Genomic DNA, 56,940 nt, shown 5'->3' with positions numbered 1-56,940 from the left:
GGCGGTGATCGCCCGGGTGCAGGCGAGCAGGTCCGGCAGCAGGTCGTCGGCCAGCTCCCGATCGCCGGCGACCGTGGTCGAGACGTTGACCGCCGCGACCGTCGCGCCGGTCCCGTCCAGGACGGGAGCGGCGATCGACCGCAGGCCGCGTTCGAGTTCCTGATCCACCGCGGCCCAACCGCGGGATCGCACGGTATCCAAGGTTTTTCGCAAGGTGTCGGCGTCACCGATCGCGCCGGGCGTGCGCGGGGAGATCTCCGCGCGGGCGAGATAGTCGGTCAGGGCGTCGTCCGGCAGCCCCGCCAGCAGCACCCGCCCCATCGACGTCGCGTAGGCGGGAAACCGGGTCCCGACGGTGATCTGCACGCTCATGATCCGCCGGGTCGCCACCCGCGCGACGTAGACGATGTCCGGGCCGTCGAGCACCGCCAGCGAGGTCGATTCCTCCACCCGCCGGGACAACTCCTCGAGGTGCGGTTGCGCCACCGCCGGCAGCCCGAGAGCCGACAGATAGGCGAAGCCGAGCTCGAGGATGCGCGGGCGCAGCCGGAACTGTCCGTCGTCGCCCACTGCGTACCCCTCGGCCACCAGCGTCGCGAGCACCCGGCGCACCGTGGCTCGCGAGAGGCCGGTGCGCCGGGCGACGTCGGCGAGGGTCATCGACGCGTGCTCGGCGTCGAAGGCGCGGATCACCGCCAACCCGCGGGTCAGCGACTGGATCGACTCGACCGGTGCCGGCGCCTCCGTCATCCGAGATCGATACCCATGTCCATCAGCACCTTCTGCGCGACCCGGAACGCGATGTTCGCGTCGGGAACCCCACAATAGATCGCGGTCTGGAGGAAGACCTCCTTCAACTCGTCGGGGGTCAGGCCGTTGCCGATCGCCGACCGCACGTGCATCGCCAACTCGTCGTGATGGCCGCGGGCGACCAGAGCGGTCAGGGTGATCAACGACCGTGAGCGCCGATCGAGGCCGGGGCGCGTCCAGATACCGCCCCACGCGTACTGGGTGATCATCTCCTGGAAGTCGGTGGTGAACCCGGTCGCCGCCGCGGTCGCCCGATCGACGTGGGCGTCGCCGAGCACCTCCCGCCGCACCACCATGCCGGCCGCGCGCTGTTGGCCGATCGTGGTCGCATCGGTGATCGGGGCGGCGGCGGTCCCCGGATCGCGACCCGCGGCGGACAGGAAGCCGTCGAGCAGCCGGGCGACCGTCTCGGGATCCTCCGCCGGAGCGAGATGGGCGACCCCGTCGAGCACCTCCAGCCGGCCGTCGACCACCCCGGAGGCGATCGCTTCCAGACTCGCCGGCGGGGTGGGGAGGTCGTCGCGCCCGGCGATCGCCAGGACCGGAGTCGAGATCTCCGCCAGCCGGTCGCGCACGTCGAAGCCGGCCAGGGCGCCGCAGACGAAGCGATAGCCGTCGACGTCGGTGCCCCGCAGCGCATCCAGAAGGGCTTGCGCGCGCAGCGGATTGCGGTCGACGAAGCCGGGGGCGAACCACCGCTCCCGCGATCCGTCGACCATCGAGTCGATCCCCTCGGCGGCCACGCGCTCGGCCCGCCCGGTCCAGCCGTCGGGCTCGCCGATCCGGGCGCCGGTGCACACCAGGGCCGCGGCCGCTATCCGGTCGGGCGCGTCGAGCAGCAGTTGCAGCCCGACCGCACCGCCGACCGAGACCCCGGCATAGGACCACCGGACGGCGGAGCCGATCTCCTTGTCGACCGCGGCGAGCACGCCGGCGGCGAGTTCGGCCATCGTGAACGGCGCGGTCGGGGCGGGCGCGACTCCGTGGCCGGGCAGATCCCAGCCGATCACGCGGTAGCCGGGCAGCCGATCGGCGACGGTCTCCCAGAGCGCGGTGACCGAGGTGCCCAGCGACGGCCCCACCACCAGGACGGGTCCGTCGGCGCGGGTCAGCGCCACGGTATGGATCTCCGGAATGGTCATCGGGCACTCCTCGGTGCGTCGGTGGGGACGCCGGTGCGGTCCGGGTCGGACCGCCGGGCTACGGCGTCGATGAACGAATCGGTCAGGCCGAGGTAGACGCGCGGATCGTCCGTGTCCCCGGCGGGAGTCTCGCGGCCGAGCAGCCGGCGCATCGACGCGCGTTCGGCGAGCAGGCCGTCGGCCTCCGTCGCCCGCCGCGCCATCGTCGCGACGTCGACGACGAGACCGCCGGTCACCTCGGCGGTCTGCGAGGCCGCGACCGCCGTGCGGCGGGCCAGATCCCGCAGCGTCGGCCACTCGGCATGCCAGGCGCCGTCGGGACGTTCGTCGTCCGCCAGCGCGGCGGCGGTGTGCAGGGTCGCTGCGAGATTCGGCGTGGTCAGGGCCGCGCGCCGAATCAGCACCGACAGTACGGGATTCCGCTTCTGTGGCATCGTCGACGAGCCGCCGCGCCCGACGCCGGCCGGTTCGGCGAGTTCGCCGACCTCGGGGCGGGCGAGGGTGAGCACGTCGGTGGCGATCCGGCCGCAGGCCTGCGCGGCGGTCGCCAACGCGTCCCCGATGCGGGTGATCGGGGTGCGGGTGGTGTGCCAGGGCACGTCCGCCCGCAGCCCGAGGTCGCGGGCGGTATCGCCGACGACGCCCGCCGCGATGTCGAGGTCGCCGTCGGCGAGTTCGACCAGCGCCGCGAGGGTGCCGGCCGCGCCGCCGGCCTGAATGGTCAGCCGGGCGCGCACCCGGTCGACCTCCTCGATCGCGTCGAGGACCCCGGCCCGCCAGAACGCGGCCTTGAGCCCGAAGGTGATCGGCACCGCGTACTGCGTCAGGGTGCGACCGACCATCACGGTGCCGCGATGCGCGTCGGCCAGGTCGCCGAGGTGATCGGCGATCGTCGCCAGGTCCGCGCCGATCCGGTCGAGCGCCTCGCCGGCGCAGAGCACCAGCGCGGTGTCGACGACGTCCTGGCTGGTCAGGCCGCGATGCAGCCAGGTCGCGGCCGCTTCGTTGCCCTCGCCTCGCAGCTGCTCGCGCAGGACCGCGAGCAGATCGAGCACCGGGTTGCCGCCGCCCTCGGCGCCGGCCGCCACCGCGTCCGCGGCGTCGTCGGTCACCTCCGAGAGGGTCGCCGCCGCGTCGGCGGGAGCGATCTTCGCGGCCACCAGCGCCGCGAGCCAGGTCTGCTCGATCCGCACCATCGCGTCGAGGAAGGCGCGCTCGCCGAAGAGATCCCCGGCGCGCTCGTCGCCCGGCCAGTAGAGGTCCGCCACCCGATCAGTCTTCCGTGCCGACGCCGTTGAAGTTGAGGAATACCGTTTCGTCCGCACCCTGCAGCCGCACATCGAACCGATAGCCGCCCGGCTCGGCCGCCGCGATCAGGGTGGCACGGCGAGCCGGCTCGAGCGCGGCCAGCAGACGATCGGCCGCCAGGGCCTCGTCGGTCGCGCCCGGCGCCCCGGCGGGCAGATAGGCGCGGGTGAAGAGGCGATGCAGCAGCCCGCGAGCGAAGACGGTGACCGCGAAGAACGGCGCCGCGCCGGCGGACGTCGGGCCGGGCAGGACGGTGGAGAACGAGTAGACGCCGTCGCGGCCGGAGGAGGCGCGGCCGAATCCGGTGAACCCGAAGCCATTGCGGCGCAGGCTGCCCGGCTCGCGGGGGATCGAGCCGTCCGGGTTGGCCTGCCAGATCTCGACCAGGGCGTCGGGGATCGGATCGCCCGCGCCGTCGGTCACGGTGCCGAAGAGGCGGATCGCGTCGGGCGAACTCGCCGGGACCAGATCGCGGTCGCCTTCGAACGGCAGGGCGTAGTGGAAGAAGGGGCCGACCGTCTGGGCGGGGGTCGGGGTGAGAGCGGACATGCGAACTCCTCGTGAGGGGGCTGTCGAGGGCGAAAGAGTGCGGCCGGTGGGCTGAACGGGCCGAAGGGGATTGGGGGGACTGCGGGGGCTGCCGCAGGGGAGCGGTGGGTCAGATGTGCTCGACGTCCGACTCGCGGACGGTGCGATGGCTGCCGGTCAGCACGATGTCCCAGCGGTATCCGGTCGACCATTCGGGGCTGGTCAGATCGTGGTCGTAGGTGGCGACCAGGCGGTCGCGCGCGATCGGATCGACGATCGACTGGTAGATCGGGTCCAGGGCGAACAGCGGGTCGCCGGGGAAGTACATCTGGGTGACCAGCCGATGGGTGAACTCGGTGCCGAAGAGGCTGAAGTGGATGTGGGCCGGCCGCCAGGCGTTGAGGTGATTGCGCCACGGATACGGGCCCGGCTTGATCGTGGTGAAGCGGTACCAGCCGTCGTCGTCGGTCAGGCAGCGGCCGACGCCGGTGAAGTTGGGGTCGATCGGGGCGGGATGCTGATCGCGCTTGTGCACGTAGCGGCCGGCGGCGTTCGCCTGCCACACCTCGACCAGCTGGCGGCGGATCGGGCGACCCTCGCCGTCGACGACCCGACCGGTGACGACCATGCGTTCGCCGACCGGTTCGCCGCCGTGCTGGATCGTCAGGTCCGCCTCGAGCGGGTCGACATCCCGGACGCCGAAGCACGGCGCCCACAGCTCGATCTCCTCGGGATCGGCGTGGTGCAGCGACTTGGTTGGATGGCGCAGAATGCTGCTGCGGTACGGGGTGTAATCGCGCCGCGGCATGGTCTCGGTGGGCAGGCCGGCCGCGATCGACTCGGCGTACTTGTCACTGAGGGTGGTCATTTCGGCGGTGATGTCCGCCTGGACGGTGGGCGAAGTCATAGGGGCGACCGTAGGTGATCGAGGTTACCCTGAACACGTCGATGTTTCTGCTGAGCGGAAGTGGATTCGCATGGCCGGCAATACCGCCGTACCCGGGACCTCGGTCACCCAGCGCATCGTCGCCATCCTCGGCGCCTTCGACGAGCGGCATCGCCGGCTGCCGTTGACCCGGATCGCCGAGCGCTCCGCCCTCGCGCTACCCACCGCACATCGCCTGGTCGCCGAGTTGGTCGCCGGGGGTGTGTTGGAGCGCGCGGCCGACGGCTCGTACGTGATCGGGCCGCGCATCTGGGATCTGGGCAACCTGGCGGCGGTGCACACCGACATCCGGGCGATGGCGACACCGTTCCTGCAGGACATCCACACCGCGACGATGGCGACGGTCCATCTCGCCGTGCGCGACGACACCCGGGTGCTCTACGTCGAACGGATCTCCGGTCGGGTGTCGATCCCGATCGTCTCGACCGTCGGTTCCCGATTGCCGATGCACGCGACCGGGGTGGGCAAGGTCCTGCTCGCCCACGCCCCCGCCGAGGTGATCGAGCAGGTGCTCGCCCGCCCGCTCGCCCGGATGACCCCGCGCACCATCGTGCGACCGGACATTCTGCGCGGCCAGCTCGAGGCGGTGCGGGCCGACGGCTACGCCGTCACGACCGAGGAGATGTCGCCGGGCGCCTGTTCGCTGGCCGTCCCCGTGCGCAAAGGTGTCGACGCGGACGCGCCCGTGGCCGCGGCGCTCGGAGTGGTGGTGCCCAACCTGCGCCGGGACAAGGCCCGACTGCTGGCGTCGTTGCGCACCGCGGCCGCGGGTATCGGGCGGTCCCTCTACCGCTGACGGCGACCGGTCACCGTTGGACCGGCCTGTCCGGCTCCGGGTGTCAGCGGCGCGAACGGCCGAGCGATCCGGTCGCGACGACCGATCGCGCCGTGGCGATGTGAATCGGTCCGTCGAATCCTCGCGCGGCGCGGTCGAGCGCTGCGGCCGGCGATGTCGGCGGCGCGATATGGGTGATCACGAGCGCCCGTACCCCCGCGCGGTGGGCGAGGTCGCCGGCGGCGTCGGCCGACAGATGGACCCGATCGGCATCCGGCGGTGGGGCGCCGTCCTCGGGTGCGAGGTGGTTGGCCTGCGCCAGAAGCAGATCGACGTCCCGGGCGATGGCCGACAGCGCCGGGCAGGCCCGGCTGTCGCCGGTGTACGCGACGGCGGCGTCCGCGTCGGTGGCCCGCAGGGCGTAGGCCTCCACGTCGCCGTGGTCGACCCGGCGGCTCAGCAGGGTGAGGCCACCGATGACGTGCCGATCATCGTCGCGCAGGTCGTGGAAGGTCAGAAACGGGTCGAGGACGACCGGCGGCTTGCCGAGGAAGGCGGCGATGCGGTCGCGCAGCCCGGCGGGTGCCAGGACCGGTACCGGCGTGCCGGAGCCGAGGCCGCCGTCGTCGAGGGCGTAGAGGGCGAGCACGAGATCGGCGGTGTGATCGGCGTGCAGATGCGATATCCAGATCGCGTCGACGGCCGCGAGATCGGTGGTCGCGAGGAGATTGCTCAGTGTGCCGGGTCCGGTGTCCACCCACACGGTCGAGGAGCCGGAGCGCAGCAGATAGCCGGAGCACGCCGGCGCCGACGGGGTGGGAAATGGGGTCCCCGAACCGAGGACGACAAGCTCGATGGTCATGGACGGTCCTGTCGTCGCGGCCACATGGCTTCTCTGCGATGGAGTATCGCCACGGTACGCGGATCTGCGCCGCCACCGGTCCCGAACCGTAGTCGCCTACGCCCGATTCGCGTAGCCGGTACGCGTGTAGCCGGCGGTGGGTGATTCGAGAATCGAAGGGTCTTGGGGCATTCGACCCAGCATCCATCCCGTGAGGGGAGCAGACCATGACCACTGTCGACTCGCCCGGACCGCTCGTCGGCTACATCCGCAACGGCAAGCGGGGAGTCGAGCTGTGGAAGGCGCTCACCGAGATGTCCGAGCGGCTCCTGCTCCCGGCGGTCGACGTCGGCAGCGGACTGGTCACGGCGCCCTGAGCGCCGCCCCACGGGGGCCCGGGCCCCCTCGTTCGCGAGGCGCCCCGGCCCGGTTTCGTGCCGGGACTACAGGGCCGCGGTCAGCACCGCGCGCAGATGACCGAGCGGATCGGGCACCCCGGCGAGCAGGTCGTCGAGCCACACCCGATAGCCGGTCAGCGCCCGCGCGGCGGTCAGTCGGGTGCGCCACGACGGGATCGCCGTCCCGTCCGTCCCCCGGCGCTGTTCGAGCAACATCGCCAGGTCCCGCTCCACCTGCAGGAAGCCGGCCAGCGACCGGGACTGTTCGAATGCGGCGGCCTCCGCGATCCGGATCGACGCGAGCAGGTGATTGTCGGCGCCGAGGACCAGATCGCCCAGTTCGATCAGCGCATCGGTGATCACCCGCGCGTCCGGCTGTGCGGGATCGGCGGCGGCGATCGTCTCGGCGAGGCGGGTGTACATCTGCCGGGCCGGTTCGTCCAGCAGGTCTTCCTTGCTGGGGAAGTAGCGGAAGAAGGTGCGGGGCGAAAGCTCCGCGCGCGCACAGATATCCGCGACGGTGACCGCGTCGAAGCCGGCGTCCTCGAAGAGTTCGAAGGCCGCGCGGATGATCGCCGCGCGCCGCGCGCTTCGGGCACGTTCCCGCAACCCGAACCGTGCGGGCTGCGGGCTTGCCGCGGAGTCGGTGGGCATGCTGCTGCCTACCACATCCGCATCCGGCCGGCCGAAGTCGACCGGATGCGAAGTACTTTCATCGATTGGTGCGCCCCAGGTCCACCGGGAGTTGAATGCCGGTGACGTGCCGCGCCTCGTTCGAGGCCAACCAGGCCACCGCCGCGGCGAGGTCCTCCGATTGACTGGTCTGGTCCGGCAGCGATCCCATGAACAGCAGCCCCAGCTCCGGTCGTTCGGCCATCTTCCCGTGCAACTCGGGGACGGTCAGCCCGGTGGCGACGCCGTGCGGGTGCACGGTGTTGACCCGGATCCGGTACTTCCCCAACTCGTTGGCGAGCGTCTTGGCCAGGCCGGTCACCCCGTGCTTGGCGGCGACGTAGTCGCCCAGCAACGGCAGACCGCGCAGGCCGGCGACCGAGCTGGTGAAGATGATCGCGCCGCCGCGGGCCTGCTCGATCAGGATCGGCACGGTGATCTTCGCGGTATAGAAGGCGCCGTTGAGGTTGTTGTCGATCGTCGCGTGCCAGTGGTCGAGGTCGATATCCCAGGACAGGGCCGCCGACGTCATCCCGGCGTTGGCGATGACGACGTCGAGGCCGCCGAGCTGCTGCACACCGTCGGTGATCGCGGCCTGCAGCGCGGAGAAGTCGCTGACATCGGCGATATGGGTGACCGCGCGCCGGCCGTGCTTCTCGACCAGCCGCGCGGTCTCCTCGAGGTCCTCCGGGGTGGCGCCCGGGTACTGCACCGTCGGCAGATCGCGGCAGATGTCGATCGCGATGATGTCGGCGCCCTCGGCGGCGAAGCGGACCGCCTCGGCGCGCCCCTGGCCGCGGGCGGCGCCGGTGATCAGGACCACCTTGTCGACGAATCGTCGGGCGACCGGGGCGTCGGGGATGGGGGCTTCGGGAACGGTGACTGCGTCGGACATGACGGCATCCTTCGGTTCTGGAAACGGCTGTCCTCATCGATAGTGGCATGGACTGCCAATTGGCACAATGTGCCATTTTGGTGGCAGTGCCGACGGCGTCGGAGGGTTCGAGGAGCGGTCCGGGCGGAGGTGTGACGTGTGACGTGGCGATCAGCTCAGGGATATGGCGCACGCCACGCGCCGGTGGGGGCGATACTGGGAGGTGCCACCACCATGGCGCCAAAACATGGCAAGAGTTTCCGACACAGCACACCAGCAGCGACGCCGGGAGATACATACAGTATGAATGCGCAGAAGCCGACCATCATTTACACCCTCACCGACGAGGCGCCACTGCTGGCGACCGCGTCGTTCCTACCGATCATCGAAACGTTCGCCGATGCGGCAGGCATCGATGTCGAGACCAGGGACATCTCCGTGGCGGCGCGCATCCTGTCCGAGTTCCCCGACTATCTGACAGAGGACCAGCGGGTTCCGGACACTCTCGGCGAACTCGGCGAGCTGACCCAGCTCCCGGAAACCAACATCATCAAGCTGCCGAACATCAGTGCCTCGGTCCCGCAGCTCAAGGCCGCGATCAAGGAACTGCAGGACAAGGGCTACGCCCTGCCGGCCTTCCCGGAGAACCCGCAGACCGACGAGGAGAAGGACGTCCGCGCCCGGTACACCAAGGTGCTCGGCAGCGCGGTCAATCCGGTTCTGCGCGAGGGCAACTCCGATCGCCGCGCCCCGAAGGCGGTCAAGGAGTACGCCCGCAAGCATCCGCACAGCATGGGCGAATGGTCGATGGCCTCGCGCACGCACGTCGCGCACATGAAGGGCGGCGACTTCTACCACGGTGAGAAGTCGCAGACCCTGGACAAGGCGCGCGACCTGCGCATGGAGCTGGTCACCAAGTCCGGTGAGACGATCGTGCTCAAGGAGAAGGTCGCCCTGGACGAGGGCGACGTCTTCGACGGGATGTTCATGTCGAAGAAGGCGCTGCTCGACTTCTACGAGGAGCAGATGGAGGACGCCCGCAAGACCGGCGTCATGTTCTCCCTGCACGTCAAGGCGACGATGATGCGCGTCTCGCATCCGATCGTCTTCGGCCACGCGGTGCGCGTGTTCTACAAGGATGCGTTCGCCAAGCATCAGGCGCTCTTCGACGAGATCGGCGTCAACGTCAACAACGGTCTGTCCGACCTGTACAGCAAGATCGAATCGCTGCCGGCCTCGCAGCGCGAGGAGATCATCGAGGACCTGCACAAGTGCCACGAGCATCGCCCCGAGGTGGCGATGGTCGACTCGGCCAAGGGCATCTCGAACTTCCACTCGCCGTCCGACGTGATCGTCGACGCCTCGATGCCCGCCATGATCCGCGCGGGCGGCAAGATGTACGGCGCCGACGGCCGCACCAAGGACACCAAGGCGGTGATGCCGGAGTCGACGTTCGCCCGGATCTACCAGGAAGTCATCAACTTCTGCAAGACCAACGGCGCCTTCGACCCGGTCACCATGGGCACCGTGCCGAACGTCGGACTCATGGCCAAGAAGGCCGAGGAGTACGGCTCGCACGACAAGACCTTCGAGATCCCGGAGGACGGCTCGGCCAATATCGTCGACGCCGCGACCGGTGAGATCCTGATGTCGCACGACGTCGAGGCCGGCGACATCTGGCGCATGTGCACCACCAAGGACGTCGCGATCAAGGACTGGGTGAAGCTCGCCGTCACCCGCGCCCGCAACTCCGGAACGCCGGTGCTGTTCTGGCTCGACCCGTACCGCCCGCACGAGAACGAGCTGATCAAGAAGGTCCGGAAGTACCTGCCCGAGTACGACACCGAGGGTCTGGACATCCAGATCATGTCGCAGGTGCGCTCGATGCGATACACCCTCGAGCGCCAGTTCCGCGGGCTGGACACCATCGCCGCGACCGGCAACATCCTGCGCGACTACCTGACCGACCTGTTCCCGATCCTGGAGCTGGGCACCAGCGCCAAGATGCTCTCGATCGTGCCGCTGATGGCCGGCGGTGGCCTCTACGAGACCGGCGCGGGCGGCTCGGCGCCGAAGCACGTCAGCCAGTTGGTCGAGGAGAACCACCTGCGTTGGGATTCGCTCGGCGAGTTCCTGGCGCTGGCGGTGAGCCTGGAGGATCTGGGCATCAAGACCGACAACGAGCAGGCGAAGATCCTGGCCAAGACGCTCGACGCCGCCACCGGCAAGCTCCTCGAGGAGAACAAGAGCCCGTCGCGCAAGGCCGGTGAGCTCGACAACCGCGGCAGCCAGTTCTACCTGTCGCTGTACTGGGCGCAGGCGCTGGCCGACCAGACCGACAGCCCCGAGCTGGCGGCGCGGTTCAAGCCGCTGGCCGAGAGCCTCGCCGCGAACGAGGAGACCATCGTCAACGAGCTCAACGAGGTCCAGGGGGAGCACGTCGACATCGGTGGCTACTACCAGCCCGATGCGGACAAGCTCGCCGCCGTGATGCGCCCGAGCAAGACCTTCAACGACGCCCTGGCCGCCGCCCAGAGCTAGCTCTTACCCCGTCACGAGAGTGACAGTTTCTGCGGTTCGCCCGCAGAAACTGTCACTCTCGTTGTCGTTGGTGGGTCAGTGGGTGCGGAGGATTTCCGCGACGAAGCCCCGGGAGCGTTCGATCAGGCCCTCGCGGCGGGTCTCCATGATCGATCGGCGGACGTCCTCGTCCTTGGTGCCGGCTTCCATGCTGGTCGGCAGGCGGCGCACGTTCTTCGAGCAGCGGAAGTCGGTGCAGATCAGCGTGCCGATCGTATTGCCCTTCCGTCCCTCCGCCCCGCCCCGGCGGGCGACGTAGAGGGTGACGTCGCCGGTCTCCACGACGTCCTCGCACCAGGCGCACATCGTGCGGCGTCGCACCTTGGCCTGCTCGTTCGCTCGCAGGATGATCCCCGTGGGACCCTCCGGCAGCGGGGCGATGACGTACGCGGACAGCGGTGCCTTGCGGTCGCGCCAGCCCAGGTAGTCGAGGCGGTCCCATTGCAGTTCGGCCAGGTCCGGCAGGGTCGCGGTGGTGACCTCGCGGCGGGTGGCGTTGACGAACGAGGCGCGGATTTCTTTCTCGGTCAATGCAAACATCGGTTGATCGGCTCTCATGACGAGGGGCGTCCGCCGACCGGGCCCGGCTGCGGGCGCGCGGAGTCGACGTGACGATGAAGGTGGCTGCGGCGCACGCCGAGCAAGCCCAACCGATAACGCGAGGGTGGTGAAGCGGCGATCAGTGGGAGGACGTGCGCAGGGGAGCAGCGGCTGAGCAGGCCAAGGCGGCCACCCCGCTGACCACTGCCATCAGTGTCTCCTCGTCGCACAATCGCCGGGCACTGGTAGGCCCGGCCAAGAACCCCGTCGACTGTACACCCGGTCGGCGACGGCTCGCCGGCGTCGATGTGACCTCCGGACGCGCGGGCCGGCGATGTTGGGCGGCGACGTTGGCCGGCGATCAGCTCACGCCGCTTCCTTCACCGGCCGGTAGCGCACGGCGATTGCCCCCGACCGGAAGTCACGGCGTTCCACGAGTTCGAGTTGGATGCGCTCGCGCAGACCGGCGAGCAACGTCGGGCCGTGCCCGGCGAGGACCGGCTGCACGATGAACGAGTACTCGTCGATCAGTCCCAGATCGGCCAATGCCGAAGGCAGCATCACCCCACCGACGAATAGGTCCCCGCCGGGCTCCCGTTTGAGTTGCTCCACCGCGGGCCCGAGGTCGCCACTGAGCAACTCGGCGTTCCAATCGACGTCGCTCAGCGTGCTCGACACGACGTACTTCCTCGCCCCATCGATGGCCTCCGCGAAGGGGATATCCGAGGCGCCCATCCAGTCGGGCCACGCGCCGGTGGTCGGCCGCCGCCACGCCGACTCCATCATCTCGTAGGTGACCCGGCCGAAGAGGAGAGCGTCGGCCCGCGCCATCTCGGCGGTCCAGTAGCTCATCGACTCGTCGTCGGGAGGAATGCCCGCCTCGTGATGGCAGCAACCGTCCAGGGTGACGTTGATCGCGTAGCGAAGTGCTCTCACCGCGGTGTCTCCCTTGATGCGCGCAGTGCGTTTCACTGGACGGTACTCGGACTCCCGCGGTTGCCTCACTTCTTCGGCGCAGGATTCACGGTCATCGGGATTACATCGACCCGTAATGCTGCACGTCGGCTCGGCGGGTCTGAGTGTCGAGCAGGGCGAAAAAGTCGGCGGTTCCGATCTGGGAGCGGATCCGTGGATTCTGGTGGTAGGCCATCAGGAGCGGGACGATGACGGTGACGATCCGATCGTCCCGCGGCCCCTGGATCTCAACTCCCATACCAAAATTCGGCCCCTTCTCCTCGATGGGCGTCAGCCAGAATCGGCGCTTCGCGCGCCATGAGGGGCTCCCCGGATAACCATTGATCACCAGTACCTTCCCCCGCGGGCCTTCGAGCACGATGATGCGGGCGATGTCATCCCACCCGAGAAAGGAATCGACCGTCGGGCCGCGATACGTCACTCCGTCGGTCCGAAGAGTCAGCGCGGGGAGTCGACGAATCGAGCGGATGAACTGTGCCGTCAAGACGGCGACCAGCCCCAGAACCAGAGCCCACGGCCACCAGGTGGCGCCGACGACAAGCGCCGTGACCAGTCCCCATACGACGGCGATGACAACAGCGAGGATCGCGGCCAACAGGTCGACGAGTTGCCGTCGCCAGATGGGAACCTCGACGCCGCCATCCAGTGCCTGTACGTGCAACGGGTCCGGAGCACCGAGAAATCGGCGGTAGCTGAACCAACTCACCGCCAGAAAGATCAGCCCGGTGGGAGCGACGAGGAGAAACCACGCGCCCTGCCGACCGCCGTCGAAGTACGCGCTCGCGATCAGAATGCAGCCGAGGAGGGACGTCACGGTGATCGCGATCCGGGCGGTCCAGCGGTTGCTCAACCTGTCGAATGGATTCATCAGTCGAAAAGCGCCTTCCGTGCTGGATTCGGCAAGCCGATGAGTGCGCCACGGTTTCGACCGGGAAGTCGAAGACGTAAGTAAGGCAGAGCCACTCCCGAGACCACGCGTGGCCGGACGCGCCGGTGGCCCATGGATGGACCCGTATGGCCGAGGGTGGCTCTGCCATGGTGGCTCCGAGAGAGACGTAGGGAACCGCCGAAGCTTTGGCAGACCGTGATCGGTGGGCCGCCCGCAGCTACACGGCCCGATTGGGGCAGAGGCGAGGACGTAGACGCGTATGGTGCCCGGGTGCGTAGCCTGCTGTGACCACTGATAGCCGGTGCTCGAACTGTGGCCGATCCCCGGGCCACTGGACCCGTCCAGCGCTTGAGCATCGCGAACGGGGCCTTGCGAGTCGTTCCGAGGGTAGTTTCTTCGAGTAGGCCCACGAGGTGGTGACTACTGGGACTCGTGGGGGTTGGTATTGGTATCGGCACTGTCGACTTCCGCGAGGCGTGCCGCCGAGTCCAGGCGGCTCTGGAAAGCGGGGGTGCCGATTTCCGTCCGCACGCGAGGGTTGCGGAGGCATTCCCTGAGAACCGGGAGGATGACCCGGATCAGGTCGTCCTCCCGAGGGCCGTGGGCGGAAACCTCCATGGTGCGATCGGGAATCGTTGATTCGTATGGGGGTACGCGATAGCGCTTGGCGTGTTGATATGAAGGGGCGAGTGGGCTCCCCACCACACGGATGATTCTCCCGAAACGGCCTTCATCGACTTCGAGTGACCGGATATCGGACCAGTCGAGGTATCTGTTGATTCCCGGTCCCCTGTAACGGATTCCGTGCGGTGAGAGGACAAGGGTTGGGGAGTCGCGGATCGACCGGAACACCCGCACCGCACCAGGTAGCGCAATTGCGACGGCAAGTAACCACGGCCACCAGATGGATTCCAAGAGTAGTGCGGTGCCAAGTCCCCAGACGGCGACGAGAAGCATGGCTGCAGTAATGGTCAGTGCGCCATGGAGATACGTTCTCCAGATTGGAATGATCGCCTGACCGGGGCGCATCTCCACAAGGACTGGTTGTGGCTTGGCCAGGTGCCAGGAGTACATGACCAGCCCACCGGTGCAGAAGAAGACGCCAACCGGAATGGACACGGTGTTCCACGACCATCCGGCTGGAATACTCGCGAAACCTGCGACGATCAGCGCAGACCCAAAGGCAACGACGGTGGCTGTGACAAACCACGCCTGCCAGCGCTTCCGAGGAGTTGCGAAGAAGAGCATCAGTCGAACAGCGCCTTCCATCCGCTTCCGGCCAGTCCACTCACTACAGCGAGCGTTCCGTCGACCTCTGAGAATCCGTCACTGAACGCATCCGCCGACCAACCATTCTCCCAGATCGAGTCGATCGTCCCGGAAGCGAAAATCCCGACGCCCGCGCCGATGATCGCACCGGCGACGGTGCCCGCCACCGGCACAGTACTCCCGAGTACCGCACCCGCTGCTACACCAGACGCGGCACTGGCGAACAGACTTCCTGCTGCCGCGCCTGCCAGCAGACCACCGCCGTTGGAGGTGACGGCTTGCGCGAAGGACTCGCCACCGTTGGCCCAATCGTCGTAGACGGCATAGCCGGTGACGACGTAGCCCAGGCCGTTGAGCACTCGGGCAACGTTCGCCGACGGTTTGATCGCGTTGTCGAGATCGGCCTTGGCGGCAGCGGCTGCACGAGCTTCGGCGTCGAGCCTGTCGAGCATGTCGTTCATCCACCGGGACGGTGCCCGGGTGCTCCCGTCCGGATTGGTCATCGCATCGATGTGACTGCGGATGCTTTCCAAGTTGCTCCTGTGAAGCGTCTCCCGAGCTTCGAACGCGTAGCGGTCTGTTGACAACGACACACCGCCTACCGCTCCCGCCAGGAAGCCGTGCGCGAGGGTGGCGAGGTTGCCGCCGCCGGATAGCCAACGCTCGGCCGCAGCCGTCAGAGCGGCGTCCCAGGCGGTCATGGCGTCCTGGACGATCGTGACCACCGTTTTCCAATAGTCGAGCAACTGCTGGTGGGCGTCGAAGTCGGCGAGGGCGCGGTGGTAGCCGTCGACGACGAAGGCGGGGGCGTCGGCGCTCGGGGGAGTGGGCGCGGGAGGGCCCTCGCCGGGATAGCGAACGAGGGTGCCGTCGACGGTCAGGCCGCCGTCGCGTGCCGTCTGTCGCGCGCGTTCGGTCTCGGCTTGGGCGGTGCGCAGGTCGGCGGCGAGGGCGTCGACGGATGAACCCTGGGTATGCGCCTGCTCGGTCAGGACGTCGACGCCGCCCGCGAGGGTGGTCAGTCGCGCTCGAAACGCCTCGGAGGTGTCGCCGTCCCAGGCCGCCTCCGCATTGCTGCGTTCCTTGAGGACGGTGTCGGCGTAGGCGGTCGCCGCATCGCGCAGGGTGGTGCGCAACCACGAGCCGATCGCTTCGATCGCCGCCGGGTCGCCCTCGATCCGTGTCTCCAGGTCGCCGCTCATCCGCCCGGCTCCGTGGTGGTCAACAACTCCGCCGCCGCGGCCGCGTCGGCGGATTCGTAGTCGTCCGCGCATACCCGGGCCAGGTCGCCCAGGACCTGCCCCTCGCCGAGGACGTCGACCGCCGCGGAGGAGAACGCCGCCAACATCGCGGCCAGCAACAGCTCGGCGTCGCCGCCGCCTCCGGTGCCCGGCATGGACGCGGCCGAATCGTCCAGCGCCCCGACCGCGCCGAGCAGCGTCCCGACAACCGAGCGCAGAGCCTCCGGATCGACGACCGTCTCCCCGCTCACCGCACGTCCTGACTCACCGCGCATCACCGATCGGTCGGCCGATGGCGGCGGTCGCGTGGTCGCGCCGATCCGCCGGCACCGCGACGTCGAGCACCAGCAGGCCCCACGGATGTTCGCGGTGCAGCGCGCTCAGACCGGCGAGGGGGAGCAGCACCCAGGCCTGGTCGGCACCGCAGCCGTCCCGCAGCCGGTCGAGCGCGGTATAGGCGAGCAGGGCGCTGCGCCCGTCGCGGGTGGCGCGCAGGGAGAACTCGACGTCGGCGATATCCGCGCCGTGCTCCACACACGGGACGTACAGCACCGGCGGCAGCGTCGTGGGGTCAACGGCCTCGACGTCCGGCGGCAGCTTCGCCTCGGTCTCCATGTTCGGCCCCCTGATCTGCGGATCTCGGGCGAAAGGACACCCGATGCACTTGGACGCACGGGATCGCGGATCGGTTCCCGCCCGAGGGAGGGGCCGGCCGAATCGGGAAAGTAAGCGTATACTTAGTTAGGTAAGGCTAATCAAACAGGAGGTAGTATGACCGAAGTTCAGGACCTCGCACGATTCGTGGCGAACGCGCGATTCGACACGATCAGCCCCGAAGCGCTCGACCAACTCAAGATCCGCGTTCTCGACACCCTCGGCGTGGCGATCGGCGCTCTCGACGCCGAACCGATCCGCGCCATCCGACAGCTCACCGACGACCTCGGCGGAGCGCCCACATCCACCCTGATCGGTGGCGGCAAGACCTCACCCGACCGCGCCGCGTTCTACAACAGCGCGCTGAGCCGCTATCTCGATTTCATGGACTCCTACCTGGCGAAGGGGGAGACCAATCACCCGTCCGACAACCTCGGCGCCGTGCTCGCCGCCGCCGAGTCGGTAGGCGCGAGCGGCCGCGAATTCCTGACCGCCCTCGCGGTCGCCTATCAGGTGCACTCCCGACTGTCGGATGTCGCGCCGGTGCGTGCCAAGGGCTTCGACCACACGACGCAGGGCGCCTATGCGGCCGCCGCGTCGGCGGCGAAGGCCCTGGGCCTCAACGAATCCCAGATCGCCAACGCTATCGCGATCTCCGGCACCGCCAACAACGCGCTGCGCGTCACCCGCACCGGCAATCTGAGCCACTGGAAGGGCCTCGCCTATCCGCAGGTCTCCAAGGAGGGCACCTTCGCGGCGCTGCTCGCCTCGCGCGGCATCACCGGGCCGGAGGAGGTCTTCGAGGGCAACAAGGGATTCAAGGACTCGATCGCGGGCCCCTTCGAGATCGACTGGTCCGCCGAGGATCTCGAACGCGTCACCCGCAGCATCGTCAAGAAGTACAACGCGGAGATCCACTCGCAGTCCGCGCTCGACGCGGCGCTCGACATCCGCTCCCAGGACGGATTCCTCGCCCGCGCCATCGACAAGGTGACGCTGCGGACCTTCGATGTCGCCTACTCGATCATCGGTGGGGGTGAGGAGGGTGACAAGCGCACCATCCGCACCAAGGAGGAGGCCGACCACTCGCTGCCGTGGATGGTCGCGGTCACGCTGATCGACGGGGAATTGACCCCGCGCCAGTACGACCCGGAGCGCATCGTCGCCAACGACGTGCAGGAGCTGATGGCCAAGGTCGAGATCATCCCCGACGACAGCTTCTCGGCGCGATTCCCCGACGAGATGCCGGCGGACCTGACGGTCACCCTCGTCGACGGAACGACCTTCCACGTCACCGAGAGCAGCTACGAGGGCTTCCACGACGACCCGATCGGCTGGACGGCCGCGCGCGCCAAGTTCGACGCATTGACCGAACGATTCGCCGACGAGGTCCTCCGCGACGAGATCGCCGGTCTGGTGCGCAACCTCGAGAACGAGGACGTCGCCACCCTGACCGCGGCGCTCGCCCGAGTCGGCGCCGGCGCGCTGGTCTGATCACTTTCACCGCTCTCGACATCAAAGGAGATATCGAATGACAACCGCAGTACCGCATGATGTTTCGTTCAACTTTGTTCCCCGCGCCTACCGGCCGGCCAAGCCGCGCAGCTTCGGCATCACCGAGATCCGCGCGCCCTACTACAACACCTTCGGCACCCGGCACCTCCAGGACGTCTTCGACGTCGCCGGCAACTGGGTCGACGGAATCAAATGGGCCGGCGGCTCCTTCGCCCTCCTGCCGACCGAGCAGGTCAAGGCGTTCAGCGATATCGCCCACAACAACGACGCCTACGTCTCCTCGGGCGGCTGGATCGAAACGGTCCTGCGCTACGGGGACGACGCGGTCGACCAGTACCTCGCCGAGGCCAAGAACGTCGGCTTCGACGTGATCGAGATTTCGACCGGCTTCATCATGCTCAACACCTCCGGCCTGCTGCGACTGGTCGAGAAGGTCACCAAGGCGGGTCTGAAGGCCAAGCCCGAGTTGGGTATTCAGATCGGTTCCGGTGGCGATTCCGGTGAGGCCGAGCTGGCCGCCGAGTCGAAGAAGGACGTCGGCGACCTGATCTCGCGGGCCCGCCAGTGCCTCGACGCCGGCGCCGACATCGTGATGATCGAGTCCGAGGGCATCACCGAGAACGTCACCGAGTGGAATACCGGTGCGGCCGCGTCGATCATCAACGGCGTCGGACTCGAGAACGTGATGTTCGAGGCCGCCGACGGCCCGGTCTTCGAGTGGTACATCAAGAACTACGGCAACGAGGTCAACCTCTTCGTCGACCACTCCCAGGTCCTGCAGCTCGAGGGGCTGCGGCAGAACATCTGGGGCAACAAGTCCACCTGGGGACGGGTGATCAACCCCGCCCCCTGATCGACCCACACCCCCCGACCGAGCCGGTCGGGGGTGAGCAGTTACTCGCTGTTCTCGAGGAGCGCGTACTGGGCGGCGGCCATCTGCCGCGCCCGGTCCGCGCTTCCGTCGGTCAGGAAGGCGCCGTACCGATCGTTGGTGACGAAGCAGCGCGCCACCCCCGGCTGATCCGCGGTATCGGGCCGTTCGGCGCACCGCGCCTGCGCCAACCCCGCCGGTCCGTCGATCGGGGTGACCCCCGCGCGGTGACTGTTCTGCCAGGCATCGGCGAACGCCTCGGCCGCATCGCCATCCCGGAAGCGGAAGACCATATTCGGGGCGGAGTAGCCGACGGCGTCGACGCCGCCGTCGTCCCAGACCGCCTCGAGTTCGGGGTTGGCGACCGGCCGGAACCGGATCACCGCCGGCCCGGCCCAAGCGGCGTAGTCGGTGCCCGAGATCGGCACGGTCTGGTCCGCCGGACCCTGAATCAGGGTGCGGAGCAGGATCTCGTCGGGGTCGCGCGGCAGTTGATCGATCGCGTCGACCGGGGTCGGTTCGAAGCCGTCGATCAGCGGCACCTGCGCGTCGAGTACATCGGCGACCCGATTGATCATCTGCTGCTCGAAGGGCTGCGGATGCTGAACGAAGATGCTGACCACCAACTGATCCCGCGCGTAGAGCGCACTCATCGTCGGGATGCCCGGGCGCCAATGCGCATGGGCGTCCGGATATCCCGGAATGCTCAGCGGCCGATTGTCCGGGCTGACGGCGAAGTCGGTCTGCTGCAGGTCCAGCGCGGCGGCGGTGGCCGTCGCCGCGTCCGGGAAGCGCATCAGGAAGACCCGGGTGACCGCGGCCCCCTCGGTGCCGAAGGCGGCGTCACCCTCGGTGACGTCGAAACCGGTGACCAGGCCGTGCCGTTCGAGGGTCGGGATGTTGACGTTCGACACCGCAGCGACATCGGAGGCGGTCGCCGGCGTCGAGATCACCTCCGACCCCCAATCGTGGGTGAGCGTGGCGTCGAGCAGGTGGGGGTAGACGATCGCGCCCGCCATCCGAATGCCCTCGAGGATTCGCCCGTCGGTCGGCGTGCGATTGGCTTCGACATCGATCGGCTGCACGTTGTAACCGCCGACATCCAGCGCCTGCAGGTCCACCGCGGCGGTGGTGTCCGTGCCGCCGGAACACGCGACGAGGGTCAGGGCGGCGAAGGCGAGAGCGGCCACCCGCGCGGCGGGATGTCGGCCGATCACATCGGTGCGGTCAGCAACCATTGGTCGATGATCTCCTGGTGCGGTAGCCCGTTCCAGAACACCTGGAACAGGACGGCGGACTGGGGTGCGGTGCCGAACTGCACCGATATCCAGGGCCCGGTGGACCCGTTGTACTGACGAACGGTCATCGGGACCCCGTAGCGCGAGGTCAGCGCCAGCTCGTTGCCCTCCGGCAGGGTGGCCACGTAGTTGGTGACCGCGGCGGGGCTGTCGTGGGTGAGCACCTGCAGGTCGATGCCCTCGGGATCGCTGCAGGTGAAGCCGTACTCCCAGGAGGAATCCGGATTCCTGGTCGCGAATGCGCACTGCAGGTCCCGGTAACCGCGGGCGTCCGGATCGGCGGGCAGCAGATCGGGGAACATCGAGATCGTCGCCCGCCCGGCCGCCCACGCGTCCGGCGCCGGATCGGCGACCGCCACCTCGGATGTGACCGGTGCGGAGGTGACCGATACGGCCCCGCTCGCCGTATCGGAACCGCCCGCATCGCGTGTGATCAGCGCGAATGCGCCGAACCCGGCAGCCGCGATCGCGGCGACGACCGCCCCGGCGATCAGCAGGCGGGAGCGGCGGGCCGGCGGGGGAGCAGCCGGTCCGGAGGCGGCGTGCGGCCCGGATCGCAGCGGTGGACCGGACGGCGGTCCGGAGCCGAACGACGGTGGGGCATGGACGGTGGCTGCCGGCGGCGGTGACCAGTGCTCGGCGCGCATCGTATGCCGAGGATCGGATGGCGACGGGTCGGACAGGGCTGCGGCCGCCGCGGCCACCATCGCCGAGCAACTCGGGAAGCGATACTCGGGATCCTTGCTCATCGCCCGCTCGAAGACCGCGTCGAAGGCCTTCGGCAGATCCGGTCGCCGCTCGGTGATCCGCGGCACCGGGAACATCAGATGGCCGGTGATCACCGCCCCCGGTGCATTGCCGTCGTACGGCGGCCGTCCGGACAGCAGATGAAATAGCGTGCAGGCCAACGCATACTGGTCGGTGAACGGGCCGAGGTTGCCCGCGTGGAGCTGCTCGGGCGCCGCGTAGTGCAGGGTGGCGAGCAGGGTGCCGGTCTCGGTCAGCGACGACACCTCGTTGCCGGCCTTGGCGATCCCGAAGTCGGTCAGCAGCACCTGCGGCGGGGAGGTGCGCGCCCGCAGCAGGATGTTCGCCGGCTTGACGTCCCGGTGCAGCAGGCCCTCGGCGTGCGCGTAGTCGAGCGCCGCGGCGGTCTCCCGGGCGATGTGCAGAGCCCGCTCGCCGGCCAGGGGGCCGTCGCTGACGATCGTGGCGGCGTCGTGCCCGTCGACGTACTGCATGCTGATCCACAGCTGGTCGTCCTGGCGGCCGCGGTCGTGGATCGCGACGATATTTGGATGGTCCAGCCGGCCGGCCATCTCGGCTTCACGTTCGAATCGACTGCGGAACACCGGATCCGAGGAGAACGACGGATGCAGCAGCTTGAGCGCCACCAGTCGGGGCAGCCGGGGATGGTGGGCGGCGTAGACCGCGCCCATACCGCCCGCACCGAGCAGTCGCTCGATGCGATATCCGGCGAACTCGCTGCCCGGGGCAAGCGTGGGTGTGCCGGTCATCCAGCCAACTCTAGAGTCATCGTTGTCCACTTCGGGTGGGTTGTCCCGGTATCGGACCCCATCGATCGATGGCGGGTGTCGGGTCGGCGGGCGCCGGGGGCACAATCGTCCTACCCGGGACGGCGACCGAGCCGTACCCGTCACCGGAAGGGCCATCGATGACCCCAGCCTTCGTCACCACGTCGGATTCCGTCCCCGCCCTCGGGAAGGACGGTGCCGGGCTCGCCGGAGTCTTCGCGACGTCCGGGGTCCTGCACCTGGTGCGCCCGCAGGTCTTCGAGTGGATCATCCCGTCGGCGTTGCCCGCGCATCGCACGCTGGTGTACGCCTCCGGGGTGGCCGAATTGGCCTGCGCGGCGGGCCTGCTGTACCCGCGCACCCGCACGGTCGCGGGACTGGCGAGCGCCGGGCTGCTCGTGGCGATCTTCCCGGCCAATATCCAGATGAGCGCGGACATCGGCAAGCGGGCGGCGCGCACCGGCACCGCGGGATGGCGGGCGGCCTTTGTCGGCACGGTCGCCCGGTTGCCGCTGCAGTGGCCGATGATCCGCACCGCGCTGCGCCTCGGCGGCCGATAGGCGCCGGATCCGAAGGCGCGGGATTCGATAGGCGCGCGGGCTTAGAGCCCGAGCGCCGCCGGCAGGTCGGCGATCGAGTCGATCACGTGATCGGGCTGTGCGGCCGCGGAATCCTCCGACCACCGTTCGAACGCCTCGGGCCGGAACTTGCCGGTCCGCACCAGGACGCCGGTCATGCCGACGCCCTGCGCCGCCAGCACGTCACCGTGCAGGTCGTCGCCGACCATCCACATCTCGCCCGGGTCGAGGCCGAGTTTGCCCGCCGCGACCAGAAATCCGGTCGGCGCGGGCTTGCCGACGGCCGTCGCGGTGCGGCCCGAGGTCTGCTCCATGCCGAGCAGGTACATGCCGGTGTCGATGCGCAGACCGTCCTTGGTCGCCCAGGTGGTGCTGCGGTGCATCGCGACCACCGGAACGCCCTGGTCCATCCAGTCGTAGACCCAACTGAGCACCAGGTGGGTGAAGTCGGGTCCGGCGCCGCCGAGCAGCACCACATCCGGCTTCTCCGGGGTGGAGGTACCGCTGTAGTAGCTCGGGTCCACCAGGTCGAGACCCGGCATGTCCTCGATGATCCAGCCGCTGTTGACCAGGAAACACCGCGCGCCAGGGTAGGTCTCGCGGATGTAGTCGGCGGCGAGCGACGCCGCGGTGACCACCTCCTCGGTCTGCACCGGCATCCCGAGTTCGGTCAGCTGCCCGGCGATCTGCCGGCGGGTACGCGAGGTCGTATTGGTCAGGAACGATCGCGGGATTCCGCTGTCGCCCAGAACTCGCAGCGCCGTCGCGGCTCCCGCGATCGGGCGCCACGAGGTCACCAACACGCCGTCGATGTCCAGAAGCACCCCGCTGATCGCCATCCTGCAAAGGTAGCCGGCCCACGCGTATCCGCAACTCAACTCGACGATGGAAGGGGGCGTCACGCAACGGCCGACCGGACCGGGAGGGCTCGGCGTATCGGGGCGCGCGCTGTGACAGGGTGGTCCAATGAGCGAACGCATTGCCGATTCGACCATCGTGGCCGTCCTCGATCGGGCGGTGGCCGGGATCAACCCGGTCCTCGACACGATCGCGTTGCGCGACCCCTTCGGATTCAAGGGCAGTACATTTCCGGTACCCGCTTCCGCCGAGGGCGCCGACCGATCCCGACTGCGCGCCGTGGCCACCGCCCTCCAGAAGGCGTTCGGGAAGGTACTCGACCTGATCGAGCTGCCCGGCACCAAGGGCTGGAGCAGGTTGTCGATCGACAAGCGGGCGTCCTGGTGGGTCAGCCGGATCGGCGCGCTCAATACGGTGGCGGTCGCCTTCCCCGGCATCTTCGGGATCTGGGCACGGCGGCTGCCGCTGACCGAGGTCCTCGGCTTGGCCAACCAGGCGATGGTGCTGGTGGCGGTCTCGCGGGAGCTCGGGGTCACCGATCGGGCCGCCCAGGTGCGGATGCTCTCGGAGTTGCTCTTCGACCGACCGATCGACGCGGCAACCGCCGGTGACACCGTCGCGATCGACGCCGCCGACACGGCCGCGACAGACACCGCCGCGATCGATCCCGCCGATGCGGTCGCGCACGACGATCCGGCCCCCGGCACCGGTGTGACGGCAACCGGTGCGGCGGATCCGGAGAAGCGATCGCGATCGCTGCTGCGCACCCTGTGGCGGACCGGGCAGAAGTTGCGTTCGCTCGACGACGAGCTCGGCCATCGCCCCCTGCCGAACGGATTCTTCCGCTTCGTCAGCAACTTTCCGGTGATCGGGGCGCCGGCGACCTATATCGGCGAGCGGCTCGCGCTCGGTCGGGCCGCCAAGCAGGCGCGTCGGTGGATCGCCGCGCACCCGGAGGTGGTCAGACCAGCCGCTGATTGAGCCAGTCGACGGTCTGCGCGCCGAACAGGTCGGTGCCCCACCCGTAGAGGTTGGTGAGCATCCGTTCGGTCGAGCAGTCCGAGGGGGCGTAGGTCACCGGGGTACCGCCGGCCTCCCATCGGGTGGCCAGATCGCGCGAATCCTGCGCCGGCACCAGCGACATCGGCGAATCATCCGCTCCACACGAGGAGATCAGCACCTCGGCCCGCGGCGCCGTTCGGCCGAGCAGGTTGTCGGCATAGGCGGCCTGAAAGTCCGGGATATCGGCTGGATTCGCCCCGTCGGCGAACAACAGACGCAAGGGGACGAAGGGCATCGCGAAGTACGCGGGGACCTGGCATTGGGTGCGGTACACGTCGGCGATCGCTCGGCCGGTCGGGGTGAGCTTGTCGTCGATCCGCATCTCGGGGTACCAGGGCTCGAGACCCAACAGATTGGCGAAGGCGAAGCCGGAGCCGATCGAGCCGTCCGCGACCCGCATGAACGAACGCTGGTCGACCACCATGCCTTCCAGTACGGCGCCGCGCACATCGAGCTCCGGCGCATAGTCCGGCTGGAGCTGGGCGGCGAACCCGGCGCCGACCCCGCCGCCGGCGATACCGAATAGGCCGACCGGGGTTCGCGGATTCAACCCGGCCGGTTCGAGCGCGAGCGCCGCGCGGGCCCCGTCGAGCATCGCCTTGCCGGCGAATTGACCGGCGAAGACGCCGTGCGGTTTCGGGCTGCCGTTGTTGCCGACATCGCTCATCATCACCGCATGGCCGGCGTTGAACATCAACGCGAGCGGGCTGAGGGCCGACCACGATCCGGCGTCCATCGGATCGGCGCCCGTCCAATAGGACGTCGGATGGCAGAAGGCGCCCAGGCTGTCGTTGGCCGCCTGGTACGCGACCAGGGAACGGTCGGCGTTGGAGCGTCCGTCCTGCGGGATCATCAGGATGCCGGTGCTGATCGTCGGGGAGTCGTCGACGCCGCGGGTGACGTACATCAGCCGATAGGCCTCGACGTTCGCGGGGCGAAAACCGCTGTACAACACCTGGACCCGCTCGCTGCGCAGGACCGTGCCGGGAGCCTCGGCGCCGGTGAGGGCGGGTTCGTCGTAGAACGGGTCGCCGGCGGGGTTGAGCCCGGCGATGATCTCGTCGATCGTCGCGACCCGGCCCTCGTGGAAGGTTGTGATCACGAAGCCGCTGAAGATCGCGCCGAGCGGCGGCGTCGCGAGGGGGACCGGGTTGGCCACCGCGCCGCCGTCGGCGACCGGGGCGTCGTCGGAGGTCGGTTGAGCCCCGGCCGGGGCGGCGACGATCGCGGGCGGGATCATCGCGACCGCCGCGGTGGCGGCCACCGCCGCGAGCAGGCGCTTCACGAGATCTCCACGCGGGTCCCGCGGGCCGCGGACTCGAGGATGGTCGGGATCGACATCAGCGGACGGTGCTCCTCGATGCGCACCTCGTACGGTTCGCGCAGTTGCGCTTCCAATGCCGGCCATTGCCCGTCGACCAGGGCGGTATAGCCGGGCAGAACCTGGCCGTCGATATACCGCCAGCGCTCGGGCAGGACCGACCAGTTCCAGTTCGGCAGCGGCACTGTCACGGTGGCGGCCCGTCCGTCGGGCGTCGTGCCGGTCAGCACGACGGGATCGAATTCGCGTGGTGGCAGGACACCCGACACCGAGGGTGATCCTGCCACAGTCGACAGGTAGGTCAGCGCCTGTCCGACGTCGCCCCGGTAGGTGCGCACCGCGTCCCACTGGGCGCCGATCACCACCCGCTGCTCCCGGTCGAGCAGGGCGGTATTGCCGCGGGCTATCCGGCCGGGGTCGCCGGAAGCGATGTCCCGCCAGGCCGCGAGGATGTCGTCGCCGATCAGGCCCGCATCCCGCATCTCCACCAGGCCGGGTAGGCCCGCGGTGACGTAGGCCTGATGCATCGGCATCAAGTCGCCGAAGATGTTCTTCTGCATCACCAGAATCATCCCGATCACCTGGTGAATGTCCTGCGGGGTGATCGACGTTCCGACCCGGGCGACGGCCGGCATTCCGGCGGGCAGGCGGTCGATCGCATCGGGGCCCAACGTGTCGACGACGGTGTCGACGATCGCCCGGACCGAGTCGGCCATGCCGGGCAGGGCGAAGATGTCGCCGCCCAGTTCGAGATCGAGCAGGCCGCCGCCGAAGTCGGCGCCGACGAGTCCCGCCAACCCCGCCCACTGCAGTTCCCGGTGCGCGAGCTGCAGATCCTCGTAGTAGCGGTAGGAACGGATCAGGTTGCCGCGGTTGGCCTGCGCCCCGGTGCGCGGATCCCACGCCGACAGATCGATGCCGGCGGCGTCGGTGGCGTCCAGCAACCAATATTGCTGCAGGAGGGCGGCATAGCGACTCGGCTGGACACCGGTCGCGCGGGCGGCGTCGAGGTCGGCGAGCACCGTCGAGTAGTCCTCCGGCAGCGCCGGATTCACCCCGCCCGGCCCCTGCGCGGCGTCCCGGTTGGTCAACGGCAGGTCCAGATACCGGTACCCGTCGGCGGCGGGCTGCGCGGACGCGAGGCCGCCGACCGGGAGGCCGGCCACCAATGCCGCCGTGAGGGCGGCGATCGCCGTCAGTCGGATATGCCGCAGCCGGCCGGCCGTGCGGCGTGCGCGCCGCCCGTGCCCGAGAATTCCCGGTCGCCGCTGCGCGCGCTCCCGTCCCCGGTCTCCCCGCCGTCGCCGGTCGTTGCCGCCCCGATGCACCACGGGCGCGACGGTCGCACAGAATGCGCGGCGCCGGGGACGGTTCGGCGGTTTCGTTACCTGATGGCCGCCCGGTTGCCGGCGCCACGCCGACGGTTCGGACCGCCCGGAAGGTACCGTGCGGCGGCGCGACCACCGTCCCCGAGGCCGCGCGCCTTCCGGGGCTCGACGGCGTGCGCGGCACGGTATCCGAGTGCTCTCCGAGCTATTTTCGAGCGACCGAAATTCGGTCAAATAGTGCAGAATGCACGCTTTATCGATGGGTTGCAGGGGAATTCTTTTCGCGCAGGACGTGGAAGCCTAGAGTTTTTCTGGTCGCCGGATGCATCGAAGCGCGGCAGCGATTCCGGATCTCGGCGGGTCGAAAGTGAGAGGTCGCAATGGCTCCAAACAAGACAACCACGTCCGGCGTTCGTGAACTCACCATCAGGGGATTGATCCTCGGTGGACTGATCACCCTGGTATTCACCGCCGCCAACGTCTACCTGGGTCTCAAAGTCGGACTCACCTTTGCCACGGCGATCCCGGCGGCGGTCATCTCGATGGCGATCCTGCGGTACTTCGCGAACCACTCCGTGGTGGAGAACAACATCGTGCAGACGGTCGCCTCGGCGGCAGGCACGTTGTCGGCCATCATCTTCGTGCTTCCCGGATTGGTGATGATCGGCTGGTGGCAGGGCTTTCCCTATTGGATCACCGCGGCGGTCTGCGCGATCGGCGGCATCCTCGGCGTCATGTACTCCATCCCGCTGCGGCGCGCCCTGGTCACCGGATCGGACCTGCCGTATCCGGAAGGCGTGGCCGCGGCCGAGGTCCTCAAGGTCGGTGACACCACCCGCGGAGCGGACGAGAACCGGCGCGGCCTGCGGGTGATCGTCACCGGTGGCCTGGTCGCCGCCGGCTTCTCGCTGCTGGCCGAACTGAAGGTCATCGGCAGTTCGTTGTCGGGGGCGTTGCGGATCGGTTCGGGTGGAACGATGTTCGGCGCGAGCCTGTCGCTGGCCCTGATCGGTGTCGGCCACCTGGTCGGCATCACCGTCGGCATCGCGATGTTGGTGGGCCTGGTGATCTCGTACGGCATCCTGCTGCCGATCCGCACCGCCGGGAACCTTCCGGCGGGGGAGCCGCTGCTGCAGTCGGTCGGTGCGATCTTCTCGGGCGATGTCCGCATCATCGGTGCCGGCGCGATCGCCGTTGCGGCGCTGTGGACGCTGATCAAGATCATCGGACCGGTCGTGCGGGGGATCCGCGCGGCCCTGGTGTCCACCCGGGCCCGGCGGGAGGGGGAATCCGTCGCGTTGACCGAGCGGGATATCCCGATCAACATCGTCGCCGGTGTGATCGTGGTGCTGCTGGTCCCGATCGGTCTGCTGCTCTGGGATTTCGCCAATCAGACCGCCATCCACGGCAACTCGACGGAACTGATCGCGGTCAGCGTGATCTTCGTCTTCCTGGTCGGCCTGCTCGTCGCGTCGGTCTGCGGGTACATGGCCGGTTTGATCGGCTCGTCGAACAGCCCGATATCCGGTGTCGGCATCCTGGTGGTGATCGTCGCCGCCCTGCTGATCAAGTTCACCTTCGGCAGCGCCAACGAGGACCAGTCCCTCGCGCTGGTGGCGTACACGCTGTTCACCGCGGCGGTCGTCTTCGGCGTCGCGACGATCTCGAACGACAATCTGCAGGACCTCAAGACCGGCCAACTCGTCGGTGCCACCCCGTGGAAGCAGCAGGTGGCGTTGGTGATCGGCGTGCTCTTCGGCGCCGCGATCATCCCGCCGGTCCTGGGCCTGATGCAGTCGGCGTTCGGCTTCGCCGGAGCGCCCGGCGCCGGCCCGGACGCGCTGGCCGCCCCGCAGGCCGCGCTGCTGTCCACCCTCGCCACCGGCGTCCTCGGCGGCTCGCTCGACTGGGGGCTGCTCGGTCTCGGCGCGCTGATCGGTGCGGTGATCGTCGCGATCGACGAGGTCCTCGCCCGCACGGGCCGACTCCGACTGCCGCCCTTGGCCGTCGGTATGGGTATGTATCTGCCGATGGCGTTGACACTGATCATCCCGATCGGCGCCCTGCTCGGCCGGTTCTACGACCGCTGGGCGGAGAGCTCCGGCGGCAATGTCGAGAGCAAGAAGCGCCTCGGCATCCTGCTCGCGACCGGTCTGATCGTCGGGGAGAGCCTCTTCGGTGTGCTCTTCGCCGGCATCGTCGCCGCCAGCGGCAGCGAGTCTCCGCTGGCGATCGTCGGCGACGGGTTCGCCACGCCCGCCAAGTTCCTCGGTCTGATCGTCTTCGTGGTGGCCGTCGGTTGGCTGTACATGCGCACCCGGGCGGCCGCCGCCGCGCCCGTCGCGGCCGACGACCCGGCCGACCGGCCCGCCGACTGAACCGGGGAGCCCGGGTTGGCGAGCAACGATCGGTGAGAGCGCGACGCCGAGGACATTATCCCCTCGGCGTCCCGCTCACGAAGATTCTCGACCACCCCACCCGGCGCAACCCGGGCCGAACAGCGAAGCGGCCGAGCGGAAATCTCCGCTCGGCCGCTTCGGCTGTGCAGGGAGGGATCAGCCGATCATCTTGGTCAGCGACTGGCCGCTGCGCCGCAGGATCAGCGCGACGACACCGATGATCGCCAGGGTCAGGATCAGCATCAACGTCGAGATCGCCGCCACCTCGGGGCGCAGCGCGATGCGGACCGACGAGAAGATGTACACCGGCCACGGCGTATAGCCGGGCTGCTGCACGAAACTCGAGATCACCACGTCGTCGAGGCTGAAGGTGAAGGCCAACAGGCCGCCCGCGATCAGGCCGGGCGTCGCCGCCGGCAGGATCACGTGCCGCAAGCGGGCCAGCGGCTTGGCGTACAGGTCACTGGCCGCCTCGTTCAGCGCCGGGTCGAGGCCGGCGACGCGGGCGCGCACCACGAAGGTGACCACCACGAGTGCGATCGCGGTATGCGCGATCACCAGTCGGACCAGGCCGATATTGAGCGGGGCGATGCCCGCGTCGACACCGAGGGTGACGAACCACGGCAGCATGGCGATGGCGCTGGCGATATCGGGTGTCACCAGGGTGATCGTCAGGATGGCGGTCAGGCCGACACCCCACCACGCCGACTTCTTCGTCAGGCCCAGCCCGATACCGGCCAGGCCGCCGATCACGGTCGCCAGCAGCGCCGAGAGCACCGCCACCTGCAGGGACACCGTGACCGCCCGCAGGATCACCGCATTGTCGAGCGCGCGGGTATAGGCGTCGAAGCCGAACCCGTCCCAGGCGGCGAGCACATTGCCGGTGTTGAAGGAGTAGGCCACGATCACGAAGATCGGCATGAACAGGAACAGGTAGATCGCGACCGCCCACACGTTCTGGATGATCGTGAGCCAGTCGATCCGGGTGCGCGAGGGGCGCAGGCTGGTCGGCGGCAGCGACGGCAGCCGGCCGATCACCGTGTCCGCCGCCGGTAGCGGAACATCGGTGATCGACTTGGCGATAGCCGCGAGCAGCAGCTTGATCACCACCGCCACCACCAACAGGCACAGGATGACGAAGGCCATCAGCACGACGGTCATCGCGGAGCCGAGCGCCCAGTTCTGCGCGGTGTTGAACTGGCTGGCGATCAGCTGGCCGGCCATCGCGCCCTGGGCGCCGCCGAGCACCTGCGGGGTGACGTAGTCGCCCATCAGCGGGATGAACACCAACAGACAGCCCGACACGATGCCCGGCGCCGCCAGCGGCAGGGTGATGCGGAAGAAGGTGGTGATGCGCCCGGCACCGAGGTCGCGGCTGGCCTCCCGCAATGACAGACCGGCGCGGTCCATCGCGACGTAGACCGGCAGGATCATCAGCGGCAGATAGTTGTAGACCACACCGATCTGCACCGCCGCGCGGGTGTAGAGGATGTCGAGCGGGTCGCCGCCGAAGGCCTCGATGATCTTGGACATCCAGCCGGTGGGCGCCAGGGTGATCTGCCACCCGATCGTGCGGACCAGGAAGTTGGTCCAGAACGGGATCATCAACAGCGCCAACATGATCGGCCGATACTTCGCCGGCGCCTTGACCGCGATCCAGTAGGCGAATGGCACACCGATCAGCAGCGCGAGGATCGTGCCGGTCAGCGCGATGCCGAAGGTATTGGTGAAGATCGAGCGGTATTGGCTGCCGAGCGCCTCGCCGTAGCGGTCGAGGCTGAGCTGGTCGGTGGCATAGGTGGTGAACTGGTCCGGCTTGTAGCCGAGGCTGTACCACAGGATCAGCGAGACCGGGATGACGAAGAAGAACAGCAGGTAGGCCCACGCCGGGAAGGTCAGACCGCCCGGACCGAAGAGTCGCTGCCGCAACGGTGCGGGCGGCGGGGCCTCGCCGGTCGGCGACGGGTCGGCGGCAGCGGCCGGCGGTGGACCGGACGGGGGCGGGGCGATCGTGGTGGTCACTGGGCGCTCCTGGCTTGCATCTCGTTGAGGATCTCGGTGCGCGTCTGGGTGGCGTCGTCGATCTCCGCCGAGGTCAGGCGATTGAGGACCTCCTCCGGCGGGAAGAGAATGTCGGCGAACGGCAGATCGTCCGCGCGCCCGCGCTCCTCGAGCCCGGCGACGCCGGTCTGGTACCCGATATAGGTCATCTCGTTGTAGGACGTCTCGACGTCGAGCATCGCGTTCATGAAGGCGTGCGCCGCCCCGGGATGCTGGGTACCACGCACCAGTGCGAAGTGGTCGACCCACAGGTTCGCCGTCGGCGCCGGGAAGACGAATCGCCACTTGTCGGGGTCGTCTTCGTTCTCCAGGGCGACCCGCGCGTCACCGTTCCACGCCTGCAGCAGGGTGAAGCCGCCGCCGGCGACCACGGTGGTGATGTTGGAGTTGTATCCCCGGACCGTGCCCGCGAGGTCGTTGACCAGCAACGAGCGCATCTGCTCGAGCTCATTGGGGTCGTTGGTGTTCATGTCGAAACCCAGGGCGCCCGAGGCGATGCTGCACACCTCGGCCGGGTCGCCGAGGATGCTGACCCGACCGTTGGCCGGGCCGGTGGCCGCCGAGACGAAGTCGCCCCAGGAGTTGAGTTCCTGTGGCAGCGCGGTGACGTCGTAGAGATAGCCGGTGGTGCCCCAGGACTTGCACACCGCGTACCGGTTGCCCGGGTCCCATTCGGTGTCGGTGAACTGCGGCATCAGATTGGACAGGTTGGGGATGCGCGACAGATCGAGCGGTTCGAGCAGATTGTGCTGGATCATCTGCGGCAGAAAGATCCCCGTGGGGACGACGACGTCGTATCCCGAGGTGCCGCGGGCGGCGGCGAGCTTGGCGATCATCTCCTCGTTCGACGCGTAGGCGTCGATCTGCATCGTGAAGCCGTACTCCTCCTGGATGGCCTCCAGGTTTTCCGGGTTCTCGTAATCGCCCCAGCTGTAATAGTTCAGCCGGTCCTCGATCGTGTCGGTCAGCGGTGCCGACGGGGCGATCTCGCGGCTGCCGCCGCAGGCGCTGACCGCGGCGCCGCCGGCGACGACGGCCATGCCGGCAAGGAAGCCGCGGCGGGTCAGGCGGGGGACCGAGGCGCGGGGCGCGAGAATTCGCGCACGTCCGGAGGGGTGAACTGTCATTTCGCGTACACCACCGTGTCTTCCGCAGCGAACGTGCAGGTGATCGTGTCGTCCTCGGCCAGCGCGGGGAAGTTGCGTGCCGCGCCGCGCATGAGCAGTTCGGTACCGCCGGTGGTGGTCACGACCACCTGGATGACGTCGCCGAGGAAGGAGACTCCCGAGATCGTCCCGGTGATCGAGTTCTCCCGGCCGCCGGTCTCGCCGTCCACGGCGATCCAGATCGATTCCGGGCGAACGGCGACCACCGCGTCGTCCAGGGTCTCGGGTACCGGCTCCGAGGTGGTGAAGTCGCCGTCGGCGGTGGTGACGGTGGTACCGGAACCGCTGGTGACGGGGAAGAAGTTCTGCTTGCCGATGAAGCTCGCGACGAAGCGGTTGACCGGCTTGGCGTAGATCGAACTGCCGTCACCGATCTGGGCGATCGCACCCTCGCTCATCACCACGATGCGGTCGCTCATCGACAGCGCCTCCTCCTGATCGTGGGTGACGAACACGAAGGTGGTGCCCAATTCGCGCTGCAGCAGCTTCAATTCGATCTGCATGTCCTCGCGCAGCTTGCGGTCGAGCGCCGACATCGGCTCGTCGAGCAGCAGCACGTCGGGACGGTTGGCCAGCGCCCGCGCCAGCGCGACACGCTGCTGCTGGCCGCCGGAGAGCATCGCTGGGCGGCGCTGGGCGAAGCGCTCCATCTGCACCATCTTCAGCGCCTCGACCACCCGCTCGCCCGCCTCCTGCTTCGGCACCTTCCGTTGACGCAGACCGAAGGCGACGTTCTGCGCGACGGTCATATGCGGGAACAGCGCGTACGACTGGAAGACGGTGTTGATCGGCCGACGCTCCGGCGGCACGTCGATGATCGAGGTGCCGTCGAGCAGGATGTCGCCCTCGGTGGGACGCTCGAATCCGGCCAGCATGCGCAGCAGCGTCGTCTTGCCGCAGCCGGACGGCCCGAGCAGCGAGACGAATTCACCCGCCTCGATGCTCAGGTTGATGCCGGAGACCGCCCGCACCGAGTCGTACGCCTTGGCGACGCCTACCAGGGTGATGGCACCTTTCGGTGCCCCGGCGGCGGGGGTCTCGACCGATGCGGTCGACGTGTCGGCGGTCATTATCGGGTCCTTTCGTGGACGACGCGTCCCTCGGCGACCGTCAGGTCCGTCCGAACGTCGTACAGGTCCTTGGGTTCGAGCAGGAAGGGATCACGGTCGGCGACGGCGAAGTCCGCGGACGATCCGATCCGCAGCAGTCCGCCGTTGCGGCGCCGGTTGAGCACCGCCGAGCCGTGCGTATAGGCGGTCAGGCAGCTCCGCAGCGTCAATGCCTCGGAGCCGACCAGGGGAGCCGTGGTCGCCGGGTCGAGTCCGGGTTCCACGCGGTTGACCGCGACCGAGATCGCCGCCCACGGATCGGGTGACGACACGGGCCAATCGCTGCCCATCGCGAGATCGGCGCCGGCGGCCTCGATCGACGCGAAGGGGTAGTGCCAGCCCATGCGCTCCGGGCCGACGATCGGCGCGACCAACTCGGTGAGCTGGTCCTCGACACAGGCCCACAACGCCTGCATATTGGCCGTGACCCCGAGTCGCGCGAAACGGGGAAGATCGGCCGGACGAACGAACTGCAGGTGCGCGATGTGGTGGCGGCCGGGGGTGATGCCGTTGACCCGGCGCGCGGTGGTGACCGCGTCGAGAGCCGCGGTGACGGCGGCGTCGCCGATCGCGTGGAAGTGTACGTCGAGTCCGGCGCCGTCGCAGGCGACGACCGCGGCGCGCAGGATCTCGTCGTCGAAATAGCCCAGCCCGTACTCCGGTGCGCAGGAACAGGATCCGACGTACGGTTCGCCCATCAGGGCGGTGCGATTCTCGACGACGCCGTCGACCATGATCTTGACCGAGCGGGCGCTCCAGCGCGGTCCGTCGGCCGCCCGGGCGGCGGCGACGAATCCCGCGACCACCTCGGGGACCGCGGCGAGGGTGGTCGGCCGGGGCAACCAGGACGCGCCGACGACCGTCGCGGTCAGCTCCCCGCTCGCCTCGGCGCTGCGGTAGGCGGCGGCCAGATCGGTCATGCCGGGGTAGTCGCCGACGATCGCCTCCTGCCAGCCGGTGATCCCGAAGCCGTGCAGGTAGCTCTGTGCGGTGCGCAGACCGGCGAGCGCCTCGTCGAAGGTCGTCGGCGGGACCAGCCGGGAGACCAGATCCATCGCGCCCTCGTGCAGCGTGCCGACCGCGACGCCCGCGGCGTCCCGTTCGATCCGGCCGTCGATCGGATCGGGGGTCTGTGCGTCGATACCGGCGAGCGTCAGGGCGGCGGTGTTGACCCACGCACCGTGGTGGTCGCGGTTGAGCAGGAAGGCCGGTCGATCCGGGAGGATCGTGTCGAGCTCGGCGGCGGTCGGACAGCCGCCGGGGAAATCCGCCATCGACCAGCCGGACCCGACGATCCACGGCCGGTCGGAGGTGCGGGCGTAGGCGGCGATCGCGGCGAGCGTCTCGGCGCGGCCGTCGACGTCGCTGACATCGCAGCCATTGCGGTCGACCCCGGCGCTGAGCGCGTGGATATGGGCATCGGTGAAACCCGGGTGCAGCAGCCGTCCGTGAAGGTCGAGGCGTTCGGCCGCGGGACCGACGGTCTCCCGGACGTCGTCCGCGGTACCGATATCGGCGATGTGCCCGTCGACGACGCCGATCCAGGTGCCCTCGGGGAGTACCTGCCGGCCGTCGAAGACGGGCCCACCGCCGATCATCACATCGGTCAGCAGCGACACGCTTCCTCCTCGCTCTCGGACGGATTTGGCGCCAATATCCGCCAATCGTGACCGATTCCGTCGAAAAGCGCGCGAGAAGCCGCTGATTTCTTACATCACCGCAACATCAGTGTTCGAGGGGAGCCTCGTCGTCCTCCGGTGCCGGAGCCGGTGCGTCCGACGACGGCAGCACGTGGAAAATCAGACATACCACACCGAAGAAGGCGTAGCCCAGGGCAACTCCGGGCGCGGCCGCCCAACCGACCTCGTGCGCGTGGATCAGTCCGATGAACGCCAGGGCGGCACCGGCGAAGCTCGCGATCGCCGCGGGAACGAATCGGCGATCGAGAATGAAACTGACCATTGTGCCCAGGACGATGCCGGCCAGAACGGCTCCCGATCCGAGCGTCTTGAGCCCGTCGTAGACGACGCCGGCGTTCCCGAAGGCCTCCGAGCCGACTTCGGCCGCGGTGGTCCCCGCGGCGCTCAGGGCGTTGTCGATCAACCCCGATGCCCACTCCGCCAGGTTCGGTATGATCGCCGCGACCACCGCGACCGCCTGGATCCGCGGGACCGCCTGGAAGGCCTGGGCGCCGATCAGCAGGCCGATGTACAGCAGGATCGGCACGATCGCCGGGGTCGGCAGAATCGTCGCCAACACCCCGAAAAGGCCGAGGAAACACATCAACCCGATGACGAGACCGCCGGCGACCGAGTAGCCCGTGCGGCCGCCCGCTTCCTTCCATCCGGGGTGACCGATGTAGACCGCAGGCGGGAAGGGCGAACCGAAGGCCGAACCGACCACGGCGCCGGCGCCGTCCGCGAGCAGCACGCTGCGCAGGTTGTAGTTGTCGCCGGCCGCCGCGGCGCTCTCCACGTTGCTCATCGCCTCGGTGAAGTTGTAGACGCCCAGCGGAATCGCGGTGGCCAACAGCGGGGCGAGGTCCCGCAGGCCCTCCATCAGCAGATCCAGTCGCAGATCCGGGATGCCGAGCGCGATATTGCCGACCGCCTCGGTGACGTCGGGGACCGACATATATCCGCCGATCCAGCCGATCGCGGTACCGACCAGCAGCGCGGCGAGGCCGATCGGAATGCCGCCCGGCAGACGGAAACCGGTGAAGAAGCCGATGACGATGATCGCCAGCACCGGCAGGCCGATCCAGGCCGCCTCCCAGATCTGCGCGGCGGGCCGCATCGAGATGAAGGTCAGCGAGATACCGGCCAGCGTGCCGAGCATCGCGGCGCGCGGGGTGACCTTGCGGACGTACGGTCCGACGAAGGCGCCGATCATCACGATGATGCCGATCAGGAATGCCCAGGCCAGACCCGCGGACCAGGCGCGGGTCGCGTCACCGGTATTCAGGTAGATCGGCAACATGACGACGAAGACCACGATGAACATATGCGGCACGGAAGGCCCGTACGGCAGCGCGGTGACGTCGGCGCGTCCCTCGCGGGCGGCGAGGCGCCGCGCGAGCACCATGTAGTACAGATTGCCCAGGACCAGCGCCACGCCGAGCGCCGGGAGCACCGTGCCGAGCACGTCGTCGGCGGGCACGCCCACCACGACGATCATCAGCGTGGTCAGGGTCAGCACGTTGACCAGGATGTTGAAACCGAGGCCGAAGAAGGCGTTGGTGTCGCCGCGGGTCCACCACGGCAACGGTTTCGGTGGCGCGGAGTCGTCGGATGTCGAGTCGGCGGTGATATCGGTGGACATGGGTTCCTACCCTGCGATCGAAGCGTTGGGGGAGACGGGTGCGGCGAGTTGGTCGATGACCGCCTCGCTGTCGGCGACCCAGCCGAAGATGCCGCCCTGGGCGGAGACCATCTCCAGGCCGACGCGCTGGAATTCCGGGAAATACGAACCGACACAGTCGCTGACGACGAGGCACTCGTAGCCGCGGTCGTTGGCCTCGCGGGTCGTGGTGTGCACGCAGACCTCGGTGGTCACGCCGGTGACGATCAGGCTGGTGATCCCGCGCGCGACCAACTCGTCACCGAAGGTGGTGCCGTAGAAGGCGCCCTTGCCCGGCTTGTCGATCACCACCTCACCCTCGGCCGGGGTGAGCTCGTCGATGATGTCGTGCCCGTACTCGCCGCGGATCAGGATGCGGCCGAAGGCGCCCGGATCGCCGATGCGCTGGGAAGGCTTGCCGCGCCGCAGTTTCGACGGCGGACAGTCGGACAGGTCCGGCAGGTGGCCCTCGCGGGTGTGGATCACCGTCATCCCGGTCTCGCGGGCGGCGGCCAGCAGCCGCTGCAACGGGGGGACCGCCGTCTGCAGGAGGCTGACGTCGTTGCCGAGGCTCGAGCCGAAACCGCCGGGCAGCAGGAAGTCGCGTTGCATGTCGATGATGACCAGAGCGGTGTGCTCCGGATCGAAGGTGAACGGCGCGGGTAACGCGTCGATGGTCAGTGACGTCATCGGGAGGGGCCCTCTCGGGAGCAGCGGTATCGGATGATCGGGCGGGACGTCAGTTGCTGCGCTGCGCGCTGTCGGCCGCTGTGGACGGGTTGGCGGGGGTGGACGTGGTTGTGGTGTCGGCGACGAAATCGCGTGGCTCGTCGAGCAATCGGGCGGCGATCTCGAGGATGCGGCCGTCGGACAGGGCCGGGCCGATGATCATCGCGGCCGCCGGGCGACCGTCGTCGGTCACGCCGGTGGGGACCGACACGGCCGCCAGATCGAGCAGGTTGCCGAAGTGGGTGTAGTGCCCGAGAACGGTATTGGTGGCGATCGGATCCGCGAGGACCTCGTCGACGGTGAAGGTGGTGCCGATCGTCGGCAGGACCAGCACGTCGAAGGTGCGCCACAGCCGGTCGACCTCGGCCTTGAGCGACTGCAGGCGCTGCAGGGCGCGGAAGGCGTCGACGGCGGTGTATTTACGGCCGCCCTTGAAGATCTCGCGTACCACCGGGACGATCTCGTCGGGATGCTCGGTCAGGAAGTCGTCGAACTCGACCAGACGTTCGGCGACCCACGGTCCCTGGTACAGCAATTCGCCTGCGGCCAGGAACGGTTCGAGTGGGGCGGAGGTCGTGGGGAAGCCCAGCGCCGAGATGCGCGAGCGGGCGAAGATATGCGCCTGCCGCATCGCGGTGTCCCCGAAGAAGTCCAGCTTGTCGATCGCGGGCAGCCCGATGCGCAGGGTCTCACCGGCGTAGTGCGGTCCGGCGTCGCGGCTCCAGGCGTCGCCGTCGTCGCGACCCATCGTGATCGCCGCGACCCGGTCGATATCGTCGACGCGGCCGGCGGTGATCGCGATGCAGTCGAGCGACCGGCAGGCCGGGACGAGACCGACGGTGCTGATCAGCCCGCGCGAGGGCTTGTAGCCGACGACACCGTTGAGGGCGGCGGGTACCCGGCCGGAGCCGGCGGTATCGGTCGAGACGCAGAACGGCACCTCGCCGAGCGCGACCGCGACGGCGGAGCCGGTACTCGATCCGCCGGGGATCAGATTCTGCCCGTAGACATTCCGGGCGATCGGATGCGGGGTGCGGGTGCCGTTGAGGCCGGTGGCGAACTGGTCGAGGCTGACCTTGCCCACGTAGAGGGCCCCGGCGTCGAGCAGCGCCTGCACCACCGGTGCGGTCTGTTCGGCGACGTAGCCGTAGCCCGGGCAGGACAGCGTGGTCGGATCCCCCGCGACGTCGATCGAGTCCTTGACCCCGAATGGGACCCCGTAGAGCGGGAGCATGCGGGCGTCCGGGCGTTCCTCGATTTCTTGTGCCGCGGCGAGCAATTCGTCGCGGGACCGCACGGTGATCCAGACGCCGTCGGCACCGCGGGCGGCGATCGCGTCGGCGACCCGGGCGGCGGTGGACGTCGGCGAGCCCGATCCGTGCAGATGCGAGTCGAGGATGTCGACGATCGAGGGGCCGAGGGTGGGGCCGGATGCAGGAGCCATTCATGAATTGTCGACAGTCGACTGTATGCAATGGTTACGCTGCTGTGACGGGCTGTCAGCGGCGTGTAACGACTTCCGCAAAACGGGCCGGAGCGGACGGCGCGGACGGTTTTCGAGCGTCAGACGGTGGCGTCGAGGTGCAGATACGTCAGCTCGCCGTGTGCCTCGATCGCCTTGATCGCGATCTCGGCATCGTTGGTCTCGAGCGCGTGGATCAGCTGTTCGTGGCGGCGCAGACCGTCGATGGGGTCGGCGAGGCGGGCTTCCTCGCGGATATTGCGGGCCATCGGCAGCTGCAACTTCATCAGCAGCGGGGTGTAGATCAGGTCTAGCTGGGTACTGCCCGCGAGGCGCACGATCTGCTCGTGGAAGGCGCGGTGCGCGTCGTCCTTGGCGACCTCGTTGCCGGCGGTATTGGCGATCCGCATGTCCTCGAAGGCGCTGCGGACGCCGGCGAGCGGATCGCAACCGGGCTCGGGGGTCAACGGCAGGGCGGTCTGCATCGCGAAGATCTCGAGGGTCCGGCGCAGGTCGAACAGTTCGCGGATGTCCTTGGACGACCACACCGTCACTCGGAAACCGCGGCGCGGCAGATGCTCGACCAGGCCCTGCTGGGCCAACAGGCGCAGGGCCTCGCGCAACGGCGCGCGGCTGATCCCCAATTGGGCGCAGAGGGTTTCCTCGATGATCCGCTCGCCGGGACGCAATTCGCCGCTCAGCACGCTGCGCCGCAGCCTGCCGGTCGCGACTTGTACGAGGCTGGGCGGCAATTCGGAGTGTGCCGCCGGAGTCATATCCGCCATCTTACGGGTCGGTCGGTGCGGGTCGGTCCGGTGTGAGCGCCTCCGCCGTCTCGACGGGGGCGCTCGGAGCCGGCGGGCAACCGAGATCGGCCAGGTCGGATTCGAGCGCCGCCCGGGCCTCGGCGGCCGGCAGATCGCCGGAGAGCACGCGCAGCGCGTAGCCGTCGGCGGTGGCCAGCAGGCGCATCGCCACTCGCCCCGAGTTGTCGCCGGCGGGGATCGTTCCGGATGCGCGGGCGCGGTCGATCAGTTCCGCCGCCCGATCGACGACGCCGAGATGGGTGCGCTGGATCTGTTCGCGGATCACCGGATCGGTGATGCCGTAGGCGCGGTAGGCGGTCCACAGGATGGTGCCGGCGGTGAAGGTCGGGGTGGTCGGGATGGTGCGCAGGACCAGCGTGCGCAGGGTCTCGGCCGGATCGGCGTCGACGATCGACTCCTCGAAGCGCTCCGCGCCGCCCTCGATCAGCAGGTCGCAGCCGTGTCGCAGCAGGTCGTCGCGATCGGCGAAGTAGTGCTGGATGCGACCGACGGACACCCCGGCGGCCGCGGCGACCCGGCGCAGGCTGACCGCCTGGATGCCGCCGGTCAGGATCACCTCCCAGACGCCGTGGATGATCTCGCGGCGGCGCTGCGCGTGGTCGACGATCCGGGGCACCCATGAAGGATGCCATACGGTTGCATTGCAACCGATGCGGTGCGATCGTATTGGAATGAGGTGTCGCGATCGATCCCCGGGGGTCCGCCGACGGTGGCCGGTCCTGCTGCTCGTGCTGGTGGTGGTCTCGGTGACGGTCAACCTCTGGCAGTGGTGGGGCGGCCGCGATCGGATCGGCCAGTGGCGCGGTGCCGACGCCCTGGCCGGCTATACCCGCGCCTACGATGCGGCGATGGCCGGTATGCCGACGCCGACCGAGGTGCGCGATGTGCCGGTCTCCTACGGCACGGTGCGGGCCTACCTGTTCGCGCCGGCCGATCCGGAGCGCGCCGCGCGCACCCCGATCGTGCTGCTGCCCGGCTGGGGATCGGGCACGCCGATGTGGTCGACCAATCTGCCGGGTCTGGTGGCGCAGCGTCCGGTCTGGGCCTTCGACGCGATCGGTGATGCCGGGATGAGCGTGCAATCGGCGCCGATACCGGAGGCGGTCGATCAGGCGATCTGGGTGGACGAGACGTTGGCGGGTCTCGGGGTCGAGCGGGCCCATATCGTCGGGCATTCGTTCGGCGGGTGGTTGGCCACGAATCTGGCGGTCCATCGCCCGCAGCGGGTGGCGAGCCTGGCGCTGCTCGAACCGGTCCAGGTGGTCACCGGGCTGCGGTGGCAGGTGATCGTCTCGTCGATCCCGGCGACGCTGCCCGTCCTCCCGCAGTCCTGGCGGGACGCGGCGTTGGCGGATATCGGCGGGGCCGAGTCGATCGATCGGGACGATCCGGTCACCGCGATGATCGCCGCCGGGACCGCCGGATATCAGCCGCGGCGCAGCTTCCCCGCCCGCCCGTCCGATGCGCAGCTGCGGGCGCTGTCGATGCCGGTGCTGCTGGTGATGGCGGGCGACAGCGCCGTCAACAGCGACCCGGCGGGTGCGGTCGACCGGGCCTACACACTGATCCCCGAGGTGACCGCCTCGGTGGTGCCGGGGGCGACCCATTCGCTGCCGATGGAGCAGCCGGGGTCGATCGACGCCGCGATCCTCGACCTCGCCCGCGACGCCGACCGGCGCTGAACCCGCCGCCGGCCGGCGCTGAACCCGCCGCCGGCCGGCGCTGAACCCCGCCGCCGACCGGCGCTGAACCCGCCGCCGGCCGGCCGATCGAACCGGGCAGGCCATCCGGTTGCGGTGGTTACGACCCGGTCGACGGGGCCGAGCCGGTGGTGGCGGGTTCGGCCGCCTCGGACGACGCGGCGCCGACCGAATCGGCGGCGTCGCCGTCGGCGGGGGTCGTCTCCGCCGCGGTATCGGCTTCTGCTGCGAGATCGGCCTCGGTCGGCTCGCCGGTCTCCGGCGACGCGCTGGGGTCCTCCGCCCCGTCGGTCGGCGCCGGGGCGATCGCCGCCGGATCGGCCGGCTCGTCGCCGGTACCGCGCTCGCCGACCTTGGCGTTGAGACCGCCGAGGACCGGAACCAGCCACGCCGGCGCCCACCAATTCCAGCGGCCGAGCAGCGCCATCAGCGAGGGAACCAGGAAGAGGCGGATGACGAAGGCGTCGATCAGCACCGCGACCGCGACACCGATGCCCAGGATCTTGATGAACACCAGGCTCGAGGTCGCGAAGGCGCCGATCGCCACCGCCAGCAGGATCGCGGCCGCGGTGACCACCGAGCCGGTGCGCTGCAGTCCCAGCGCCACCGCCTCCGTCGGCGGTATCCCGGAGTCGACGTATTCCTTGATGCGGGTCAACAGGAACACCGAATAGTCGGTGGACAGGGCCAGCACGATGACGCCGAGCAGCAGCGGCTGCGTCGAGTCGAGCGCGTGCTGGGAGGTGTAGTCCAGCAGGCCTTCGAACCGGCCGTCCTGGAAGATCAGCACCAGGACGCCGAACGTCGCCGACAACATCAGCGCGCTCATCAACGCCGATTTCAGCGGCAGGATCACCGACATCGTCATCACCATCAACGTGCCGATCGAGATCATCAGCAGCAGGATGATCACCGGCGCCAGGCGGTGGCGCAGGTCGGTCCGCAGGTCGATATACGAGGCGGTCTGCCCGCCGACCATGCCGTAGCTGCCGACGGTCTGTTTCACCTGTCGGACGGCGGCGACCGCGGCCGGGTCGAGGGCGTCGACGTCGATACCGAAGGGCACCCAGATGCGTCCGCTGTCGAGCGTCAGCGGTGGCCCGGTCAGCGAGATGTGGTCGATCTCGGCGATCCGGTCGATCGGCGCCGTCGAGTACAGCAGCGCGTAACCGGTGGCGTGCGGCAGGTCGAAGTCGTTCGCGACGGCCTCGGAGACCACCCGAGCGGACGAGGTCGCCGGCAGCAGATCCGCCGAGACGCCGGTGAAGGCGACCCGCAGGAAGGGCAGACCGGCGACGATCAATACCGCGGCGGAGACCACCGCGACCAGCAGGGCGCGCCGGGTCACCCAGTGCGAGAGGCGATACCAGCCGCCCGATGCCGCCCGCGATTCGTCGTCCGACCGCGCGGCGCGGCGGCGCAGCGCGCGGATCGACAGCCAGTCGAGCCGCTTGCCCAGCGTCACCAGCAGGACCGGCAACACCACGGTGGCGAAGATCCCGGCGAAGGTCGCGGCCAGGGCGCCGCCGATGCCCATCGAGTACAGGAAGCGCTGCGGAAAGATCGTCAGACAGATCAACGACAGCGCGACGATCGTCGCACTGGAGGCGATCGTGCGGCCGGCGGTGCGCAGCGCTCGACGGACCGCCTCGGCCGGCTCGAAGCCGCGCCCGATCTCCTCGCGGTAGCGGTAGAGCATCAGCAGCGTGTAGTCGATCGTCAGGCCCATTCCCAGGCCCATGGTGATGTTCAGTGCGAACGTGGAGAGGTTCAATTCGCTGTTGATCGTCACCAACAGTCCGAAGGTGGACACGATGGTGAACGCGCCGCCGATCACCGGCAGCAGTGCGGATATCAGTCCGCCGAATATCAGGAACGCCAGAATGAAAACGACCGGGAAGGCGATCATCTCGGCGCGCACGAGATCCTGCGGCACCATCTGATTGAGCTCGTAGTTGGCCATCAGGGTGCCGCCGACCCGGATATCGGGAAGCGTCGCGAGGTCGGCGTCGATGTCCTCGGCGATCGCGACCTCGTCGGTGGCCGCGTAGGGGGCGAGCCGGCCGATGATCACCGTCGCATCGCCGGAGGTCGAGACGTACGTGGCGTCGCGGTCGGTCAGATAGGACGTCGAGTCGACGACATAGGGGGATTGGTCGAGCTGTCGGACGACGTCCTGGATACGCCGGGTCGACTCGAGGCTGGTGACCGGGCTGTCCAGCGGTTGGATCACGATGACGTTCGCATCGGGATCGATCCCGGTGGACGCCGCGATCTCGTTGCGGGACACCACATTCGGCGACCGGGGATTCTCGAAGTCGTGTGAGGAGGAGGTCAGTTTCTCCAGCCCGGGCATCAGATAGCCGCAGAGCCCGAGCCAGACGATCACCAGCAGGGCGAACAGCAACCGGTGGGTGCGCGACCACTCGTAGAAGCGGACCATGCCTATCGACGCTCCGAACGGCCGATCGGGCCGGACGTTCGATACCGAAGCACGCCTGACACGCGCCGAACCGGTCCGTCGGTGACGCTTCTACCGATCATTGTGGTCCCCCTACCCAGTATCCCCACCGGGAAACACTAGCGAACCGGTGTCCACGGCGGGTGCGGGCGCGGGGGTGCCGAGGCCCGCTCGGCGATTCGGGCCATTGTTGCGCATTCATTTATGGTTCTTGGGGATTCGCGCATTCCATTGTTGGATCGGCGGCCGGCCCGGTGTCGCCGTTGTCGGATGATCCGCGATGGCGGGAACGTCCGTATCGTGGGTGGTGCGGGGTCGCAACCGGAGGAGGACTCGCATGGCGGGTAACAATGTCGATCGAACGAAGGCAGCGCTCGATACGGTGCGCGAGAGCCCGGGGATCACGGCGATCGCCGTCGCCCCGGTGCTGGTGGGTTTCGGCGCGATCTGGCTGATCGCCGGCTTCGGCTGGGCGATTCTGGCGTTGCTCGGTGTCGCGGTGGTCGCGGGGGTCAAGTTCTACCGCTGACCGTCCGTATCGACCCGGTCGCCGTCGACGGTGGCCCGAACCGGCGCCGACCTTCGCGGTCGGCGCCGGTTCAGCGTCCGTGTTGGAAGACCTCGATCAATCGAGAGGCGCCCGGAGTCAGCGCGTCCCACGGCTGTTCGGTGTCGAGGACCGCGACCGCGGAGGTGGGGAAGCCCGTCGTCACCGAGCGGACCGCCGGCGAGTCGACACCGCCGCCGAGGATCAGCGCGGTCTCCGGTAGTCCCGGAAAGTGGCCGACGACCAGCAGGGTGCGCACGGTCGGCTCGCTCAGCGAGATCTCCTCGAGGATCGTCGCCGGGGTGGCGCCGTAGAGCGCCTCCTCGAATCGGGTCGGCGCGACGATGCCCGTGCGGGACAGCGTCTCGCGCGTACGTGTGGCCGTCGAGCAGATCACCGCGTCGATCGGCGGCAATCGATCGGCCAGCCAGGCACCCGATTCGGCGGCCTGCGCGCGGCCGCGCGCGTTGAGCGGACGTTCGTGATCGGCGACGCCCGGCGGATAGTCCGACTTCCCGTGCCGCATCAGCACCAGAAGTCGGACCTGCTCCGACGGGGTCATCGGGATCGCGTCGTCGAGCGGGGGCCGGCCATCACCGGGTTTCGAGCCACACGGGCCAGGCCGGCGGTGCGATCTCCCACTGCGTCGGCAGGGTCTGGCAGGAGACGATCGAGGCCTCCAGCGGGGAGACCCACGGTCCGGCCAGCGGCTCGCTGCGCACAAAGCCGCCGAAGACGCTCGCGCCGCACTGGGCGATCACCCGATGCTGACCGTCGCCGCCGCCGGGGCACCACGACAGGCCGCCGATCACACCGGATACCGCCACACATCCCTGGGGTGCGGCCTGCGCCTCGCCGGCGCCCGCCAGCAGGCTCGCTCCGGCGGTGGCCGCCAGGGTCGCCGTCGCCAAGCCGGCCCGCAGCATCCAACGCTTCGCTGTCATCTCTCACCTCGTCACTGTTCGGGCCCGCTCGAGGTGGGGCCGCTGCACCGTCGGTTCGCGGCGTGCCGTGCGGCGACGCCGTACCGGTTACCGGACAGCCGGGAATCTACCCGTCCCGTCGCCCGGCTTTTGCCGGTCGGCGAATTTGGCGGCCGATCCGCCGGTCGCGCCGCAGATGTGGAGGCGGTCGACGACTTGTTCCTGCCGGAAGGCGGGCGTCGGGAAGAAAGCAATCATTCATGCTTGCTTTTTTCTGGTGCCGCTGCCACGCTGACGATGTGGCGGACACAACACTGCTCATCGCGGACCTCGAGGCCGAGGGCGCGGACCTCGACGCCGTTGTCGCTTCTCTCGCTCCGACCGAGTGGCTCAGGGATACCCCTGCCGTCGGCTGGACGATCGCCGACCAGATCGGCCACCTCGCCTGGACCGACGATGTCGCACGTGATGCGGTGGGGACCGCGACGGGCGACGAGGCCGCCGCGGCGCGGTTTGCCGAACGGATGGCGACCGCCGCGCAGCGCGGCATGGCGATCGTGGATATCGGTGCCCACGAGTGGGCGGGCCTGGAGGTCGACGTCCTGCTCGACCGGTGGCGCGCCGGCCGCGCCGCCCTGGCGGCGGCGCTCGGGAACGTGCCCTCGGGCGTCAAGATCCCGTGGTTCGGCCCGCCGATGAGCGCCGCGTCGATGGTCACCGCGCGGCTGATGGAGACCTGGGCGCACGGCTGCGACGTCGTCGACACGCTCGGCATCGAACGGGCCGCGACCGACAGGTTGCGCGCGGTCGCTCACCTGGGGGTGCGCACCCGCGACTTCGCCTTCCGGGTCCGCGAGCTCGAGCCGCCGGCCGAGGAGTTCCGGGTCGAGATCACCGGACCGAACGGGGACGTGTGGACCTGGGGGCCGGCGGACGCCGCCCAGCGCGTCACCGCCGACGCCCTCGCCTTCTGCCGGCTGGTCACCCAGCGCGGCGACGCGTCCGAGGTGCACGCCGACGGGGCGGACGCGCGGACCTGGTTGACGATCGCCCAGGCCTTCGCCGGGCCGCCCGGACCCGGACGTACGTCCGCCGAGCAGCCCGGACGCACGTCCGCCGATCAGCCCGCGACCGCCGACACGGCAGGGGGTGCGTGATGACCCGACCGCTCACCCCGCCCGACGGCCGCCCGCTGCGGATCGCCAATTGCTCCGGCTTCTACGGCGACCGCCTGGCGGCGATGCGCGAGATGGTCGACTACGGCGAGGTCGATGTGATCACCGGCGACTACCTCGCCGAGCTGACGATGCTGATCCTCGCCCGCGGCCGGCTGAAGGACCCGGACGCCGGGTACGCCACCACCTTTGTGCGGCAGCTCTCCGACTGCCTCGCCGACGCGACCGCGAAGGGGATCCGCATCGTCGCCAACGCCGGTGGGCTCAACCCGGCGGGGCTGGCACAGCGGATCCGCACGATCGCCGCCGACCAGGGCATCGAGGTCACCGTCGCACACGTCGAGGGTGACGACCTGACCGGCCGCGCCGCCGATCTCGGCCTCGGCACCCCACTGACCGCCAACGCCTATCTCGGCGCCTTCGGCATCGCCGAGGCGCTGCGCCGCGGCGCCGACGTCGTGGTGACCGGTCGGGTGACCGACGCGTCGCTGACCGTCGGCCCGGCGATCGCCGCCTTCGGCTGGGGGCCCGAGGATCTCGACGCGCTCGCCGGCGCCACCGTCGCCGGGCACGTCATCGAATGTGGCACCCAGGCGACCGGCGGCAACTACTCGCACTTCACCGAACTGCCCGATCTGCTGCACGCCGGCTTTCCGATCGCCGAGGTCGCCGCCGACGGAAGTGTGGTGATCACCAAAGCCCCCGGCACGTCGGGGGCGGTCACCGTCGGCACGGTCACCGAACAGCTGCTCTACGAAATCGGCGGCGCCCGTTACGCCGGACCCGACGTCACCACCCGCATCGATACCGCCGTCCTTCGGCAGGACGGCCCGGATCGGGTGGCGATCACCGGGGTGCGCGGCGAGCCGGCGCCGCCGACGATCAAGGTCTCCCGCAACCTGCTCGGCGGGTTCTACAACGAGATGACCTTCGTGCTCACCGGATTGGATATCGAGGCGAAGGCCGCGCTGGTGCGCGCCCAACTCGACGACGCGCTCGCCGCGGCGCCGCCGAAGGACATCCGGTACACCCTGGCCCGCACCGACCATCCGGACGCCGCCGACCAGCAGACCGCCTCCGCGTTGTTGCACGTCGCGGTGCGCGACACCAACGCCGACACTGTCGGTCGCCGATTCTCCTCCGCCGGAATCGAACTCGCGTTGGCGAGCTACCCCGGCTTCTCCGCGACCGCCCCGCCCGGCAAGGAGAGCCCCTACGGCGTCTTCGATCCCGGCTGGGTCGAGCGGGACGCGATCGAACAGGTGGTGGTGATCGGCGGGGAGCGCATCGACATCCCGTCCGGGCCGGCGGTCACGGTCGCACTCGAGGCGGTCGCCGAGCCGTCCGTGCCGGCGTTCGATCCGTCGGGCGAGACCGTCCGGGCGCCGCTCGGCGCGGTCGCCGGCGCCCGCTCCGGCGACAAGGGCGGCAATGCCAACGTCGGCGTCTGGGTGCGCGACGACGACGCCTACCGCTGGTTGGTCGACTATCTGACGGTCGACCGGGTGCGCGAACTGCTACCCGAAACCGCGGAACTGCCGATCGAGCGGCATCTGCTGCCGAACCTGCGGGCGATCAACCTGGTGCTGATCGGGGTGCTGGGGGAGGGGGTCGCCTCGCGCGCCCGATTCGACCCGCAGGCCAAGGGAATCGGCGAATGGCTCCGATCCCGTCACGTCGACATTCCCCGAACCCTGTTGGGCTCGGCCGACATCCCGGAGGATCACCGGTGAGCGTATGGACCACCCCGGAGCGCCTCGCCCTGCGCGCGAGCGTCCGAAGCTTCGCGCAACGCGAGATCCTGCCCGATCTCGGCACCTGGGAACGCGAGGGCGAGTTGCCGCGCTCGCTGCACCTGGCGGCGGGCAAGGCCGGGCTGCTGGGCATCGGCTTCCCCGTCGAGGTCGGCGGCCAGGGCGGCGACGTCATCGACGCGACGATCCTCGCCGAGGAATTGCACGAAGCCGGCTGCTCCGGCGGACTGCTCGCCTCGCTGTTCACCTGCGGGATCGCGGTGCCGCACCTGATCAACGCCGGGGACGCCCGGCAGATCGACCGCTGGGTCGCCCCGACGCTCGCCGGCGAGAAGATCGGCTCGCTGGCGATCACCGAACCGGGCGGCGGCTCCGACGTCGGCCACATCACCACCACCGCCCGCCGCGACGGCGACCACTTCGTCGTCAACGGGTCCAAGACGTTCATCACCTCCGGCTGCCGCGCCGACTTCGTCGTCACCGCGGTGCGCACCGGCGGCCCCGGCGCCGGCGGGGTCTCGCTGCTGGTGGTCGAGGCCGGCACGCCGGGTTTCACCGTCACCCGCAAGCTCGACAAGATGGGGTGGCGCTGCTCGGATACCGCCGAACTGAGCTACGTCGATGTCCGGGTACCGGTCGAGAACCTGGTCGGCGCACCGGAATCCGGGTTCGCCCAGATCGCCGGGGCCTTCGTCACCGAGCGGGTCGCCCTCGCGGTGCAGGCCTACTCCGGCGCCCAGCGCTGCCTCGACCTGGCGACGCAGTGGTGCCGCGATCGGGAGACCTTCGGCAAGCCGCTGATCGCCCGACAGGCCGTGCAGAACACCCTCGCCGATATGCACCGCCGCATCGACGTCGCCCGGGTCTACTCCCGCTCGGTGGCCGAGCGGTACGCCGCGGGGGAGCGCGACCTGATCGCGGAGGTCTGCCACGCCAAGAACACCGCCGTCGAGGCCGGTGAATGGGTCGCCAGCCAGGCGGTGCAGCTCTTCGGTGGGCTCGGCTACATGTCCGACAGCGAAGTGGAACGGCAGTACCGGGATATGCGCATCCTCGGCATCGGCGGCGGGACCACCGAGATCCTGACCGCGTTGGCCGCCAAGCGCCTCGGCTTCGCGCCGCAGCCGGCGGGGGCGGCCCGATGACCGCCCTGCGCACCCGCATCGACGCGACCTCCGGCGACTACGCCGGGCACAGCGCCGCGATGCTCGACAAGCTCGGCGAGATCACCGCACAGCACGAGGTGGCCGTCGCCGGCGGCGGCGAACGCAGCGTCACCCGCCACCGCGACCGCGGCAAGATGACCGCCCGCGAACGGATCGATCTGCTGGTCGACCCGGACAGCCCCTTCCTCGAGCTCGCACCGCTCGCCGGCTTCGGCAGCCAGTTCACCGTCGGCGCCTCCGTGGTCTGCGGGATCGGGGTGGTCGACGGGGTCGAGTGCATGATCGTCGCCAACGATCCGACGATCAAGGGCGGCACCAGCAACCCGTGGACGCTGCGCAAGATCCTGCGCTGCAACGACATCGCGCTGCAGAACCGGCTGCCGATGATCTCGCTGGTCGAATCCGGCGGCGCGGACCTGCCCACCCAGAAGGAGGTCTTCGTCCCCGGCGGCCGGCTCTTCCGGGACCTGACGCGACTGTCGAAGGCCGGCATCCCCACCATCGCGATCGTCTTCGGCAACTCGACCGCCGGCGGTGCCTACGTGCCCGGCATGTCGGACCACGTCGTGATGATCGAGGGGCGCTCCAAGGTCTTCCTGGCCGGGCCGCCGCTGGTGAAGATGGCCACCGGCGAGGAGGCCGACGAGGAATCCCTCGGCGGGGCGCGCATGCACGCCACCGTCTCCGGACAGGCCGACTACTACGCCCTCGACGAGCAGGACGCGATCCGCCTCGGCCGCGGCATCGTCGGGCGGCTCAACTGGCGCAAGGCCGGGCCCGCGCCGCGCACCGACGTTCCCGAACCGCTCTACGACACCGAGGAATTGCTCGGCATCGTCCCGCCCGACCTGAAGACCCCGTTCGATCCGCGCGAGGTGATCGCGCGGGTGGTCGACGGCTCCGACTTCGACGAGTTCAAGCCGCTCTACGGTTCGTCGCTGGTCACCGGCTGGGCGCGGGTGCACGGCTACCCGGTGGGCATCCTGGCCAATGCGCGCGGCGTGCTGTTCAGCGAGGAGGCGCAGAAGGCCACCCAGTTCATCCAACTGGCCAACCGCTACGACACGCCACTGCTGTTCCTGCACAACACCACCGGCTACATGGTGGGCAAGGAATACGAGGAGGGCGGGATGATCAAGCACGGCTCGATGATGATCAACGCGGTCTCCAATTCCACCGTCCCGCATATCTCGGTGCTGATCGGCGCCTCCTACGGCGCCGGCCACTACGGCATGTGCGGACGCGCCTACGACCCGCGCTTCCTGTTCGCCTGGCCCTCGGCGAAATCGGCGGTGATGGGCGGCGCCCAGCTCGCCGGGGTGCTCTCGATCGTCACCCGCGCCGCCGCGGCCGCCCGCGGCACGGCCTTCGACGAGGACGGCGACGCCGCGATGCGCGCGATGGTCGAGCACCAGATCGACGCGGAATCGCTGCCGACGGTCATGTCGGGCCTGCTCTACGACGACGGCGTGATCGACCCCCGCGATACCCGCACGGTGCTCGGAATATGCCTGTCCGCCATCGCCAACGGACCGATCGAGGGCACCGACGCGTTCGGTGTCTTCCGGATGTGAGGCTCTCGTGACCGCCACCGCAGAAACCCCCGCAGAAGCTCCGCTGTCCATCGCCGTCGCGCCGATCTCCTCGGTGCTGGTGGCCAACCGCGGCGAGATCGCCCGCCGCGTCTTCGCCACCTGCCGGCGCACCGGCCGTGGCGCGGTGGCCGTCTTCTCCGACCCGGACGCCGACGCCCCCTTCGTCGCGGAGGCGGACGCCGCGGTCCGGCTGCCCGGCGACGGCCCGGCCGATACCTATCTGCGCGGCGACAAGGTGATCGCCGCGGCGCTCGCTGCCGGCGCCGACGCGATCCACCCCGGCTACGGATTCCTCTCCGAGAACACCGGATTCGCTCGCGCGGTGCTCGCCGCCGGGCTGACCTGGATCGGCCCGCCGCCGGCGGCGATCGACGCGATGGGCTCGAAGATCGAGTCGAAGAAGTTGATGGCTGCCGCCGGGGTGCCGGTGCTGCCCGAGCTCGACCCCGCCGCGGTGACCGAGGCGGATCTGCCGGTGCTGATCAAGGCGTCCGCCGGCGGCGGTGGGCGCGGCATGCGGATCGTCGGCACGCTCGCGGAGCTGCCCGAAGCGGTCGAATCGGCCCGGCGCGAGGCGAGGTCGGCCTTCGGTGACGAGGCGGTCTTCTGCGAACGATATCTGCCGCGCGGCCGGCATATCGAGGTGCAGGTGATGGCCGACGCCGCCGGCACCGTCTGGGCGATCGGCGAGCGGGAATGCTCGCTGCAACGCCGCCATCAGAAGGTTGTCGAGGAAGCGCCGTCGCCGCTGGTCGAGCAGCAGCCGGGGATGCGCGAGAAGCTCTTCGACGCCGCGCGCACCGCGGCGGGCGCGATCTCCTATCTGGGCGCCGGCACCGTCGAATTCCTCGCCGAGGACGACGGCAGCTTCTGGTTCCTCGAGATGAATACCCGCCTGCAGGTGGAACATCCGGTCACCGAGGCCACCTCCGGCCTCGACCTGGTCGACCTGCAGTTGCGGATGGCCGAAGGGGATTTGCTGGGGCCCGAACCGCCCGCCTCGACCGGCCACGCGATCGAGGTGCGGCTCTACGCGGAGGAACCCGCCCGCGACTGGTCGCCGCGCACCGGGCTGCTGCACCGCTTCGAGGTGCCCGGCGCGCGCGTGGCGTTCGACATCCCGCCCGGCGACCAGTGGGTGCGCCTGGACTCCGGAGTCGAGGACGGTTCGCTGATCGGCGTGCATTACGACCCGATGCTCGCGAAGGTGATCGCCCGCGCGCCGAGCCGCCGACGCGCCGCGGCCCTGCTCGCGGACGCCCTCGACCGCGCCGTCCTGCACGGCCCGATCAACAACCGGGAGTTGCTGATCGCGATCCTGCGGGAATCGGACTTCCTGGCCGGTCGCATCGACACCGCCTACTTCGACACCCACCCCGACGTGGTCGCCGCCGACCGCGGCGGGGCGGCGACGGCCGAATCGGCGGCCGCGGTGGCGCTGGCCGACGCCCACCTCGCCCGCAGCGGCAGCGGCCTGCTCGCCTCGGTCCCGGCGGGCTGGCGTTCGGTCGCCGGCCCCGCGGCGGTGCGGCGGTACCGCGCCGGCGAGGACGAGGTCGCCGTCCGCTATCGGCGCACCCGCCCCGGATGGACGCTCGAGGACCTGCCGGACGTCGCGGTGATCGCGGTGACGCCGGACCGGGTCGACCTCGAGACCGACGGGGTGCGCCGCAGCTACCGGATCGCCCGGTACGGGGCGAGCCGCTTCGTCGACTCCCCGCGCGGCAGTGTGCATCTCGAGCAGGTGGAACGGTTCGTCGACCCGTCGACCGCGGTCGCATCCGGGTCGCTGCTCGCGCCACTGCCCGGCGCGGTGGTACGGGTCGCCGTCGCGATCGGCGACCGGGTGGAGAAGGGCACATCGATCCTCTGGTTGGAGGCGATGAAGATGGAGCACGTCATCACGGCACCGGAATCCGGTGTGGTGAGCGAACTTCCGGTTCAGGTCGGATCGCGCGTCGAGGTCGACGCCGTCCTGGCCGTCATCGAACCGGTCGACAACGCCGAACAGGAGAACGATCGATGACCGCAGCGCAGATCAACCCGTTCGTGGAGACCGACGAGCGCAAGCAACTGCGCGCCGCGGTCGCCGCCCTCGGCGAGACCTACGGCCAGGACTACTTCATGGCCAAGGCCCGCAACGGTGAGAAGCTCGACGAACTGTGGAGCGAGGCAGGCAAACTCGGCTTCCTGGGGGTCAACCTGCCCGAGGAGTACGGCGGCGGCGGGGCCGGCATGTACGAGCTGTCGCTGGTGCTCGAGGAGCTGTCCGCGGCCGGCTCCGGGCTGTTGATGATGGTGGTCTCCCCGGCGATCTGCGGCACGATCATCAGCCGCTTCGGCACCGAGACCCAGAAGCAGCGGTGGCTGCCGGGCCTGGCGGACGGCACGTTCACCATGGCCTTCGGCATCACCGAACCGGACGCCGGCTCCAACGCCCACCGCATCATCACCACCGCCCGCCGCGACGGCGACGCCGGCACCGAACACGACTGGCTGCTGACCGGCCGCAAGATCTACATCTCCGGTGTCGATCAGGCCGACGCGGTGCTGATCGTCGGCCGCACCGAGGACGCCAGGACCGGCAAGCTGGCGCCGGCGCTCTTTGTCGTCCCCACCGACGCACCCGGCTTCACCTACCAGCCGATCCCGATGGACCTGCTGACCCCGGAGAAGCAGTTCATGCTCTTCATGGACGACGTGCGACTGCCCTACGACGCCCTGGTCGGCCAGGAGGACGCGGCGCTGTTGCAGTTGTTCGCCGGACTCAACCCCGAGCGCATCATGGCGGCCGCGATGGCCGTCGGCCTCGGCCGCTTCGCCCTGGCCCGCGCGACCCGTTACGCCAAGGAACGCCAGGTGTGGAAGGCTCCGATCGGCGCCCACCAGGCGATCGCCCACCCGCTGGCCAAGGGCAAGATCGAACTCGAACTGGCCAAGCTGATGATGCAGAAGGCCGCCCTGCTCTACGACGCCGGCGACGACATGGGCGCCGCCGAGGCCGCGAATATGGCCAAATACGCGGCCGCCGAGGCGAGCATCGGACTGGTCGACGCCGCGGTGCACACCCTCGGTGGCAGCGGTCTGACCACCGAATACGGAATGGCGCCGCTGCTGGCGATGTCCCGGATCGCGCGGGTCGCGCCGGTCAGCCGCGAGATGGTGCTCAACTTCGTCGCGCAGACCAGCCTCGGTCTGCCGAAGTCCTACTGAAGGAGCGTGCGGTGACCGATACGGCCGAGCGGCGGACCGATCCGGTGGGCTACCGCGTCGAGGGTGGGGCGGCGATCCTGACCCTCGACTCGCCCGCCAACCGCAACGCCCTGTCGACGGCGCTGGTCACCGGACTGGTCGACGGCTTCGCCGCCGCCGCGGCCGACCCCGACGTGCGGGTGGTGGTGCTCACCCACACCGGGAAGACCTTCTGCGCCGGGGCCGACCTGCGCGAGGTCGGGGCCACCCCGGCGCTGCGCACCGAGCAGATGGTGCGGCTGCTGCGGGCGATCCTCGAGCTGCCCAAGGCGGTGATCGGCCGCATCGACGGGCACGTGCGCGCCGGCGGGATGGGATTGGTCGGCGCCTGCGACATCGTCGTCGCCGGCCCGAACGCCACCTTCGGGCTGACCGAGTCGCGTATCGGGGTATCACCGGCGATCATTTCCCTCACGCTGTTGCCGGTTCTCGATCCGCGCGCCGCCGGTCGCTACTTTCTGACCGGGGAGAGTTTCGACGCGCGGGAGGCCCGGCGCATCGGGCTGATCACCGAGGCCGTCGACGACACCGAGAAGGAGGTGGACCGATTGATCGCGGAGTTTCGTGCCGTCTCACCGCAGGGTATGGCGGAGTCGAAGAAGCTGGTCAACGCCGCCGTCCTCGACGGTTTCGACGAACGCGCGAAGGACCTGGCGGCGACGTCGGCGCGGCTGTTCGGTACCGAGGAGGCCGCCGAGGGGATGTTGGCCTTCCTGCAACGTCGACCGCCGCGCTGGGCGGCCGCGCCGGCCGACGCCGCGGCCGAACCGGCGGCCCCAGCCGAACCGGCGACGCCGCATGGTGGCTGACCGGACCGCGGTGCGGGCACCGAAACAGGACCGATCCCGGCTGACCCGCGACCGCATCCTCGCCGCGGCGATCGACACCCTGGCCGACTCCGGCTGGAATGCGACGACCGTCGCGCTGGTCGCCGAACGCGCCGGGGTCTCCCGCGGCGCGGCCCAGCACCACTTCCCGACCCGCGAGGACCTGATCACCGCGGCGCTCGAGTACATGTTCGACGAGCGGTTCGGGCAGGCCCGCATCGAGGCCGCCCGCATCGACAACCCGAGCGAGCCGAGCACCGAAGCGGTCGTCTCGCGGGTGATCGACTACTACACCGGGCCGCTGTTCCGCGCGGCCCTGCAGGTGTGGACCGCCGCCGCGGCCGACCCGGACCTGCGGGCGCGGATCGTGCCGCTCGAGGAACGCTTCGGCCGCGAGGCCCACCACATGGCCGTTCGGGCGCTGGGCATCGACCCGGCCGACCCGGTCGCCCACCGGCTCGTCCAGGCCACCCTCGACCTCGCCCGCGGGCTGGGGCTGGCGAACCTGCTCACCGACGACAGCCGTCGGCGCGGCGAGATCGTGCGCGCCTGGGCCGCCCAGCTCGATCAGGTCCTCGCCCGGCCCCGCGAGGTCGTCCCCCCGCCGTCGGGCCGATCGGTCGAGCCGCTCGGACCGACCGGTCGAACGGAGGAACCCGGAGGCCTCGCTCGGTAGGGTGATGCCCGTGGTGGAACACCCTCGACCGGCGCGGCGACGGTTCGGTGCGGTCGGCGCGCTGCTGGCGACGGTCCTGGTGCTCGGTGCCTGCGGTTCCGGCGGCTCCGACGAGTCCTCCGATTCCGATGCCGGGGTCGATTCGTCGGAGACCGATACGCAGGCCGGCCCGTTCTTCGGTGAATGCGGCTCGGTGACCGACGACGAGGTCGTCTCGCTGATGGGGGTGACCGCCTTCGACCTGATCACCCGCGATTCGGTCGGCTGCTCCTGGGAGATCACGGGGGAGGCGATGCCGTCGGTGGCCTTCTCCTGGTACCGCGGCAGCCCGATCGCGCGGGAACGGGCCGGCTCCGAGATGATCGGACGCCCCGCCGAGGACATCGAGGTCGACGGGCACCCGGGGTTCCAGGGCGTCGGATACTCCGCGCTGACCGGGGCGGCGGTGCTCTGCGAGATCGGGATCGACTTCGGCGCCGACTTCCAGCACTGGTCGATCAACTACGGCGCGACCCCGCCCGCCGCCGACCCCTGCGAGGTCGCCCGCGAACTGGCCCAGCTGTCGATCGGACGGTCGCAGTGACCGGCCGCGCCCCGACCGGACATGCGCTGCCCGGACACGCACTGTCCGGTCGCGCACTGCCCGGCCGGCTGCTGGTCGTCTGGGCCGTCCTGCTGCTGGTGCTCACCGGCTGCGGTCGGCAGATCGAGGGCACCGCGGTCGCCGAGGGGACCTATCCCGATCCGGGGTCGACCTCCGGCGGGATCCCCGACGACGTCCTGCGCGAATGCGAGCTGGTCGATCCCGAGCAGATCGCCGCCGCCATCGGCTCCGACTCCCTCCGGCACGCCTTCTACGGGGCGATCTGCCGGTGGGACGCCGACGGTCCCACCGGAGTGGTGCGGGTGACGTTCAACTGGTTCGAGAACGGCTCGCTCGACGTCGAACGGGAGACCAATCAGC

The 56,940-nt window shown here is 69.5% G+C and carries 52 protein-coding genes (2 of these 52 running past the window's edge); 20 read left to right on the top strand and 32 right to left on the bottom strand.

The features are described from left to right. The 5 genes from MB1_RS19340 to pcaH all read right to left on the bottom strand — a co-directional run. Positions 1-750: the 5' portion of an IclR family transcriptional regulator domain-containing protein gene (locus MB1_RS19340; protein WP_066911247.1), read on the bottom strand. 42 nt of this gene lie to the left of the window's left edge; the window shows 750 of its 792 coding nt (coding positions 1-750); its start codon is at positions 748-750; its stop codon lies beyond the left edge, outside the window. Next, positions 747-1,952: a bifunctional 3-oxoadipate enol-lactonase/4-carboxymuconolactone decarboxylase PcaDC gene (pcaDC, locus tag MB1_RS19335; RefSeq protein WP_066911244.1), complete on the bottom strand. Its 1,206-nt coding sequence runs from the start codon at positions 1,950-1,952 to the stop codon at positions 747-749. Before pcaDC ends, MB1_RS19340 begins: the two co-directional genes overlap by 4 nt. Beyond that, positions 1,949-3,220 (bottom strand): lyase family protein, encoded by a 1,272-nt coding sequence (locus MB1_RS19330; protein ID WP_066911241.1) that lies wholly within the window; start codon positions 3,218-3,220, stop codon positions 1,949-1,951. The genes pcaDC and MB1_RS19330 overlap by 4 nt, the downstream gene beginning before the upstream one ends. Positions 3,221-3,224: 4 nt before the next feature. Beyond that, entirely contained in the window at positions 3,225-3,809 is a 585-nt protein-coding gene (gene pcaG / locus MB1_RS19325) for a protocatechuate 3,4-dioxygenase subunit alpha (RefSeq protein ID WP_066911238.1), read from the bottom strand. A gap of 109 nt (positions 3,810-3,918) precedes the next feature. Continuing rightward, a complete protein-coding gene (pcaH, locus tag MB1_RS19320; RefSeq protein WP_066911235.1) occupies positions 3,919-4,695 on the bottom strand; it encodes a protocatechuate 3,4-dioxygenase subunit beta in 777 nt (258 codons plus the stop codon). A 70-nt stretch (positions 4,696-4,765) separates the two neighbouring features. On the opposite strand from pcaH, the gene MB1_RS19315 reads away from it, so the two are divergent. Continuing rightward, the gene (locus MB1_RS19315; protein ID WP_066911232.1) at positions 4,766-5,530 is read left to right on the top strand and encodes an IclR family transcriptional regulator; all 765 of its coding nucleotides are present in this window, start codon (positions 4,766-4,768) and stop codon (positions 5,528-5,530) included. A 43-nt stretch (positions 5,531-5,573) separates the two neighbouring features. Here MB1_RS19315 and MB1_RS19310 read toward each other — a convergent pair whose 3' ends face one another. Beyond that, entirely contained in the window at positions 5,574-6,371 is a 798-nt protein-coding gene (locus tag MB1_RS19310) for an MBL fold metallo-hydrolase (protein WP_066911229.1), read from the bottom strand. A 206-nt stretch (positions 6,372-6,577) separates the two neighbouring features. Here MB1_RS19310 and MB1_RS25745 point away from each other — a divergent pair, with 206 nt between their 5' ends. Further along, positions 6,578-6,727, top strand: coding sequence for a hypothetical protein (locus MB1_RS25745; protein WP_157084166.1), 150 nt, complete (start codon positions 6,578-6,580; stop codon positions 6,725-6,727). Between the two features lie 66 nt (positions 6,728-6,793). On the opposite strand, the gene MB1_RS19305 is transcribed toward MB1_RS25745, so the two are convergent. Beyond that, positions 6,794-7,402, bottom strand: coding sequence for a TetR/AcrR family transcriptional regulator (locus MB1_RS19305; RefSeq protein ID WP_084352216.1), 609 nt, complete (start codon positions 7,400-7,402; stop codon positions 6,794-6,796). A gap of 58 nt (positions 7,403-7,460) precedes the next feature. After that, complete coding sequence (locus tag MB1_RS19300) at positions 7,461-8,315, bottom strand: mycofactocin-coupled SDR family oxidoreductase (RefSeq protein WP_066911223.1); 855 nt, start codon at positions 8,313-8,315, stop codon at positions 7,461-7,463. A gap of 282 nt (positions 8,316-8,597) precedes the next feature. On the opposite strand from MB1_RS19300, the gene MB1_RS19295 reads away from it, so the two are divergent. Then, entirely contained in the window at positions 8,598-10,835 is a 2,238-nt protein-coding gene (locus MB1_RS19295; RefSeq protein ID WP_066911220.1) for an NADP-dependent isocitrate dehydrogenase, read from the top strand. Between the two features lie 75 nt (positions 10,836-10,910). On the opposite strand, the gene MB1_RS19290 is transcribed toward MB1_RS19295, so the two are convergent. The 7 genes from MB1_RS19290 to MB1_RS19260 all read right to left on the bottom strand — a co-directional run bounded on the left by MB1_RS19290 (position 10,911) and on the right by MB1_RS19260 (position 16,403). Further along, a complete protein-coding gene (locus MB1_RS19290; RefSeq protein WP_066911217.1) occupies positions 10,911-11,414 on the bottom strand; it encodes an FBP domain-containing protein in 504 nt (167 codons plus the stop codon). A 366-nt stretch (positions 11,415-11,780) separates the two neighbouring features. Next, positions 11,781-12,350 carry a dihydrofolate reductase family protein gene (locus MB1_RS19285; protein WP_066911383.1) on the bottom strand — a complete coding sequence of 190 codons (570 nt, stop codon included), beginning with the start codon at positions 12,348-12,350 and terminating at the stop codon, positions 11,781-11,783. Positions 12,351-12,450: 100 nt separating this feature from the next. Beyond that, positions 12,451-13,203: a hypothetical protein gene (locus MB1_RS19280; protein WP_218000279.1), complete on the bottom strand. Its 753-nt coding sequence runs from the start codon at positions 13,201-13,203 to the stop codon at positions 12,451-12,453. 495 nt (positions 13,204-13,698) lie between these two features. Next, the gene (locus tag MB1_RS25740) at positions 13,699-14,526 is read right to left on the bottom strand and encodes a PH domain-containing protein (RefSeq protein WP_169801703.1); all 828 of its coding nucleotides are present in this window, start codon (positions 14,524-14,526) and stop codon (positions 13,699-13,701) included. Continuing rightward, complete coding sequence (locus MB1_RS19270) at positions 14,526-15,749, bottom strand: hypothetical protein (protein ID WP_066911208.1); 1,224 nt, start codon at positions 15,747-15,749, stop codon at positions 14,526-14,528. Before MB1_RS19270 ends, MB1_RS25740 begins: the two co-directional genes overlap by 1 nt. Then, entirely contained in the window at positions 15,746-16,039 is a 294-nt protein-coding gene (locus tag MB1_RS19265; protein ID WP_066911205.1) for a hypothetical protein, read from the bottom strand. The genes MB1_RS19270 and MB1_RS19265 overlap by 4 nt, the downstream gene beginning before the upstream one ends. A gap of 13 nt (positions 16,040-16,052) precedes the next feature. Then, on the bottom strand, positions 16,053-16,403 hold the full coding sequence (locus MB1_RS19260) for an SAV_915 family protein (RefSeq protein ID WP_066911202.1): 351 nt from the start codon (positions 16,401-16,403) through the stop codon (positions 16,053-16,055). Positions 16,404-16,559: 156 nt separating this feature from the next. Here MB1_RS19260 and MB1_RS19255 point away from each other — a divergent pair, with 156 nt between their 5' ends. Then, complete coding sequence (locus MB1_RS19255) at positions 16,560-17,936, top strand: MmgE/PrpD family protein (protein ID WP_066911199.1); 1,377 nt, start codon at positions 16,560-16,562, stop codon at positions 17,934-17,936. Positions 17,937-17,973: 37 nt separating this feature from the next. After that, entirely contained in the window at positions 17,974-18,810 is an 837-nt protein-coding gene (locus MB1_RS19250; protein ID WP_066911196.1) for a phosphosulfolactate synthase, read from the top strand. A gap of 41 nt (positions 18,811-18,851) precedes the next feature. Here MB1_RS19250 and MB1_RS19245 read toward each other — a convergent pair whose 3' ends face one another. Then, on the bottom strand, positions 18,852-20,066 hold the full coding sequence (locus MB1_RS19245) for a DUF7373 family lipoprotein (protein ID WP_157084164.1): 1,215 nt from the start codon (positions 20,064-20,066) through the stop codon (positions 18,852-18,854). Next, entirely contained in the window at positions 20,042-21,643 is a 1,602-nt protein-coding gene (locus MB1_RS19240; RefSeq protein ID WP_066911191.1) for a serine/threonine-protein kinase, read from the bottom strand. The genes MB1_RS19245 and MB1_RS19240 overlap by 25 nt, the downstream gene beginning before the upstream one ends. A 158-nt stretch (positions 21,644-21,801) precedes the next feature. Here MB1_RS19240 and MB1_RS19235 point away from each other — a divergent pair, with 158 nt between their 5' ends. Further along, complete coding sequence (locus MB1_RS19235; protein WP_066911188.1) at positions 21,802-22,221, top strand: DoxX family protein; 420 nt, start codon at positions 21,802-21,804, stop codon at positions 22,219-22,221. A gap of 41 nt (positions 22,222-22,262) precedes the next feature. Here MB1_RS19235 and MB1_RS19230 read toward each other — a convergent pair whose 3' ends face one another. Beyond that, on the bottom strand, positions 22,263-23,078 hold the full coding sequence (locus MB1_RS19230; protein WP_066911185.1) for an HAD-IIA family hydrolase: 816 nt from the start codon (positions 23,076-23,078) through the stop codon (positions 22,263-22,265). A gap of 127 nt (positions 23,079-23,205) precedes the next feature. Between MB1_RS19230 and MB1_RS19225 the strand changes: the two genes are divergently transcribed. Next, a complete protein-coding gene (locus tag MB1_RS19225) occupies positions 23,206-24,078 on the top strand; it encodes a hypothetical protein (RefSeq protein ID WP_066911182.1) in 873 nt (290 codons plus the stop codon). On the opposite strand, the gene MB1_RS19220 is transcribed toward MB1_RS19225, so the two are convergent. Next, positions 24,059-25,399 (bottom strand): lipase family protein, encoded by a 1,341-nt coding sequence (locus tag MB1_RS19220; protein WP_066911378.1) that lies wholly within the window; start codon positions 25,397-25,399, stop codon positions 24,059-24,061. The two genes, MB1_RS19225 and MB1_RS19220, sit on opposite strands and share 20 nt — an antisense overlap. Positions 25,400-25,440: 41 nt before the next feature. After that, on the bottom strand, positions 25,441-26,811 hold the full coding sequence (locus MB1_RS26640) for a hypothetical protein (RefSeq protein WP_245650265.1): 1,371 nt from the start codon (positions 26,809-26,811) through the stop codon (positions 25,441-25,443). A 377-nt stretch (positions 26,812-27,188) separates the two neighbouring features. Here MB1_RS26640 and MB1_RS19210 point away from each other — a divergent pair, with 377 nt between their 5' ends. After that, positions 27,189-29,186: an OPT family oligopeptide transporter gene (locus tag MB1_RS19210; protein ID WP_066911179.1), complete on the top strand. Its 1,998-nt coding sequence runs from the start codon at positions 27,189-27,191 to the stop codon at positions 29,184-29,186. Between the two features lie 177 nt (positions 29,187-29,363). Here MB1_RS19210 and MB1_RS19205 read toward each other — a convergent pair whose 3' ends face one another. From MB1_RS19205 to MB1_RS19165, 9 genes are all read right to left on the bottom strand, one after another. Further along, positions 29,364-31,229: an ABC transporter permease subunit gene (locus tag MB1_RS19205; RefSeq protein ID WP_066911177.1), complete on the bottom strand. Its 1,866-nt coding sequence runs from the start codon at positions 31,227-31,229 to the stop codon at positions 29,364-29,366. Then, a complete protein-coding gene (locus tag MB1_RS19200) occupies positions 31,226-32,395 on the bottom strand; it encodes a polyamine ABC transporter substrate-binding protein (protein WP_066911174.1) in 1,170 nt (389 codons plus the stop codon). Before MB1_RS19200 ends, MB1_RS19205 begins: the two co-directional genes overlap by 4 nt. Further along, entirely contained in the window at positions 32,392-33,504 is a 1,113-nt protein-coding gene (locus MB1_RS19195) for an ABC transporter ATP-binding protein (protein WP_066911172.1), read from the bottom strand. Before MB1_RS19195 ends, MB1_RS19200 begins: the two co-directional genes overlap by 4 nt. Then, entirely contained in the window at positions 33,504-35,162 is a 1,659-nt protein-coding gene (locus tag MB1_RS19190; RefSeq protein ID WP_245650264.1) for an amidohydrolase, read from the bottom strand. The genes MB1_RS19195 and MB1_RS19190 overlap by 1 nt, the downstream gene beginning before the upstream one ends. A gap of 106 nt (positions 35,163-35,268) precedes the next feature. Next, positions 35,269-36,864: a SulP family inorganic anion transporter gene (locus MB1_RS19185; RefSeq protein WP_066911169.1), complete on the bottom strand. Its 1,596-nt coding sequence runs from the start codon at positions 36,862-36,864 to the stop codon at positions 35,269-35,271. A gap of 6 nt (positions 36,865-36,870) precedes the next feature. Further along, on the bottom strand, positions 36,871-37,572 hold the full coding sequence (locus MB1_RS19180; RefSeq protein ID WP_066911166.1) for a cysteine hydrolase family protein: 702 nt from the start codon (positions 37,570-37,572) through the stop codon (positions 36,871-36,873). Positions 37,573-37,621: 49 nt separating this feature from the next. Beyond that, positions 37,622-39,055, bottom strand: a complete 1,434-nt coding sequence (locus MB1_RS19175) for an allophanate hydrolase (RefSeq protein ID WP_066911163.1) — start codon at positions 39,053-39,055, stop codon at positions 37,622-37,624. A 119-nt stretch (positions 39,056-39,174) separates the two neighbouring features. Next, a complete protein-coding gene (locus MB1_RS19170) occupies positions 39,175-39,849 on the bottom strand; it encodes a GntR family transcriptional regulator (protein WP_066911367.1) in 675 nt (224 codons plus the stop codon). Between the two features lie 10 nt (positions 39,850-39,859). Beyond that, positions 39,860-40,516, bottom strand: a complete 657-nt coding sequence (locus tag MB1_RS19165; protein ID WP_066911161.1) for a TetR/AcrR family transcriptional regulator — start codon at positions 40,514-40,516, stop codon at positions 39,860-39,862. 55 nt (positions 40,517-40,571) lie between these two features. Here MB1_RS19165 and MB1_RS19160 point away from each other — a divergent pair, with 55 nt between their 5' ends. Next, complete coding sequence (locus MB1_RS19160) at positions 40,572-41,582, top strand: alpha/beta fold hydrolase (protein ID WP_218000278.1); 1,011 nt, start codon at positions 40,572-40,574, stop codon at positions 41,580-41,582. A gap of 118 nt (positions 41,583-41,700) precedes the next feature. Here MB1_RS19160 and MB1_RS19155 read toward each other — a convergent pair whose 3' ends face one another. Continuing rightward, the gene (locus tag MB1_RS19155) at positions 41,701-44,043 is read right to left on the bottom strand and encodes an MMPL family transporter (protein ID WP_066911158.1); all 2,343 of its coding nucleotides are present in this window, start codon (positions 44,041-44,043) and stop codon (positions 41,701-41,703) included. Positions 44,044-44,398: 355 nt separating this feature from the next. Here MB1_RS19155 and MB1_RS19150 point away from each other — a divergent pair, with 355 nt between their 5' ends. Beyond that, positions 44,399-44,590 carry a hypothetical protein gene (locus MB1_RS19150; protein ID WP_066911155.1) on the top strand — a complete coding sequence of 64 codons (192 nt, stop codon included), beginning with the start codon at positions 44,399-44,401 and terminating at the stop codon, positions 44,588-44,590. A gap of 70 nt (positions 44,591-44,660) precedes the next feature. Here the strand turns inward: MB1_RS19150 and MB1_RS19145 are convergent, their stop codons facing one another. Beyond that, complete coding sequence (locus MB1_RS19145; RefSeq protein WP_066911152.1) at positions 44,661-45,170, bottom strand: SixA phosphatase family protein; 510 nt, start codon at positions 45,168-45,170, stop codon at positions 44,661-44,663. A 31-nt stretch (positions 45,171-45,201) separates the two neighbouring features. Next, the gene (locus tag MB1_RS19140; RefSeq protein ID WP_066911148.1) at positions 45,202-45,552 is read right to left on the bottom strand and encodes a hypothetical protein; all 351 of its coding nucleotides are present in this window, start codon (positions 45,550-45,552) and stop codon (positions 45,202-45,204) included. 278 nt (positions 45,553-45,830) lie between these two features. On the opposite strand from MB1_RS19140, the gene MB1_RS19135 reads away from it, so the two are divergent. The 10 genes in view from MB1_RS19135 to MB1_RS19090 are tightly spaced (at most 59 nt apart) and all read left to right on the top strand, a layout consistent with a single transcriptional unit that may run on beyond the window. Then, on the top strand, positions 45,831-46,688 hold the full coding sequence (locus tag MB1_RS19135; RefSeq protein ID WP_066911146.1) for a TIGR03084 family metal-binding protein: 858 nt from the start codon (positions 45,831-45,833) through the stop codon (positions 46,686-46,688). Beyond that, positions 46,685-48,439: an acyclic terpene utilization AtuA family protein gene (locus tag MB1_RS19130; RefSeq protein ID WP_439646961.1), complete on the top strand. Its 1,755-nt coding sequence runs from the start codon at positions 46,685-46,687 to the stop codon at positions 48,437-48,439. Before MB1_RS19135 ends, MB1_RS19130 begins: the two co-directional genes overlap by 4 nt. Beyond that, positions 48,436-49,605, top strand: coding sequence for an acyl-CoA dehydrogenase family protein (locus MB1_RS19125; protein ID WP_066911143.1), 1,170 nt, complete (start codon positions 48,436-48,438; stop codon positions 49,603-49,605). Before MB1_RS19130 ends, MB1_RS19125 begins: the two co-directional genes overlap by 4 nt. A gap of 59 nt (positions 49,606-49,664) precedes the next feature. After that, positions 49,665-51,200, top strand: a complete 1,536-nt coding sequence (locus tag MB1_RS19120) for an acyl-CoA carboxylase subunit beta (RefSeq protein ID WP_439646962.1) — start codon at positions 49,665-49,667, stop codon at positions 51,198-51,200. Positions 51,201-51,207: 7 nt separating this feature from the next. Then, complete coding sequence (locus MB1_RS19115) at positions 51,208-53,247, top strand: ATP-binding protein (RefSeq protein WP_245650263.1); 2,040 nt, start codon at positions 51,208-51,210, stop codon at positions 53,245-53,247. Then, the gene (locus MB1_RS19110; protein ID WP_066911134.1) at positions 53,244-54,434 is read left to right on the top strand and encodes an acyl-CoA dehydrogenase family protein; all 1,191 of its coding nucleotides are present in this window, start codon (positions 53,244-53,246) and stop codon (positions 54,432-54,434) included. The genes MB1_RS19115 and MB1_RS19110 overlap by 4 nt, the downstream gene beginning before the upstream one ends. Before the next feature lie 11 nt (positions 54,435-54,445). Beyond that, positions 54,446-55,282: an enoyl-CoA hydratase family protein gene (locus MB1_RS19105; protein WP_084352210.1), complete on the top strand. Its 837-nt coding sequence runs from the start codon at positions 54,446-54,448 to the stop codon at positions 55,280-55,282. Continuing rightward, complete coding sequence (locus MB1_RS19100) at positions 55,272-55,976, top strand: TetR/AcrR family transcriptional regulator (RefSeq protein WP_066911131.1); 705 nt, start codon at positions 55,272-55,274, stop codon at positions 55,974-55,976. The genes MB1_RS19105 and MB1_RS19100 overlap by 11 nt, the downstream gene beginning before the upstream one ends. Positions 55,977-55,986: 10 nt before the next feature. Then, on the top strand, positions 55,987-56,559 hold the full coding sequence (locus MB1_RS19095) for a DUF3558 domain-containing protein (protein ID WP_245650262.1): 573 nt from the start codon (positions 55,987-55,989) through the stop codon (positions 56,557-56,559). Further along, positions 56,556-56,940, top strand: the 5' portion of a protein-coding gene (locus MB1_RS19090; RefSeq protein WP_066911129.1) for a DUF3558 domain-containing protein. It continues 212 nt past the right edge of the window; only the first 385 of its 597 coding nucleotides appear in the window; the start codon lies at positions 56,556-56,558; the stop codon falls past the right edge of the window. Before MB1_RS19095 ends, MB1_RS19090 begins: the two co-directional genes overlap by 4 nt.

This window comes from Millisia brevis NBRC 105863, from assembly GCF_001552615.1.
GTDB classification, from domain to species: domain Bacteria; phylum Actinomycetota; class Actinomycetes; order Mycobacteriales; family Mycobacteriaceae; genus Millisia; species Millisia brevis.
This window is presented reverse-complemented; position numbering and strand designations above follow the sequence as displayed.

What these genes read in the sequence shown, in the direction of transcription:
- MB1_RS19300 (WP_066911223.1), bottom strand. Translation starts at nt 8,315, where the DNA reads ATGTCCGACGCAGTCACCGTTCCCGAAGCCCCCATCCCCGACGCCCCG.
- MB1_RS19240 (WP_066911191.1), bottom strand. Translation starts at nt 21,643, where the DNA reads ATGACCGGCACACCCACGCTTGCCCCGGGCAGCGAGTTCGCCGGATAT.
- pcaH (WP_066911235.1), bottom strand. Translation starts at nt 4,695, where the DNA reads ATGACTTCGCCCACCGTCCAGGCGGACATCACCGCCGAAATGACCACC.
- MB1_RS19185 (WP_066911169.1), bottom strand. Translation starts at nt 36,864, where the DNA reads ATGTCCACCGATATCACCGCCGACTCGACATCCGACGACTCCGCGCCA.
- MB1_RS19120 (WP_439646962.1), top strand. Translation starts at nt 49,665, where the DNA reads ATGCTCGACAAGCTCGGCGAGATCACCGCACAGCACGAGGTGGCCGTC.
- MB1_RS19235 (WP_066911188.1), top strand. Translation starts at nt 21,802, where the DNA reads ATGACCCCAGCCTTCGTCACCACGTCGGATTCCGTCCCCGCCCTCGGG.
- MB1_RS19245 (WP_157084164.1), bottom strand. Translation starts at nt 20,066, where the DNA reads ATGGTTGCTGACCGCACCGATGTGATCGGCCGACATCCCGCCGCGCGG.
- MB1_RS19255 (WP_066911199.1), top strand. Translation starts at nt 16,560, where the DNA reads ATGACCGAAGTTCAGGACCTCGCACGATTCGTGGCGAACGCGCGATTC.
- MB1_RS19180 (WP_066911166.1), bottom strand. Translation starts at nt 37,572, where the DNA reads ATGACGTCACTGACCATCGACGCGTTACCCGCGCCGTTCACCTTCGAT.
- MB1_RS25740 (WP_169801703.1), bottom strand. Translation starts at nt 14,526, where the DNA reads ATGCTCTTCTTCGCAACTCCTCGGAAGCGCTGGCAGGCGTGGTTTGTC.
- MB1_RS19170 (WP_066911367.1), bottom strand. Translation starts at nt 39,849, where the DNA reads ATGACTCCGGCGGCACACTCCGAATTGCCGCCCAGCCTCGTACAAGTC.
- MB1_RS19290 (WP_066911217.1), bottom strand. Translation starts at nt 11,414, where the DNA reads ATGTTTGCATTGACCGAGAAAGAAATCCGCGCCTCGTTCGTCAACGCC.
- MB1_RS19150 (WP_066911155.1), top strand. Translation starts at nt 44,399, where the DNA reads ATGGCGGGTAACAATGTCGATCGAACGAAGGCAGCGCTCGATACGGTG.
- MB1_RS19270 (WP_066911208.1), bottom strand. Translation starts at nt 15,749, where the DNA reads ATGAGCGGCGACCTGGAGACACGGATCGAGGGCGACCCGGCGGCGATC.
- MB1_RS19250 (WP_066911196.1), top strand. Translation starts at nt 17,974, where the DNA reads ATGACAACCGCAGTACCGCATGATGTTTCGTTCAACTTTGTTCCCCGC.
- MB1_RS19230 (WP_066911185.1), bottom strand. Translation starts at nt 23,078, where the DNA reads ATGGCGATCAGCGGGGTGCTTCTGGACATCGACGGCGTGTTGGTGACC.
- MB1_RS19295 (WP_066911220.1), top strand. Translation starts at nt 8,598, where the DNA reads ATGAATGCGCAGAAGCCGACCATCATTTACACCCTCACCGACGAGGCG.
- MB1_RS19310 (WP_066911229.1), bottom strand. Translation starts at nt 6,371, where the DNA reads ATGACCATCGAGCTTGTCGTCCTCGGTTCGGGGACCCCATTTCCCACC.
- MB1_RS19315 (WP_066911232.1), top strand. Translation starts at nt 4,766, where the DNA reads ATGGCCGGCAATACCGCCGTACCCGGGACCTCGGTCACCCAGCGCATC.
- MB1_RS19145 (WP_066911152.1), bottom strand. Translation starts at nt 45,170, where the DNA reads ATGACCCCGTCGGAGCAGGTCCGACTTCTGGTGCTGATGCGGCACGGG.
- MB1_RS19210 (WP_066911179.1), top strand. Translation starts at nt 27,189, where the DNA reads ATGGCTCCAAACAAGACAACCACGTCCGGCGTTCGTGAACTCACCATC.
- MB1_RS19260 (WP_066911202.1), bottom strand. Translation starts at nt 16,403, where the DNA reads ATGGAGACCGAGGCGAAGCTGCCGCCGGACGTCGAGGCCGTTGACCCC.
- MB1_RS19160 (WP_218000278.1), top strand. Translation starts at nt 40,572, where the DNA reads ATGAGGTGTCGCGATCGATCCCCGGGGGTCCGCCGACGGTGGCCGGTC.
- pcaG (WP_066911238.1), bottom strand. Translation starts at nt 3,809, where the DNA reads ATGTCCGCTCTCACCCCGACCCCCGCCCAGACGGTCGGCCCCTTCTTC.
- pcaDC (WP_066911244.1), bottom strand. Translation starts at nt 1,952, where the DNA reads ATGACCATTCCGGAGATCCATACCGTGGCGCTGACCCGCGCCGACGGA.
- MB1_RS19110 (WP_066911134.1), top strand. Translation starts at nt 53,244, where the DNA reads ATGACCGCAGCGCAGATCAACCCGTTCGTGGAGACCGACGAGCGCAAG.
- MB1_RS19220 (WP_066911378.1), bottom strand. Translation starts at nt 25,399, where the DNA reads ATGATCCCGCCCGCGATCGTCGCCGCCCCGGCCGGGGCTCAACCGACC.
- MB1_RS25745 (WP_157084166.1), top strand. Translation starts at nt 6,578, where the DNA reads ATGACCACTGTCGACTCGCCCGGACCGCTCGTCGGCTACATCCGCAAC.
- MB1_RS19225 (WP_066911182.1), top strand. Translation starts at nt 23,206, where the DNA reads ATGAGCGAACGCATTGCCGATTCGACCATCGTGGCCGTCCTCGATCGG.
- MB1_RS19305 (WP_084352216.1), bottom strand. Translation starts at nt 7,402, where the DNA reads ATGCCCACCGACTCCGCGGCAAGCCCGCAGCCCGCACGGTTCGGGTTG.
- MB1_RS19200 (WP_066911174.1), bottom strand. Translation starts at nt 32,395, where the DNA reads ATGACAGTTCACCCCTCCGGACGTGCGCGAATTCTCGCGCCCCGCGCC.
- MB1_RS19140 (WP_066911148.1), bottom strand. Translation starts at nt 45,552, where the DNA reads ATGACAGCGAAGCGTTGGATGCTGCGGGCCGGCTTGGCGACGGCGACC.
- MB1_RS19100 (WP_066911131.1), top strand. Translation starts at nt 55,272, where the DNA reads ATGGTGGCTGACCGGACCGCGGTGCGGGCACCGAAACAGGACCGATCC.
- MB1_RS19155 (WP_066911158.1), bottom strand. Translation starts at nt 44,043, where the DNA reads ATGGTCCGCTTCTACGAGTGGTCGCGCACCCACCGGTTGCTGTTCGCC.
- MB1_RS19195 (WP_066911172.1), bottom strand. Translation starts at nt 33,504, where the DNA reads ATGACCGCCGACACGTCGACCGCATCGGTCGAGACCCCCGCCGCCGGG.
- MB1_RS19175 (WP_066911163.1), bottom strand. Translation starts at nt 39,055, where the DNA reads ATGGCTCCTGCATCCGGCCCCACCCTCGGCCCCTCGATCGTCGACATC.